Here is a 57,671-nt window from a genome sequence, read left to right on the forward strand (position 1 = left end):
CCGGTTAAGCCTCCCACAGTTCCCAAAGCTAATGGAATTTCCATCCAGAAGGTAAAAATGCCATGTTCCACTTTAGCATGGCTTAAACTACTATATTTCCCCTGTCTTGCGGCATAGGCGTGAATACCCGCTTCAACAGCTCTAAAGTCGTTACCGGTTGCAAGTACAACGGCATCAATACCATTCATAATACCTTTATTATGTGTAACGGCTCTAAAGGGTTCTACTTCTGCAATATTAACGGCTTGAACAAATTTGTTAGCAAACGCTTCTCCCGAAACCGTATGATCTTCACTAAGCGCTTCTACTTTACAACTTACTTCAGCCCGTACTAAGCAATCCGGAACATAATTAGACAAGATGCTCATCACTACATCTATATCTTTTTCATCTTCAGAAAACAAATCAAAAGCTAAAGCTTCAGATTTAAAAGTTTTTGCAAACTGTTCCAGGCAGGAGTTTATAAAATTTGCCCCCATGGCGTCTAAAGTTTCAAAGGACACATGAAGTTGATAATAGTTATCTATATCAGAAGTTTTATCACGTAGCTTAATATCTACAACCCCGCCACCACGTTTTTTCATGTTTCTGGTTATATCTTCGGCATCATGAATTAGTTTTGGTTTTACTTGAGTGAAAAACTGCTGTAACTTTTCAAAATCTCCATTATAAGTAAAATGAACCTGACCTATTTTTGTGGTTGAAATAACCTTGGTTTTAAATCCGCCCCGGTCTAACCAAAATTTGGCAGCTTTACTTGCTGCAGCAACTACTGAACTTTCTTCAATAGCCATGGGAATGGTATATAGCTTTTTATTTATTAAAAAATTTGGCGCCACGCCTAATGGGAGGTAGTAGTTTGTAATGGTATTTTCAATAAATTCGTCATGAAGTTGTTGTAACTTCTCATTATTATTCCAGTATTGCTTTAAAACATTTTTAGCACTTTCTGTGTTGTCAAAATAGGTGTCAACAATCCAATCTATCTTTTTTGATTTGGATAATTTAGAAAAGCCGGCAATAGATTTACTCATAATATTTTAATTTGCAACGCAAAGATACTATCTTGGTGTCAATTTGTAATGAAATGTTTAAAATTGCTATTATTTAACTGATATTTAAAAGGTTTTTTGAAGAATTTTTAGTAACCTTGACCTCATTTTGTGAAATAAATAGTTTTTTTGATGAAATACTTAAAATTCTCCTTTTTTGTTTGTCTGTTTATAACTTCACTGATTACAGCACAAACCAAAAATATTACTCTTGAAGATATTTGGAAGAATGGTACATTTAGAGCAGAATATATGGATGCTTTACATTCTATGGCTAATGGTCAACAGTATTCAGTTTTAAATTTTGACAGGGCAACAAGAAGCACTTCTATAGATGTCTATGATTATAAAACCCTGAAAAAGGTTAAAACATTGGTGAGTTCTTCTAACCTGGAGGAGATGCCTTACTTTACTGATTATATCTTTAGTAAAGATGAGCAAAAAATTATTTTAGCAATTAACGAAGAGTCTATTTATCGTCGTTCAACTTTAGGGAATTATTTTATTTATGATGTAGGTAGTGCTTCGCTATCAATGATTTCAGAAGATAAAATTCAGGAACCAACTTTTTCTCCTGATGGAAGTAAAGTTGCTTTTGCAAAAGATAATAATTTGTATGTAAAAGACTTAAAGTCTGATGAAATCAAACAGATAACTTTTGATGGTGAAAAAAATAAAATCATTAATGGTATTGCAGATTGGGTTTATGAAGAAGAGTTTTCTTTTGTACGTGCTTTTGATTGGAATGCAGCCAGTAATAAAATAGCTTTTATTCGTTTTGACGAAACCAATGTGCCGGAATTCTCTATGGATGTATACGGAAACGGTTTGTATCAAACACAACAAGTGTTTAAATACCCTAAGGCAGGAGAAGCTAATTCAGTAGTATCACTTCATATTTATAGTTTAGAAACTAATGCTTCTAAAGCAGCGAAATTAGAAAAGTCCTATTCAGATTTCTATATTCCCAGAATTAAGTGGACCAGTGCTTCAGATGTCTTAAGCGCTCAGTATATTAACAGGCACCAAAATGAATTGGATTTGTGGATGATCAACACCAAAACTGATACTTCTCAATTAGTGTTGACAGAGAAGGATGAAGCGTATGTTGATATTACCGATAATTTAACTTTTTTAAAGGATAACAGCTTTATTTGGACCAGTGAAAAAGACGGTTATAATCATATTTATCATTATGATAAAAATGGAAAATTAATAAATCAAATTACTAAAGGGAATTGGGAAGTCACTGATTACTATGGTTATGATGAAAAGGCCAATACCATCTTTTATCAATCTGTAGAAAATGGCTCAATTAATCGTGATGTATATGCTGTTAAATTAAATGGAAGACATAAAACCAGGTTAACAAAAGGAGATGGAACTAACAGTGCCGATTTTAGTGCTGATTTTTCATATTTCATAAATACATTTTCCAGTGCTACTACGCCTCCCGAGTTTACATTGAATAGTGCAAAATCAGGTAATTTGATAAAAAGTATTAAAGACAATGATGTGCTTTCTCAAAACCTCTCTAATTATATAACGTCTAAGAAAGAGTTCAGTACGCTTAATGTTAATGGAAATGATCTGAATATGTGGATGATCAAACCGGCTGATTTTGACGACGCTAAAGCGTACCCTATGCTGATGACTCAATATTCAGGCCCGGGTTCCCAGGAAGTGGCTAATCAATGGCATAGTGCTAACGATTACTGGTACCAACATCTGGCACAACAAGGTTATATTGTAGTTTGCATAGATGGAAGAGGCACAGGATATAAAGGAGCAGCTTTTAAAAAGGTAACTCAAAACCAATTAGGAAAGTATGAGGTTGAAGACCAGATTCAAGCTGCTAAACAATTAGGGGAATTGCCTTATGTTGATTCTGATAGAATAGGTATTTGGGGATGGAGCTTTGGTGGATTTATGAGTAGTAACTGCTTATTTAAAGGTAATGATGTGTTTAAAATGGCAATAGCAGTAGCACCTGTAAGTAGCTGGCGTTTTTATGACACTATATATACAGAACGTTATATGACCACACCACAAGAAAATGCCGGAGGTTATGATGAAAACTCACCAATAAATCATGTAGATAAACTTAAAGGCGATTTTCTTTTAATACATGGCTCTGGTGATGATAATGTGCATTTGCAAAATACCATGAGATTGGCTGAAGCTTTAATTCAGGCGGATAAACAGTTTGAATGGGCAGTGTATCCTGATAAAAATCATGGGATCTATGGAGGTAATACCAGGCTTCACTTATTTAAAAAAATGACTCATTATATAAATAAAACACTTGGAGATAAAATGAAGAAGGAAGAAAACAGTGATAAAATCGATCAAGTGAAGATTAAAGGATAAACTAACTTAGAATTATATTTATGGCAGACTCAACTACTATTAAGGAAAAGGAGCTTTGGGGACACCCAATAGGGTTATATGTATTGTTTTTAACTGAAATGTGGGAGCGTTTCTCCTACTATGGTATGCGAGGGCTTTTGTCTCTTTATATGGCGGCAGAACTAACAGATGCTCAAGGTCCTGGTTTAGGCTGGACAAATGCCGAAGCTTTAAAGTTATATGGCTGGTACACTATGCTGGTGTATTTAATGTCTATTCCGGGAGGAATGATTGCAGATAAGTTACTTGGACAAAAACGTTCGGTACTTATAGGTGCTATAATATTGGTGCTTGGGCACGGTACTTTGGCGATTGAAGAACTTTGGGCTTTTTATACGGGTTTGATTTTAATAATATTGGGTGTTGGTATGTTAAAACCTAATATTTCTACTATGGTTGGAGGGCTTTATGGAAAGAACGATATAAGACGGGATAAAGGATTTAGTATATTTTATATTGGTATTAATACAGGTTCCTTGTTGGCTACAACAACAGTTGGGCTTGTTGTAGCAAAGTGGGGATGGCATGCTGGATTTGGCTTGGCAGGAATAGGTATGTTGCTGGGCTTGATAGTTTATATTTGGGGGCAAAAATATTTGGTTCATGTTGGGAATAAAACTTCAGATGAAGAGATAAAAGATCAAGTAGCCATATCTCAGCTTTTTGGTAGTTTAATGAAATCACCAAAGCATTTGGTAATTGTGAGTGGATTAATTGCCTTATCAATATATTATGGAGGGTTTGTTCTTTCAGAAATAGATCACTGGGCTTATATGATTCTTTTTATTTTTCTTTCCCTAGTAGTAGGTATGTTAATGATGATATATAAAAGTCTAAGGTCACAAATTGAAAAAGATCGATTTTTAGTAGTATTATTATCGTTCATGTTAGTCATTGTTTTTTGGGGAGCGTTTGAGCAGGCAGGTGGATTAATGAATTTATACACTAACGATTATACCAATAGAATGTTATTTGGGTGGGAAGTTCCAACAATATGGTTTCAAAGTTTAAATGCAGGGTTTATTATTCTGTTTGCTGTAGCAGTAGCTAATTATTGGGCTAAACGCAAACTTAAAAATAAAGAAGCTAGTTCCTTGTTTAAAATGGCTACTGGAACTATAATAATGGGACTCGGTTTTGTGTTTATGGTATTTGCTGTAATGGATTATAATGCTAATGGTTCTTCAGCAATGTATTGGTTGGTACTGGCTTATTTTTTTCATACTATTGGAGAGTTATCATCTTCACCGGTATCACTTTCTTTCGTTACAAAATTGGCACCGGTTAGGTATGCATCCTTAATGATGGGATTGTATTTTGCTTCTACCGGACTGGGAAATAAAGTGGCAGGTTTACTTGGGGAATCTGCTTCAGAATATGGTGAATATACCATTTTTGCTGGGATAACCATATTTACCGTAGTTTTTGGTTTATTGGTGATTACTATTTTAAAACCACTGAAAAGGTTAACTCATGGTGCAGAAGATAAAGAACGCTTAATGCATTCAGATGAAGCCTAAGGCTTTGAATTAATAGATAATTAAAAAAATTATACTCATGGCAGAAAACTCAACAGATCAATTTTTTAAAAGTACAGTTTTAGGGCATCCATCAGGATTATTCGTCTTATTTTTTACGGAAATGTGGGAGCGCTTTTCTTATTACGGAATGAGAGCTTTATTAGTTTTGTTTTTAACTGCTTCGTTATTAGATGAAGGTTGGGGGTGGCCTCGAGAGCATGCTATGGCATTGTTTGGCTCATATGTAGGCTTGGTATATCTCTCAACCATGATGGGAGGGTATTTTGCAGATAAAGTAATAGGTTTTAGGTACGCGGTTTTAGTTGGTGCTTTATTAATGACGTTGGGGCATGCTTCTATGGCTGTTGAAACACCTTGGTCTATTTATTTAGGGCTTGGCTTATTGGTAATAGGGAACGGTTTTTTTAAGCCTAATATGACCTCAATTATTTCTGAAATGTATAAAGATAGGCCTGAGAAAAAAGATGGTGCATATACTATTTTTTATATGGGTGTTAATGCCGGGGCTTTTTTAGGAATATTATTGTGTGGCTATTTGGGTGAACAAGTAGGGTGGAGTTTAGGATTTGGATTAGCTGGAATATTTATGTTTTTTGGTTTGGTTCAATTTTGGTTAGCTCAAAATATCTTTGGAAATATTGGATTGAAACCAAAGAAGGAAGATAAAGCATCTATAGAAGCTTTAGATAATGACAAGCGTGTTCCTTTTCATAAATGGCAACTTGGTTTAATTTTACTAATGGTAGCACTAGGATTATTATGGATAATTAATGCGCCAGCAACAACAATTTCTGAAGGTAAAATTAATGTCTTTTCTTTTTTAGGTGAAAACGGTAATACAATAGCTATTTTAACAGCGTTAGGACTCTTTTTGGTTTTATTGATTTATAGGTTTACACAATATTCAAAAATAACACGGGAGAAATTAATTGCGGTATCCTTTTTTGCTCTTTTATCGGTTTTCTTTTGGGCTATTTTTGAACAATCTCCAGGTACACTTACTATTTTTGCAAAGGATTACACAAATAGAACTTTAGACGGGACTTCAGCAAATATTTTTAGAATAGTGAATGCTTGTATGACCATTATTCCATTAGGTATAATTACATGGGTGTTGGGTATGTTGTTTAAGCAAACTTTTGGAAAGTATAAATGGTCTAATTTAACATTGAGCTTTAGTTTTATAATTGTATGGGGAATTGCTATATGGATGCTTTTAGATCAATTGAAAGATGATAATTTAGAAGTTCCTGCTTCCTGGTTTAGTGTACTAAATTCATTGTTTATTATTACACTTGCTCCTCTTTTTTCTAAATGGTGGGAAAGCAAGTATAACCCATCTGCAAATATGAAATATGGAATTGGAATGATTCTGTTGGGGTTAGGAATGGCATGTGTGGCATTTGGAGCAAATGGAATTGAGCCTGGAGCAAAAACAGCTTCTGTGAGTATGATTTGGCTTATCTTAGTATACCTATTCCATACGATGGGAGAATTGTGTATTTCGCCTGTTGGGTTATCATATGTTAGCAAACTAGTACCAGCCAGAATGATAGCTTTTATGTTTGGTGTATGGTATTTGGCAATTGCTATTGGTATGAAAGGCGCAGGTGTGTTTGGTGAAAATGTGGATAAAATTGCGAATGAAAGTGGTATTAGTTATTTTTTCTGGCTATTAACTATAATTTCGTTGGTCGTAGCTGTTTTCTCAATTGTTATGCAACCCGTTATAAAAAAGCTCATGCATGGGGTTCGTTAATCGGTAAAAAAGTTAAAAAATATCTGAAATGCTCCTTATTAGGAGCATTTTTTGTAAGTTCGGTACAAGTTTTGCAACCTAAATCATTATGAAATGAGCCATAACAATTAAGTTGGTACCTACTAAAATGATTATTGGCGAATTACATCTGACCTAATTAAAGCAATAAAAACTTGAACAGATGAAAAAGATTATATTACTAATACTTATAGGTTTTATTGGGGCTAGTACTATGGCTCAAGAGATAAAATGGGTCTCGCTTAACGAGGCTATAGAGCTTCAAAAAAAGACGCCTAAAAAGATTATGATGGATGTGTATACCAATTGGTGTGGTCCGTGTAAAATATTGGATAAGAAGACATTTCATGACCCTGAGGTTGTGGAGTATGTAAGCAAAAATTATTATGCGGTGAAATTTAATGGAGAAGGTAATGAGGTGGTAAATTATATGGATAAATCATTTTCCAACCCAAACTATAATCCACAATTGACAAATAGAAGAAATTCAGTGCATGAACTGGCACGTTATCTTCAAATAGATGCATACCCTACCATTGTGTTTTTTGATGAAAAAGCAGATTTAATTGCTCCTATTAAAGGTTATCAAACTCCACCACAACTGGAGTTATATTTAAAAATGTTTGGGGCTGATGATCATAAAAAGATTACTACTCAAGAAGAGTTTAATGCTTATTACAAAGCGTTTAAGTCAGAGTTCTAAGGTTATCTTCACTTGCCTTAAGCAGTAGTAGAATCAGGATAATGAAAAAGATATTAATAACTTCTTTAATTGTGTTATTAGCCTTAAGCTATACCAATGCCCAGGAGTTAAAGTGGTATGCAGATATAAATAAGGCGCTTGAAGTAGCGGGTAAAGAAAACAAAACACTAATGTTATTCTTTACAGGCTCAGATTGGTGTGGATGGTGCAAAAGGTTGCAACGTGAAGTTTTTAATACATCAGATTTTGAGGTCTGGTCTAAAAATGTTGTTTTAGTTGAATTAGATTTTCCAAGAAGAACAGTGTTGGATGAAGCTACCAGAACCCAGAATTATCAATTACAAAAAATATTTAGGGTTAGGGGATATCCTGCTGTATTTTTTGTGAACGCAGAAAAAATGGATGATGGAAGAACAAATTTGAAGAGTTTGGGAAGAACCGGATATGTGCATGGAGGTGCAAAAAAATGGATTGATGTAGCTAACAGTATTGTTAAAAAAGTTATTTAGTTTTACTAGTATTTAATGGTAAAAGCTCCTTTTTCATAAGTTTGATGAAAAGGAAGTTTTCTTTTTTTGCAGATAAGCTTCCAGTTTTGAATGTAGGATTTATAATTACTGCCATCAGCAATAATCTGCTTTGGATTTAAGGAATCAATTAAACGATTTAAATTAATTTTAGGAGATTTCCTGAGTAGTATATAATCCGGTTGAAATGATTTAATATGGTATATGCCAAGACTATCAACTATTAAAAGCGTTTTGTGGTTTAGCCTGTAAACAGAACGTAAAGTGTCTTTTTTAAGCTTGTTGATATGGTTTCCAACAACATAGTCTTTAATAATATGATTGTTTGATTTTGCAAGACTGTCAAAGTCATGATATATAATCATAGTATCCACGCCAACCTGCCCTAGCAAGCTGAATTTGTTTTTATGAAAAATAATAAACTCATCATGAGGCTTGGTGTGTTTTTGATAAATAAAAGCTATTTGAACAATTAATATAGCAATCAAGAAGAGTCTAAGGTTGAGGAAGTTCCTTTTTCTAAAAAAATTAATCAAGGATGCCAAAAAGAGATATGAAACAAATACAAATAAAAGACTAAAAGGGATCTCTTTAAAAAGAAAAGCTTCCTGGCTGGAAACCCATCCAATAAAACTATTCATTAAACTAATTATATGACCAAACAAAGAAGCTATAAATTGTGGTAAAGCATTTAAAATGGCTAATGCTAATACCAGAATACCAAATCCTAAAATAAGACCTAAAAGGGGTATGATAACCAGATTAGAGATAAAGAATAAACCGGGGAATTGATGAAAGTAAAATAAGCTTACAGGTATAATTCCAAGTTGGGCAGAAATAGTGACGGTAAATGTATGCCAATAGAGTTTTAATAATTTGTTTTTTGGCTGCCATAACTTAAATAAAATAGGATCAATACTAACAATGGAAAACACAGCTAAATAACTCAGTTGAAAGCCTACATCAAACAAAAAGAGTGGATTAAAGAGTAGTATAACCATCATACTTATGGCTAATGTATTGTAAATGTTTGTAGGCCGTTTTAAGTTCAAAGCAATAGCAACTATGCTGAACATGGTTACCGCCCGGGTAACCGAGGCAGACAATCCGGCAATTAAAGCAAAACTCCATAAAAGGCATATAAGGGCTATAGTTTTTATTAACGTTCCGTGTTTAAATTTTTCAAGAGGTTTAAAAATTACACCAAAAATCATTAAAATAATCCCTACATGTAAACCGGAAACAGCCAAAATATGGATAGCCCCGGCATTGGTGTAATTGGAGTAAATTCTTTTGCTTATATCCTGACGTTGACCTAATAAAAGTGCATTTATTATAGCGAGTACATCAGGTTTGAAATTATAGGATTCCAGTTTTTTGTTTATATGTTTTCTAATCCTATAGGCAACACCCATTAAGGTAATAGTAGTGCTTTTACCAGGTAATAACAGTTCTCCGGATATAAAGAGTTGATGGTATATGTATTTTTTTTCTAAGTAGTTCTTGTAATTAAACTGATTTGGGTTTAGCGGATGAGTAAGATCCACAAAATTAGTTCTACAGGTAAAAGTTTTGTCAACTTCTAAAGGAGGTTGTAACGTGTCTCTTTGGATATTCAAAAGTGTTTTTCCAACAACACTTTTGTCATCAACTTCTAAAAGATCAATAATATACTTGTCATAATAATGCCCCTGCTTTAAAATTTCTCGTACTCTAAATGTAATGGTATTTAAACTGTCTTTTGGCGTTGAAAGCTGACGGGTGTAGTGATTTGAAAAGTTCTTTTGGTTATGAAGACTTGTGGTTAGAACCCCTATTGAAATCATTGTAATAAGAGCGGTTAACCCAAACCAAATGGTCTTAGTAAACTGTTTTTTAGCAACCCAATAGGAAATAAAAAGAACCATTAAAAGTAGGCCGGTTACAAAAAGTGATATTTGCTGAGGAACAGCAAAAATATAACCAATAAATACCCCGGTAATTAGGCAAATGGTTAATTTAATAATACTGAAATTAAGTAGGTTCATGCGCAGTTAAGATATGAAATATCTTATAAAATGCGTCGCGCCTCGTAAAAAGCCTTATGCCAGTATTTTTCATTTAAAGAGGAGGTTATGACGCCTTTACTGCTGGTGGCATGAATAAATTCAATAGAGTTGTTTTTTATAGCAATGATCAAACCCACGTGGTTAATAGAGTTCCGTCTATTTCCGGTTTTGAAAAACAATAAGTCACCTTGAGTTACTTTTTTCAAAGGAATTTTTTTTCCTTTTTTAGCCATATCTCTGGATATTCTGGGAAGTGCAATATTTTGAGTTTTAAAAGACTCATAAACCAATCCGGAGCAGTCCATTCCTGATTTTGTAGTACCTCCCCATTTGTACCTTACACCCTTAAATTGTTTTGCATAAGCAATGATATGCTCTGCTTTGGATCTTGGTGTTTCTTTGGTTTTGGGAATAATGATATGTTCACTATTTGGTTTGGTATAAGCCGTTGCCTTATCAGTATTTTTTTTGATAACAATTTTAGAGGAAGCGGACTTGTTTTTAGCCCGTTTTGAAGATTTACAATTGCTAAAACTGAGTGAAATAATAAGGCAAAAAATGATTCTTTTCAACAATACATTAAGGTTTAATAGATTGATAGATCAATTGGGCTGTTTTTTTGCTGGCGCCTTTTCCGCCTAAAGTTTTTTCTAATTCATAATAATCTAAAAATAATTTTTTCCGATGTTTGGGATCTAAAATGAGATCTAATTCTTGCTTCAGGTGTTTTTTATTGAAATCATTTTGAATTAATTCAGTAACTACTGCTCTGTCCATAACTAAATTAACTAACGAAATAAACTTCAAGGTTATGATGCGTTTGGCAATATGGTAAGATATAGAGCTACCTTTGTAACATACCACTTGAGGAACTTTAAATAAGGCAGTCTCTAAGGTAGCTGTTCCCGATGTTACTAAAGCAGCAGTGGAAATACTCAATAAATCATAGGTTTTGTTTGCTATGAATTTAACGTTTTGAGAATTTATAAACGTCTCATAAAAACTGTAATCCTGACTGGGGGCACCAGCTATTACAAACTGATATTCGGGGTATTCATTAACTAAACTCAACATGACAGAAAGCATTTTTGTTATTTCTTGTTTTCTGCTTCCCGGCAATAGGGCAATTATAGGTTTATCATTTAATTGATGTTCTGCTCTGAATTTAAATTCCCCAACTTGCTTTCTGTTGTTAATAGCATCAATTAATGGATGTCCCACAAAGTGAACCTCATAGCCGTATTTCTTATAAAATGGTTTAACAAAAGGTAAAATAACATACATAGCATCTATGTCTCTCTTAATAGCTTTTACCCTACCTGCTCTTGATGCCCAAACCTGGGGAGAAATATAATAATGTGTTTTGAAACCAGCTTGCTTTGCCCATTTAGCAATTCTCAAATTAAAGCCGGAATTGTCAATAAAAACAATAACATCAGGGTTGAAAGATTCAATCTCGCTTTTACAGTATGAAATAAGTTTGAATATTTTACCGAGGTTTAGTATGACTTCAGTAAACCCCATAAATGCACGTTCTTTATAGTGTTTTACAAGAGTACCGCCTGCCTCTTGCATAAGATCACCACCCCAAAACCTGATATTGGCGTTTGCATCTTCTTTTTGCAATGCTCTTATTAGGTTTGAACCGTGTAAATCGCCCGAAGCTTCTCCAGCAAGTATGTAATATTTCACGTGATAATTATCTTTTAATCAAACTAATTTTAGTTAGAAAAGCTTAAAAACAAAAGTAAATACAGCAATAAATACAGTTATTAGTAAAACCCCTCTTGCTCTGTAATCTTGTTTTTTTCTAATAAAAATAAAAAAAGCTATTAAGTTTAAAATAGCACCCAGACTAATAAGTTTTCCCAAAAACCCTTCGTTAGCGGCAGCTTTGATAACCATTACAAAATCATCACCTCGTCCTAATAGGTTTGCTGCAAAAAACAAACCTATACCATTTGCAATTAGGCCAACAAGCATGCCGATAAAAATATCTTTTTTATTCATTTAAATTCCATGTATTTAAGTCTTTTATAAAGTGATGGGCTGTAAGGTCAAACTGGGTAGGAACTATGGAGATATATCCATTTTTAAGAGCCCACTCATCAGTGTCTTCCCCTCCGTCTAAATTAACAAATTTACCCGTAAGCCAATAATAATCCTTGCCCTGAGGTGTTTTGCGCTTATCAAATTCTTCAACCCAATTGGCTTTAGCTTGTCTGCAAACTTTAATACCTTTAATACCACCTTCTGTAATGTTGGGAATATTAACATTTAAAACCAGGCCGTTTGGAATACCGTGTTTTAAAACTTTTTCCGTGATAGATTTAACAAAAGACTTTGAAGGTTCAAAGTTTGCACCCCAACCATAATCCAACAGTGAGAACCCAATGGCAGGAATCCCTTCAATACCAGCTTCAATAGCAGCGCTCATAGTTCCAGAGTAAATCACATTTATTGAAGAGTTTGAGCCATGGTTAATACCAGAAACGCATAAATCCGGTGTTCTGTCTAAAAGCTCTCTTACAGCCAGTTTTACACAATCGGCCGGAGTACCTGAGCAACTGTACTCTTTTTGTGGTCCATTATCATATTTTACTTCTTCAGCGTGTAACGTTGAGTTAAGGGTTATGGCATGCCCCATACCACTTTGGGGACTGTCAGGAGCTACAACCACAACGTCACCAATGGTATTCATAATGTGGATTAAGTTTCTGATTCCCGGCGCATTAACCCCATCGTCATTAGTTACTAGAATAAGTGGTCTCTTGGTCATTTTTATCTTTAAATAGCATCGCTAAAATACATAAATTAGGCAGTAAACACGTAATTTCTTCGGTTTAACAAAAAATTAGTAGCGATTCCCTGTGTTGGCACGGTTTTTTCTTTATTTTAGTGAAAAATAAATTGTGTTTTCTTTCAAGAAATCAAATAATTAATAGATGAAGAATATTATGAAAAGGAATTATAAGATTTTGTCGCTTTTGCTTTTATTGGCATTTGCTTCGTGTAGTTTTACTTCTAAAAAATTTAGCAACCCGGATAAAGACAAACTGTTAGTGCAAATAATTACGTTTGTTTTAGAACAGGGGCACTTTGATCCTATTGCTATGGATGACACCTTCTCTGAAGGTTTATTTGATAATTACATTGGGGTTGTTGATCCGGTAAAACGCTATTTTTATCAATCGGATTATAAGGACTTTGAAAAATACAAATTGTTAATTGACGATCAACTTAAATCAACAGATATTACATTCTTTAATGTAGTAAATGAGCGTTTGTTAAAGCGTATAGCAGAGGCTAAAGAAATTTATAAAGAAGTATTATCTACGCCTTTTGACTATACTATTGACGAGACTTTTGAAACTGATTATGATAAAATTGATTTTGTGAAAAGCAAAAAACAAATGAAGGATCGCTGGAGAAAGCAACTTAAATTTTCTACCATTTCAAATTATGATGATTTATATAAGCAGGAAAAACAAGCAAAAGAAAAGGATCCGGCATATGTTATGAAATCAGAAGCTGAAATGGAAAAAGAGGCTCGAGAAGCCACTTTAAACTCTATTAATGTTTTCTTTAATGATAATATTGATGATTTAAAACGAGAAGATTGGTTTGCCGTTTATGTAAATACCATTGTTGAAAAGTATGATCCGCATACGTATTATTTAGCACCTAAAAATAAGGAAGATTTTGATCAGCGTATGTCTGGAAAGCTGGAAGGTATAGGAGCCAGACTTCAAAAGCGTATGGATTATATTAAAATTGTAGAATTGATTTCTGGAGGTCCAGCCTGGAGAAGCAAAGAGCTTGAAGTTGAGGATGTTATTTTGAAAGTAAAGCAGGAAGATGAAGAGTTTCCTGTAAATATTGTTGGTATGCGAATCAATGATGCTATCAAATACATAAAAGGGCCTAAAGGAACCCAAGTCACGTTAACAATTAAAAAAGTTGATGGTACTATTAAAGATGTGGTTATTACCAGGGATGTTGTAGAGTTAGTTGAAACTTATGCAAAGTCTTCCATAGTTGGAAAAGAAGACAAGAAGTTTGGGGTTATTAATTTACCGGCATTCTATGTTGATTTTCAGGATTATAAAAATGTAAATGCAGCTAAAGATGTTAAAAAAGAAATAGATTATTTAAAGGCGGAGGGTATAGAAGGCTTGGTGCTGGATCTGCGTAATAATGGAGGAGGATCGCTTCCTACGGTGGTAGATATGGCAGGCTTATTTATAAAGGACGGGCCTATAGTACAAGTGCGTTCAACCGGAGAAGCTAAAGAAGTTTTGAGAGATAGAGACAAATCTATAGCATGGGATGGTCCTTTGGTGATTCTGGTGAATGAAATATCAGCTTCTGCATCAGAGATTATGGCAGCAGCAATGCAAGATTATAAACGAGCCATAGTGATAGGTAGCAAGCAGACCTATGGAAAGGGAACTGTTCAAAATGTGATTAATTTGAACAATATGCTTAGAAATAACACTAGCGGAGATTTAGGAGCTTTAGCTTTAACAACGCAAAAATATTATAGAATAAATGGAGGTTCGGTACAGCTTGAAGGTGTAAAAAGTGATGTAGAGGTGCCTGGGCGTTTTAGCTATATAGATGTGGGCGAAAAAGATAAAAGTAATCCATTGCCATGGGATGAAATAGATGCGGCAGACTATACGCCTTGGGAGAGTTATTTTGATTATGAAATGACTATAGCAAAGAGTAAAGAGCGTATGAGTAATAATGATCAACTAAAATTGATTGATGAAAATGCCAAATGGGTGAAAAGTAAAATTGATGAAACAACATTTTCTTTGAACTATGAGAAATACAAAGCTCAAATAGAATTGAATGAAGAAGAATCTAAACGTTTTGAAGCGATTTCTGACTATCAAACAAACTTAACGTTTGAATCTACCAGTTTTGAGAAATCACTGTTTAATCAAGATACTACAGATTTAAAGGAAAAGCGAGAACGTTGGCATCAAAGCTTGAGTCAGGATGTTTATATTGAAGAGGCTTTGAATGTATTAGAGGATTTAAAAACAGCTTACCCGATAAAAAAAGTAGCATCAAATACTGTAAAAGTGAAAAAATAAAGGAGGTTATTTATGACTCATAAATCAAACTCACTAAAACAATTAGCGCTCCAAAAGTTTAGAAAAAACTTTTGGGGCGTTTTTAGTTTTTGTTTTATTGCTTTAGTTGGTTTGGTTTCTGTGTTTGCATATTTAATTGCACCTGATAACTCACAGCATGCAAACCAGATGCATTTATCAATTCATTCAAAAAAACCTGGATTTAAAGTAACTATGCTCACACTGCCATCTGAAATACAAATGGAGCAGGGTGCTATTCATAAAATATTTTTTGGAAAGAAAGTTGCCGATACAGAAATCCCCATTTCAGATTACAAAATTAAGGAACATGTTTTGGTGTATACAGAATATGTTTCAGACGGTATAAAAGGTGCTAAAAAAAAAATAGAGTTATCTGTGTTCTCTGAAAGTTTGGTAGAGGGTTTTATAAAAGAAAAGACATTTTTGTTCGGAACAGATAAGTATGGACGTGATTTGCTAAGTCGGATTTTGGTTGGAGCAAGGATATCTTTTTTTATCGGTTTTGTAGCTGTGTTTATTTCTCTGTTAATAGGGGTTTTAATGGGGAGTTTGGCTGGTTATTTTGGAGGTAAGGTTGATGCGGCTATTATGTGGATGATTAATGTGACATGGTCTATACCAACATTATTATTGGTAATAGCAATTACGCTAGCTTTGGGAAAAGGTTTTTGGCAGGTGTTTATAGCGGTAGGACTGACTATGTGGGTAGAGGTGGCCAGGATAGTGAGAGGACAAATAATCAGCGTTAAAGAAATGCAGTATGTTACAGCGGCAAGAGCTTTAGGGTATACAGATTTTAGGATCATAACCAAACATATTCTACCTAATATAATGGCGCCGGTGATTGTGATTTCTGCAGCTAATTTTGCTGCGGCTATTTTAATTGAAAGTGGACTAAGCTTTTTGGGAATAGGTGCACAACCGCCTATGGCTAGCTGGGGGGCAATGATAAAAGATCATTATAATTATATTATTCTTGGAAAACCTTATTTAGCAATTATTCCAGGGCTTTGTATTATGAGTTTGGTTATGGCTTTTATGCTTATAGGTAATGCACTTAGAGATGCTTTAGATGTTAAAAGTTAGTTGTTTTAGGGTATCATAAATAACAAATACCCAAGCAAACCACCGCCTATAATTATCCAGAAAGAACTTACTTGCCTGAGCTTAAAGGCAACAAAAGTGCTAATTCCCATCAAAACCAGAGCGCGCCAGTCAAAAGCCAATTCATAACCTAATTTTAATGATATGGCAATCATAATACCAACTGCACCAGCATTTACAGCATCCAGGAATTTTGAGAGCATTTTTGATTTCCTTAACCAGGGGATGAGTTTAACTAACAAACCCACTAAAAAGAAGGATGGTAAAAACATACCAAGTGAAGCCCATAGTGCGCCAGAGATACCATTTAATTGATAGCCAACAAAAGTAGCTGTAGTTAATACGGGGCCTGGTGTAAATTGTCCCATGGCAATGGCATCTAAAAGCTGTTGTTTAGTAAGCCATCCCAAATTTTCTACAAGTTCAGCGTCAATGTAGGCTATGAGTACATAGCCACTACCAAATAAAACCAGAGCTATTTTTAAAAAAGAAATAAAAATAGAACTATTACTAGCAGCAATTCCAATTGGTTTTATTAGTAATAATATTGGAGCAAAAATAGAGGTGTGGTTCTTATTGCTTAATATGTTTAGCCAGATCATTCCTATTATGCCGCTGACAAGGATTAAAATAAATTCATCTATTCCTAATAGTGATAATACAGCAATGCAAATACCAAGAGCAATCAAATGCCACGACTTAAATGCTTTTTTGCCAAGTTTAAATGATGCATCAAAGATAATTCCTATAACAGCTGGCTTAATACCGTAGAAAAAAGGAGCTATGGCAGGAACTTCTCCGTACTCAGTATAGATGATGGCCAGAGCCAGGGTAAAGAAAACTGCCGGAGTAATAAATGAAAGTCCTCCTATGAATAAGCCTGCCCATCCGGCTCTTACATGGCCACAATGCATAGTCATTTGAGTTGAATTGGGGCCTGGAACCAAATTTGTAGCTCCTACCATGTCTAAAAAGTGCTGACGGGTCATCCACTTTCTCTTGGTGACAACTTCTTTTTCCATCATTGAAATATGTGCAGCTGGTCCCCCAAATGCAATACATCCTAATTTGAAAAACAGAAAAAAGACTTCTTTGATTTTATTTAATTTAACTGCCATAACTGTTAATAGGTTTTGCAGATGGTATTTTTAATAATTAGTTCTATTTAAAAAATTATCAAGAGACCAGTTTCCGCTTCCTTTTATAATTAAAAACAAACTGCCTAAAAACATAGCCCAGTCCGTTCTACTATCGTGCAGCATCACCCAAAACCCATCATTGATCAAAATTTCTGATTTTGTAGTGGCTATAGCTACTAACATAATGGTAAGTGTTGAAATACTGGCCAGGCGTGTTAGTAGTCCAATTAATATAAGTGCCCCACAAATAACCTCAAATGCGCCAACAAATGTCCCGAGAAATTCTGGTGACGGCAGTCCTATTTTTTCAAATCTTCCCGCGCCACGAATAGCAGGGAAAAGAAATTTTTGAATACCTTCCGAAAGGAAAACAATACCTACCATTAAACGGATAATGATAGTGGTTTTTGAATGATCTGAGTTAACTATTTTCTGAAACATAATTATTTATTTACGAATTGGTGATTGTCTATAAAGAGGTTTCCTTACTGTAAAGTATGGGACTTTTTCCATGGCATGACAACTGATACAGCTACTGCTAAGCATTTGAAAATTTTTATTAAAAACTACGGTGTCTTGTTCTTTTAACGCTTCTTCCATTTCAGGAAGCGCTACATTTAAAAAGTGTTCTGCTGATTTTGCACGTTTTGGCCTTCGGTCTAAACCATTTTCAATGGCCTTTCGAATTTTTTCAACTTGATAATTAGCATATTCCCAATTTTCATCTTGTCCGGCCCAATAGAGTTCTTGGTAACGGTATCCTGTTTCTATCATTGCCAGATCAAACCCCCGAAACTGATTTTCAATAGTTTCTAATTTTTCTTGATTTGTACCTTGTATCCAGTTTCCCTGCGCATTTTTATTATACTTGTCTTTGCAGGATACGAGTAAAAACAAACACAGTATATATATTGACCATTTCATACATTTTATTACTTTTAATTATACGGTGTAAAAATATACAATAATGATGTCTTAAAATGGTCTATTTGAAAAAGCTATAGTCCTTAAATGAATGCCACTCTAGACTTAATAAAAGAGCTGCCTTGTAGAATGGGAAAATAAAGATTGAGTAATTATTTAGTGTAAATGAAGTTATTTTGAACCCGACTCCATATTATTGTTAAGCTGGTCAATGTAGTTTAAAACGCTTTCTTTACCAATGCTTTTAGATGATGAAGTAATATAATAATTGGGCATATCTTCCCATGATTCTAAAAGGATAGTTTTGTAGTCTTCAATGTGGCTTTCAATAGCTTTTGGTTTTAACTTGTCAGCTTTGGTGAAAATTATTGAAAAGGGTATTTGATTTTCCCCTAGCCATTGCATAAAATCTAGATCAATAGGCTGTGGATTGTGTCTAATATCAACTAAAACAAAAGCAGTAACAAGTTGTTCGCGTTGACTAAAGTATTGGGTGATGAATTTTTGGAATACTTTTTTTGAGCTTTTTGAGACACGAGCATACCCGTATCCCGGTAGGTCTACCAAATGCCAGTTTTTATTAATCAAAAAATGATTGATAAGTTGTGTCTTTCCAGGTTTTCCAGAGGTTTTGGCAAGGCTTTTTCGGTTAGTCAACATGTTTATTAATGAAGATTTACCAACATTACTTCTACCAATAAAAGCATATTCAGGGAGTCTGCTTTTAGGGCATTTTGCCACATCAGAATTACTCATTACAAACTCAGCAGATTTTATTTTCATGATTTAATAATCTGTATTTATGAGAAAATAGGCCAAAAAGCTTTTATTTAAAAATCCCTTTTTTGAAGCCAGGTATCCATAATGGTATTAAATTCATCAGGGTGCTCCATCATTGCGGCATGACCACATTTATCTATCCAGTACAAATCTGAATCGGGTAACAGGTCATTAAACTCTTCAGCAACATCAGGAGGTGTTACAGTATCATTCTTTCCCCAAATAATACAAGTTGGTATATTCATATTGGGTAAATCTTTAGCCATATTATGTCTAATGGCACTTTTAGCAATGGCTAAGGTTTTTATAAGTTTATTGCGGTCATTTACAGTTTCATACACTTCATCAACAATCTCTTTGGTAGCTACAGCGGGATCATAAAAAACATCTTCGGCTTTCTTTTTTATAACTTCATAATCACTGCGTTTGGTATAACCACCACCCATGGCACTTTCATAAAGTCCGGAACTTCCTGTAATTATCAATGCTTTGACAGATTCCGGGAACATTTTTGTATGATATAAACCAATGTGGCCACCAAGTGAATTTCCAAGTAAAATAACTTCTTTGTAACCTTTAAACTCTATGAAATCATGTAGGTATTTTGCAAAACTCTTTACATTAGTTTTAAGCAAAGACATGGAGTAAATAGGAAGTTCTGGGATAAGTATTTTGTAGCCCTTGATACTAAAAAAATCTGTTACAGAATCAAAGTTACTTAAGCCGCCCATTAGGCCATGTAACACAATTATTGGGGTGCCTTCTCCTGCTTCAATGTAACTGTATTTACTTTCTTTTTTTAAACTATGCGCCATTAATAAGTTAGTCGATCAATAAAAACAAATATAGTTATTTCATTGATATTTCCATCATAATAATGCTTTTCAAAAAAAAATCTTATTCCAACAAAAATTATCTCGAAATTTTTAAAAAGCAAGATGTTAACAATTTGAAATTTTTAAAAATCCAAAGCCTTAATATAATGAGAGATAGCGTGATTGTTGTCTTTGTTCTTTTTTAAATCGAACATAAAACTACTTTGGTCGAAAATTTATTAACAAAGTGGTATTAAGTGGTAAAATGTGGTAAATTTTTCAATATATTTGAAATTTAAACGTATACTTTTTAACTAACCGCATTGGATTTAATAACAGGGACATACGATTGTAAAGTTGATGCAAAAGGCAGATTAATGATGCCTGTTGCTATCAAAAAACAACTTTCGGCAGTATTGCAGGAGGGGTTTGTTGTACGTCGTTCTGTTTTTCAAAAGTGTTTAGAGTTGTATCCCATGGGGGAATGGAAGGTGCTTATGCAAAAAATGAATAAGCTTAATAAGTTTAAAAAGAAGAACAACGATTTTATTAGAAGGTTTACTGCGGGGGCTAAAATAGTTGAGGTTGATGCAAACGGTCGTTTGTTGGTGCCTAAAGATTTGACTGTTTTTGCAAATATTTCAAAGAATATAGTTGTGGCTTCGGCTATTAATATTATTGAAATTTGGGATAAAGATTTATATGAACAGGCTATAGATGATGCAACGGTTGATTTTGCTGATTTAGCAGAAGAGGTAATGGGACAAGATGATGATGACTATGGAATATCATAATTCAGTGCTTTTAAAGGAGACGGTAGACGGTTTGAATATTAAGCCGGATGGAGTGTATGTTGATGTGACTTTTGGTGGAGGAGGTCATAGTAAGGAGATTTTAAGACGCCTTGGGAATGAAGGGAAGCTTTTCGCTTTTGATCAGGATGCAGATGCGCTAAATAATACTATTGACGACAGCCGATTTACGCTTATTCATGAGAATTTTAGGTATATAAAGCGTTTTTTGAGATTTCACGGTGTGAAAAAAGTAGATGGGGTTTTGGCTGATTTTGGAGTGTCATCTCATCAATTTGATGTAGCGGAACGCGGATTTTCTACAAGATTTGATGCGGATTTGGATATGCGTATGAATCAGCAAAATGATTTGTCTGCATTTCACGTTATAAATGAATATGAGGAGGAGCAATTAAAACAGGTGCTTTTGCAGTATGGAGAGTTGAGAGCGGCACCGGCAATGGCACGATTGATAGTTGAACAGAGAGATGTAAACCCAATAGTTACTAGTGAGCAGCTAAAAACGGTGTTGAAAAAATTTTTGCCACCTAGGCATGCTAATAAAGTGCTGGCTCAGATTTATCAGGCTATTAGAATAGAGGTGAATCAGGAGATTGAGGTTTTGAAAGAATTTTTGCTGCAAACACCGGAACTTTTGGATGATGGGGGGCGTTTAAGTTTTATTTCCTATCACTCTCTTGAAGATAGGTTGGTAAAACGATTTATTAGAAATGGTATGTTTGAAGGGGAGCCTGAGCGTGATATGTATGGGAATTTTGAAGTACCGTTAAAAAAAGTTAATGGGTTAATAGTGCCAACGGCAGAAGAAATTAAAATAAACAACAGGGCAAGAAGTGCAAAACTTAGAATAGCAGAAAAAGTATAAGTGAAGAAAAAAATCTATAACATATTAAAAGGGACTTTTTTAGTCAGTGAAGATTCGTTTAGAAACTGGCGATTTATATTGTTTGTTTCTGGTCTTGCCTTGATAATGATTGCAAGTTCGCATAGCGCTGATAAAAAAGTGTATCAGATAGCGCGAATGAAAAATGAGGTTAAAGAAATGCGATCTAATTTTTTTGATGGTCGTTCCAGATTGATGAAACTTAAAATGGAATCGCATGTTATTAAAGTCATGAAAGAGAAAGGATTGTCGCTTTCTGATAATCCGCCAAATAAGATTATAGTCAAAACTCAAAATTAAAGTTCAATCTTGGCAGTAAACGAAAAGAACATATTGAACCGTTTGTATTTTATAGCAGGATGTATGTTCATCTTCGGCCTTGCTGTGGTATTTAAATTGTTGAGTATTCAGTTTTTGCAAGGGGACAAATACAGGGCTTTGGCTACTGAACGTGTTGTTAAAGATGTTGTAATACCGGCAAACAGAGGTAATGTGTATTCTGTTAATGGTAATTTGTTGGCAACATCAATTCCTAAGTATGATATTAGATTTGATGCTGTAACGCCATCAGTAAAAACTTTTGAAAAGTACATAAAACCTTTTTGTGATTCACTTTCAAAGTATTCCGGAAAATCTTCAAATAAGTTAGAAAAGCAGTTGCGAAGAGCAAGGGCGAATAAAAACAGGTATTATTTATTGGCTAGAAATATTGGTTATTCTGATTATATAAGGTTGAGGAATTTTCCATTGTTAAAACTTGGAGCATTTAAAGGAGGGTTGATTGTTGAGCAAACAACAAAGCGTGAGCATCCTATGGGTGGGATAGCACAACGTACTATTGGTTATGAGCGTATTGATGAAAAAGGAAATATAACAAGGCCTGGTATTGATGGTGCTTTTGGTGTGAAATATCTGCGAGGTGTTGATGGGCATCGTAAAAAACAAAAGATAGGTAAAGGGCAGTGGAAACCTTTGAGTGATGCTAATGAAGTTGAGCCTAAAGATGGTTATGATGTGTATACTACTATTGATGTGAATATCCAGGATATAGCACACCATGCGCTTTTAGAGCAATTAGAAAAATATAAGGCAGATCATGGTTGTGTAGTGGTAATGGAAACCAAAACAGGGGAGATTCGCGCTATTTCCAATTTGGGAAGAAATAAAAACGGACATTATTATGAGCGTTTGAATTATGCGGTAGGAGAAAGTCATGAGTCCGGTTCAACCTTCAAGCTTATGGCACTGGCAGCAGCTTTTGAAGATAAAGTGGTTGATACCAGTGATGTTGTTGATACAGAAAAAGGAATTATAAGCTTTTATGGAAAAAAGGTTAGAGATTCAAAACATGGTGGTTATGGTAAGATAACCGTTGCAAAGGCATTTGAGGTGTCCTCTAATACCGGAATTGTAAAAGTTATTGATAAGGCCTATAGAAAACAGCCTGAAAAGTTTGTAGATAGGTTGTATGATATGAATCTTGATAATGACTTAAATCTTCCGATAATTGGAGAGCCAAAGCCTATTATTCCTGATCCAAGAATTAAAAATGGCCGTTGGAGTGGTATAGCACTTCAGTGGATGGCTTATGGTTATGGAGTGTCTTTTACACCATTACAAACATTGACATTTTATAATGCTGTTGCAAATGATGGTGTCATGGTAAAACCTCGGTTTTTAAAAGAAGTTAAAGAGTTTGATAGAGTGATTGAACCTTTTGAAAGAGAGGTGGTAAATAAGCAAATCTGCTCAAAAGAAACCATTTCTAAGTTGCAGGCATTGCTTAAGAGTGTTGTAGAGAAAGATCATGGTACAGGAAATAGATTGTATTCTAAAAACTTTTCTATGGCAGGCAAAACAGGAACTTGTCAAAAGGATTATAGAAATAAGGAAAAGCTAAATTATATCTCCTCATTTGCCGGGTACTTTCCTGCTGATGATCCTGAGTATTCTTGTATTGTAGTGATTCATGAACCAGAAAAAGGAATAGGCTATTATGGAGCAGACGTGTCAGGTCCGGTATTTAAGAGAGTAGCCCAAAAAATTTACATAGATACGCCTCTAATAGATAAATTGGAATCTCTTGAGGTGAAAGTTGGAGTTGTAGATGAGGCTTATGAAAAGTTTTATAAAACAGCACAAACCTACAAAACTATTATGCCAAATTTAGTAGGTATGCCGGCAATGGATGCTGTGGTATTATTAGAGAATATGCAGGTGGATGTTAAGGTTAGGCTTGATGGAAGCGGAGTTGTTAAAGCGCAATCAGTGAGTAAAAATACAAAGCTAAGGCCTAATCAAACAGTAATTTTAAGAGCATCATGAAAGCGTTAAAAGATATATTGTATAAGGTTACTATAAATGCTGTGGTTGGCACTACCGGTGTAAGTATTAGTGCTATTAATTTTGATTCCAGAAAGATAGATGATGGCCATTTATTTGTGGCTATCCGTGGCTTGGTTGCTGATGGGCATGATTTTATTGGAAAAGCAATTAAAAATGGCGCAGTAGGGGTTGTTTGTGAAAAGTTACCTGAAAATTTAATAGATGGAGTAACTTATGTGGAAGTAGATAATTCTAATAAAGCCCTAGCGATTATTGCATCTAATTTTCATGAGAACCCGTCAGAAAACTTAAGACTTGTTGGAGTTACAGGTACTAATGGGAAAACAACAGTAGCTAGCTTGTTGTATCAGTTGTTTAAAAAGGCAGGCTATAAAGTAGGTTTACTGTCTACCGTAAAAATTATGATCGATGAAACTGAATATGCGGCAACGCATACTACACCGGATTCATTAACAATAAACGAGTGTTTAAGCAAAATGAATATTGCAGGTGTTGAGTTCTGTTTTATGGAGGTAAGCTCGCATGGGATTCATCAATACAGAACTGAAGGCTTGCGTTTTGAAGGAGGTATTTTTACTAACCTGTCTCATGACCATCTGGATTATCATAAAACTTTTGCAGAGTATAGAGATGTGAAGAAAAGGTTCTTTGATGGGCTTTCTGGTAAATCATTTGCACTTTCAAATGTAGATGATAAGAATGGGTTGGTGATGCTTCAAAACACAAAGGCCAGAAAATATACATATGCTCTAAAACAATATGCGGACTATAAATCTCAAATTCTGGAAAATCAATTTGGAGGTTTATTGCTTAAGGTAAATGATAGTGAAGTGTGGACAAAGCTTGTGGGGAACTTTAATGCATATAACATATTAGCTATTTATGCTACGGCAGAGCTGTTAGGTCTTGAAAAGGTTGAGATTTTAAGGTTAATAAGTGATCTGGAAAGTGTGAGTGGACGTTTTCAGTATATCATTTCTGATGAAAAGATTACAGCCATTGTAGATTATGCGCACACTCCTGATGCGTTAAAAAATGTGTTGGGAACCATCAACAGTATAAGAACAAAGAACGAAGAACTTATTACAGTAGTAGGTTGTGGGGGAGACAGAGATAAAACTAAAAGGCCTAAAATGGGGCATATTGCCACGGCCTTAAGTACAAAAGTAATTTTTACGAGCGATAATCCCAGAAGTGAAAATCCGGGAGAGATTTTAAAAGACATTGAAAGTGGGGTTGAACCACAGAACTTTAAAAAAGCACTAACCATAGAAGACCGAAAGCAAGCTATTAAAGCAGCATGTCAAATGGCTCAACCCAACGATATTATTTTAATTGCTGGTAAAGGGCATGAAACCTATCAGGAAGTTAAAGGGCAGCGCTATGATTTTGATGATTTTAAAATAGTACAGGAGTTTTTAAAACAATTACAAAAATAATAATGTCATTCTTAAAGCAGTTGGCAAATATAAATTAGAGAATTAAATGTTATACTATCTATTTGAATATATAGAAACACAATTTCACTTTCCGGGGGCTAGGCTTTTTGGTTATATAACTTTTAGGGCTGCTTTTGCAATGATTTTATCGCTTTTGATTTCAACTATTTATGGAAAACGAATTATTCGTTTTTTATTAAAGCAACAAGTGGGAGAGACTATAAGGGACTTAGGGCTTGAAGGGCAAAAAGAAAAAGCGGGAACGCCAACTATGGGAGGTCTCATTATTATTCTGGCAACTTTAATTCCAGTATTGCTATTAGCAAAACTAGAAAATATTTATATCATCTTGTTGATAGTGACAACACTTTGGATGGGAACTATTGGTTTTATTGATGATTATATTAAAAAGTTTAAAAATGACAAAGAAGGGCTAAAAGGGCGTTTTAAAGTTTTAGGGCAAATTGGCTTAGGAATAATTGTTGGGGCAACGTTGTTCTTTCATCAGGATGTAACCATGAAGGAAAAGCTTCCGCAGGAAGAACGACAGGCTTTGGTGGCTGAAAATCCAAATATATCGCCTTCAAAACTATTTCAGGATGAAATTAAATCAACTAAAACTACCATTCCTTTTGTAAAGGGAAATGAATTTGATTACGCTAAACTTATAACATGGATAAGTCCTGGCCTTGAAAAATATGCCTGGGTTATTTTTATTCTTGCATCTATTTTTATTATAACAGCTGTGTCTAACGGCGCTAATTTAACCGACGGGATAGATGGATTGGCAGCAGGGTCGTCGGCAATTATTGTGCTTACATTGGGGATTTTTGCCTGGGTGTCAGGTAATATTGTTTTTTCGGAATATCTGAATATCATGTATATCCCCAGAGTAGAAGAGATCACAATTTATATTGCAGCTTTTGTCGGGGCACTTATAGGTTTTCTTTGGTATAATACATTTCCAGCTCAGGTATTTATGGGGGATACAGGAAGTTTGACCATTGGAGGGATTATAGCTGTAATAGCCATTGCAGTTAGAAAAGAGTGGCTAATACCATTATTGTGCGGCATATTTTTAGCAGAGAACTTATCGGTTGTTATGCAGGTGAGTTGGTTTAAATACACCAAAAAAAAGTACGGAGAAGGAAGGCGTATTTTCAAAATGTCACCATTACATCATCATTATCAGAAATTAGGGTATCATGAAAGTAAGATTGTTACAAGATTTTGGATTATAGGCATTTTACTGGCTATAGTGTCTATTGTAACATTGAAAATTAGATAAAAGGTATTATGCTGAGCGTAGTCGAAGCGTATCAATATAGAAATGACAAAACAAAGATTGGTCATATTGGGAGGAGGAGAAAGTGGTGTGGGAACAGCGCTTTTGGCAAGGGAAAAAGGATATGATGTATTTGTTTCAGATAAAGGAAAAATAAAAGAAAAATATAAACAAGTTCTTATACATAATGAGATTGAATGGGAAGATCAAACCCATACGGAATCTAAAATCCTGAATGCAGATATTGTTATGAAAAGCCCGGGTATTCCTGATAAGGTGGCTTTAATAAGCCAAATTAAAACGAAAGGAATAACGGTGGTTTCTGAAATAGAATTTGCTTCAAAATTTACTGAAGCAACTATTATTGGAATAACAGGAAGTAATGGTAAAACAACTACTGCAAGTTTAACACATCATGTACTAAAACAGGAATTGAGTGTTGGATTGGCAGGAAATATAGGAGATAGTTTTGCTAAACAGGTTTTAGAGGAAGGGTTTGGGAATTACGTTTTAGAGATCAGTAGTTTTCAATTGGATGATATTATTGACTTTAAACCAAAAATAGCGGTGATTACCAATATTACACCAGATCATTTGGATAGGTATGATTACAAATTTGAGAAGTATATCAATTCAAAGTTTAGAATTGCAATGAATCAAACAAAAGAAGACTATTTGATTTATGATGCAGATGATGATGTAATAGTTGATCATTTGAAAAATAATCCGGTTCAATCCACATTATTGCCATTTTCATTGGAGAGACCAATAGAAAATGGCGCGTATTTAGATAAAAATAATATTAGACTAACAATAAATAATAATCAAATCATTATGCCTACAACAAAATTAGCATTAGAAGGGAAGCACAATATTAAAAATGCAATGGCAGCTTCTACTGTGGCGCATTTGCTAAAAATAAGAAAGCAAACCATTAGAGAGAGTTTGGAGAATTTTCAAGGCGTAGAACACCGTTTAGAGCAGGTGTTAAAAATAAACAAGGTACAGTATATAAATGACTCTAAGGCCACAAATGTTAATGCCACATACTATGCTTTGGAAAGCATGGATACACCAACGGTTTGGATTGTTGGTGGCGTAGATAAGGGGAATAATTATGAAGAGTTATTCTCGTTTGTTAATGAAAAAGTGAAAGCCATAATTTGTCTAGGTGTTGATAATGATAAATTGATGAACACTTTTGGAAATATGGTAGACGTTATTATTGAGACACAGTTTATGAATGAAGCTGTGAAAATAGCATACAAGTTGGCAGAACCTGGTGATAATGTTTTGCTTTCACCGGCATGTGCAAGCTTTGATTTGTTTGAGAATTATGAAGACCGCGGACGTCAATTTAAAGAAGCTGTGAGAAATTTATAAATATAGTTGTGCAAACAGTATTTAAAAACATAAAAGGAGATAAACTAATTTGGGCCATAGTTACGCTATTGGCTATACTGTCGTTTCTACCGGTTTATAGTGCTGCGAGTAACCTGGCATACAAAGGAGGAGGAAGCAGTACATTTACTTTTTTTGTTAAACATTTTGTGCACTTAACATTGGGGTTTGCTATCATGTATGGTGTGCATAAAATCCCTTATAGATATTTTAAAGGGCTTTCGTTGGTGATGGTGCCGGTGGTGCTTGTACTATTAGGGTTAACTATGTTACAAGGAACAACTATTGAAGGAGCCAATGCCAGTAGATGGATTCAAATTCCTTTTGTTGGGATGTCCTTTCAAACTTCCACACTGGCAGCTGTAGTGTTATTTGTATATGTGGCCAGATATATGTCAAAAATAAAGGATGAGGTCATATCGTTTAAGGATTCTATTTTGCCGCTATGGTTACCTGTTTTTTTGGTTTTGATACTTATTTTACCTGCAAATTTTTCAACTACAGCTATTGTATTTTTAATGGTGATTATGCTGGTGTTTTTAGGAGGATATCCAATCAGGTATTTAGCAGTTATTATCGGTTCAGGGATTGCGGTATTAGCGTTATTTGTTTTAGTGGCTAAAGCATTTCCCGAAGCAATGCCTAACAGGGTTGATACCTGGATGGGTAGAATAGAGAGTTTTACTAATCCGGAGGATACAGAAGCTGACTACCAAATTGAAAAGGCTAAAATAGCTATTGCTACAGGAGGTATACAAGGAGTGGGGCCGGGAAAAAGCTTGCAGAAAAACTTTTTACCGCAATCGTCATCAGACTTCATATTCGCTATTATTATTGAGGAATATGGGCTAGTTGGAGGATTTGTAATAATGACGTTGTATTTATGGCTATTATTTAGAATTGTTATCGTAGCTCAGAAGTCAGATACGATTTTTGGAAAGCTTTTAGTGTTGGGAGTTGGGTTACCTATAGTATTTCAGGCTTTAATAAACATGGCTGTAGCAGTTGAATTATTTCCTGTTACAGGGCAAACATTACCGCTAATAAGTAGCGGTGGAACCTCTATTTGGATGACTTGCCTTGCCATTGGAATCATATTAAGTGTAAGTGCAAAACGAGAAGAAATCAAAGAACAGGAAATAAACGAAGAAAACCCATTAGAAATCCTATCAGAAACTATTTGATGAGTAATTATAAAATCATATTATCAGGAGGAGGAACAGGAGGTCATATCTACCCTGCAATAGCTATTGCAAATGAGTTAAAATCTCGTTATCCGGATGCTGAATTTTTGTTTGTGGGGGCAAAAGATAGAATGGAGATGGAAAAGGTGCCACAAGCAGGGTATGAGATAAAAGGGCTTTGGATTTCCGGAATTCAACGCAAATTAACATTAAAGAATTTATCATTTCCTTTTAAAGTAATTAGTAGCCTTTGGAAAGCTCGTAAGATTATTAAGTCCTTTAAGCCAGATGTGGCTATTGGTACTGGCGGTTTTGCGAGCGGGCCATTGTTATATATGGCTGCTTCAAATAATATAGAAACATTAATTCAGGAACAAAACTCTTACCCTGGTATTACAAATAAACTATTAGCAAAAAAAGCAAAGAAAATATGTGTGGCGTATGATGGTTTGGAGCGTTTTTTTCCTGAAGATAAAATTATTAAAACAGGTAATCCGGTTAGGCAGGGGTTGTTAAATGTAGATACAAAAACAGTTGAAGCGAAAGATTTTTTTGATCTAAAGCATGGCAAATATACGTTGCTAATTATTGGAGGGAGTTTAGGGTCAAGGCGAATTAATGAGCTTATTGAAAAAGAGCTGGATTTTTTTGATACACAGAATATTCAAATTATTTGGCAGTGCGGTAAGCTGTACTATCAGCAGTATAAAATTTATAATAATACTAATAACGTACAGGTTTATGAGTTTTTGAATAATATGGATTTTGCTTATGCAGCTGCAGATATAGTAATTTCAAGAGCAGGGGCAAGTTCGGTTTCTGAGCTTTGTATTGTTGGTAAGCCGGTTATTTTTATTCCATCACCTAATGTGGCAGAAGACCATCAGACTAAAAACGCCATGGCAATTGTAAACAATGATGCGGCTATGATAATTAAAGAAGAGGATCTGGATGCAGATTTTGAAAACAAGTTCTCTCAACTTGTGGCATCATCGGAAAGACAGAAAGAATTAGGAGAAAATATTAAAAAGTTAGCATTGGTAGATGCTACCAATGAAATTGTAGATGAGGTTGAAAAACTTCTTAAAGAAAGCAAATGAACTTAGAGCATATAAATAACGTTTATTTTATAGGTATAGGAGGTATAGGTATGAGTGCCTTGGCACGTTATTTTAAAGCAAAGGGTAAGACGGTTTCCGGTTATGATAAAACCAGTACAGAAATAACCGATAGTTTAATAGAATTAGGTGTTGAGGTTCATTTTGACGATGCAGTTAAAAATATAACATCAGCCTTTTTAGATGCAGAAAAAACACTTGTAGTTTATACTCCGGCAGTTCCTGAAAACCATGTAGAGCTAAATTATTTTAAAGATAATGACTACCGGGTATATAAAAGATCGGAAGTATTAGGTGTGATTACTGAAAATACATTTTGTTTAGCGGTAGCCGGAACACATGGTAAAACTACAACAACCAGTATTTTAGGGCATTTAATGAATGTTTGTAATGTGCCGTTAACTGCATTCCTTGGGGGTATTAGCGAAAATTATGAGTCCAATTTAATTTTAAATGGTACAGAGGTTTCAGTTGTAGAAGCTGATGAGTTTGATCGTTCATTTTTAACACTGTCTCCAGACCTAGCTTGTGTAACATCAATGGATGCTGATCATCTAGATATTTATGGTGATTCATCTTCATTAAAAAAATCATTTGAAGAATTTTCCAATAGGTTGAAACCTAATGGAAGGTTATTTGTTAGAAATGGGCTGCCTTTAAAAGGGATAACCTATGGATTAGAAGATAATTCGGATTATTCAATTCAAAATATAAAAATAGAAAATGGTACTTATGTTTTTGATGTCAAAACACCAAAAACAGTACTTGAACAATTACAATTTAACCTACCTGGTAGACATAATCTGTCTAATGCGTTAATAGCCTTGGCGATGGCTGTGGAATATGGTTGCCCTCACCGGCAGCTCGCCAAAGCTTTAGCATCTTATAAAGGGGTTAAGCGTAGGTTTAGTTATCAAATAAAAACCGATGATTTAGTTTTTATTGATGATTATGCGCACCATCCTGAAGAAATTAATGCCGTACATCAGGCCGTTAGAGAAATGTATCCTGATAAAAAAGTATTGGCCATTTTTCAGCCGCATTTATTTAGTAGAACAAGAGATTTTATAGATGATTTTGCAAAAAGTTTGTCACAGTTTGATGAGTTAATTTTATTGGATATATACCCGGCAAGAGAGCTGCCAATTGAAGGAGTAACCTCAGAATGGTTATTAGGGAAAGTCAATAACAATAATAAGCAGTTGGTGGGTAAAGAGAATCTATTGCGAGAGATAAGTAGAAGTGATGCCCAGGTTATTTTGACTATTGGGGCCGGAGATATTGGGGAAGAGGTTAAACGTATTAAAAAAGAATTGAGTATTGCGAGTTAATTGGAGCTATATAAAAATGATTGTACTGTTTGGTCTAACGGTTTTTTTCTATGCATTTGCAACGCATAGAAATGATGATAGGTTAATATCAAAGCCAAATATTGAATTTATTGGAGAAAACAATCTTTTTATTACTAACGAAACTGTTAGTAAATTGTTAATACAAAATTACAAGGGGGTTAAAAACGTGCCCAAAGAAACTTTAGATTTGAATGAATTAGAAAATGCCCTCAAATCTAATCCGATGATAAAAACTGCAGAAGTGTATGTTGCTGTAAATGGTATACTTAACGCCCAAATAGAGCAAAAGACACCAATTGCAAGAGTAAGTACAAATGCATCTTATTACATAGATGACGAAGGTGCGTTTATGCCATTGTCAAAAAACTATTCTGCCAGAGTACCCTTAGTTACTGGATATATTGAAAAAAATAATTTAAAAAGCGTCTATAAAGTTGCTATTAAAGTTAAGAATGATGAATTCCTGAGAAAGCATGTTATTGAAATTCATCAGGATATTAATAGTAAACTGAGCTTAAGATTGAGAAAAGATAAGTTTTTAGTGCAGTTAGGGGATACTAAATTTTTAAATAAAAAAATAAATAACCTTAAAGCGTTTTATAAGAAAAACTTAAAAGATAAGACTCTGAGTAGTTATAGTAAAGTGAATTTACAGTTTGAAAACCAAGTAATATGTACCAAAATTTAAGCTATGGAGCATAATTTAGCAGTAGGGTTAGATATAGGAACCACAAAGATTGTGGCAATGATTGGTCGTAAAAATGAATACGGCAAAGTTGAGATTTTAGGTATAGGTAAATCTAAAAGCTTGGGTGTACATCGCGGAGTAGTAAATAATATTACGCAAACTATTCAATCAATTCAACAAGCTGTATTGGAGGCTGAAACTGCTGCAGATATAAAGATAGAGGATGTTACGGTAGGTATTGCAGGTCAGCATATACGCAGTTTACAGCATAGTGATTATATAACCAGAACTAATTCAGAAACCGTTATTGATGATGATGATATTGACAGGTTGATCAATCAGGTACACAAGTTAGTTATGCTTCCGGGAGAAGAGATTATACATGTGCTACCTCAAGAGTATAAAGTTGATGGGCAAGCAGAAATAAAAGAACCCATAGGAATGTATGGAGGGCGCCTGGAAGCTAATTTTCATGTTGTAGTTGGCCAGGTATCTTCTATCAGAAATATAGGGCGTTGTGTGCAAAGCGCAGGTTTGAATTTAGAAGGGATTACCTTAGAGCCTTTGGCCTCTGCAAATGCCGTTTTAAGCCAAGAGGAAAAGGAAGCGGGAGTAGCTTTGATAGATATAGGAGGAGGAACAACAGATCTAGCCATTTTTAGAGATGGTATTATTAGACATACAGCCGTAATTCCGTTTGGCGGTAATGTCATAACAGAAGATATTAAGGAAGGTTGCTCTATCATTGAGAAACAGGCAGAGTTATTAAAAATTAAATTTGGTTCGGCTTGGCCCGGAGAAAATAAGGATAATGAAATAGTGTCAATTCCTGGCTTAAGAGGAAGAGAACCTAAAGAAATAACCTTAAAAAACTTGTCTAAAATTATTCATGCCCGTGTAGTTGAAATTGTTGAACAAGTATATGTTGAGATAAAAAACTACGGGCACGAAGAGCAAAAAAAGAAATTGATTGCAGGTATAGTGTTAACGGGTGGTGGTAGCCAGCTAAAGCATTTAAAGCAATTGGTGGAATATATAACAGGAATGGATACCAGAATAGGGTACCCCAATGAACACTTAGCCGGAGATAGTGATGATGATATTACAAGCCCTCTGTTTGCAACTGCAGTAGGTTTGGTATTAGATGGATTAAAACGCCAGGAAAGAAAGAAGGTTGAACAGCAAGAGTCTGTTGTTAATGACGCCGAAACAACATCAGTAGAAGACCTTAAAGAGGAGCCTGTTAAGGAAAGACGTTCGTTTCTTGACAAATTAACCGAGCGCGTTAAAGATTTTTTAGATAACGCAGAATAATAGTGGACGAAAAAATTGTGTAGCAGACAATTTTAGAGAGATTATCGGATGATAATAGAAGGATAATTATTGAATTAAAAATATAAAGAAAATACAAACAAACCCTAGTAAAACTGAATTTATGAGCAGCAAAAAAGAATTCGAAAGCATCTCATTTGATTTACCCAAAAACCAGTCAAATGTTATTAAAGTTATTGGTGTTGGCGGAGGCGGTAGCAATGCCATTAACCACATGTTCCAGCAAGGTATTAAAGGTGTAGATTTTTATATCTGTAATACTGATGCACAAGCGCTTCAAAATAGCGGTGTTCCTAACAAGATCCAGTTAGGTGTTAATTTAACCGAAGGCTTAGGAGCGGGAGCCAATCCGGATATAGGAGAGCAATCTGCTGTTGAAAGCTTTGATGAAATAGCACAAATGCTTGATACAAATACTAAAATGGTATTTATTACTGCCGGAATGGGTGGCGGTACAGGTACCGGGGCTGCTCCAATTATTGCTAAAATGGCTAAAGATTTAGACATTTTAACAGTAGGTATTGTAACTATGCCATTTCAGTTTGAAGGCAGAATGCGTATTGAGCAATCCCAAAAAGGGATTGAAAAATTAAGGGATGTTGTAGATTCATTAATTGTTATAAACAATAACAAGCTTAGGGAGGTTTACGGAAATCTAGGGTTTAAGGCTGGGTTCTCAAAAGCTGATGAAGTGTTATCTACCGCTGCTCGTGGTATAGCCGAAGTTATTACACATCATTACACGCAAAATATTGATTTACGTGATGCTAAAACGGTTCTTAGTAACAGTGGTACAGCCATTATGGGGTCTGCATTGGCATCAGGACAAAACCGTGCGCAAGAGGCCATTCGTAAGGCTTTAGATTCGCCATTATTGAATGATAATAAAATTACCGGTGCTAAAAATGTATTGCTGCTAATAGTTTCCGGTGCTCAGGAAATTACAATAGATGAAATTGGAGAAATCAATGACCATATTCAAAATGAAGCAGGTCATGGTGCAAATATTATAATGGGTGTTGGTGAAGATGAGGCTTTAGAAGAATCTATTGCAGTTACCATCATAGCTACTGGATTTAATGTAGAACAACAAGATGAGATTTCTAATACGGAAACAAAAAAAGTGATACATTCATTAGGGGAGGAGCAAGAATTGGACGCCCAGGAAAAAGAACCGGTTATTATTGCTCCAATAATTGAATTGGAGGAGAAAAAAGAACCGCCGGTAGTACGTCATACATTAGATTTAGAAGAAGATGAAAGCCCGGTTATCGATCAAAAAACATCAAAGAAGCAGAAAAACATCGATTTAATTCCAACTTCTGAAATTATTAAAAATATTGATGTGGTTTATGATGAAGTGAGTGCTAACATGGAAGAAGATGAAGATTTTATTATCAAGCCCGTTACAAGAATGACAGTAGATGTTGATGATAACACTAAGGATATTGAGGTGATATCAGACTATATTGAAGAAGAGCAGCAAATTACACTAACTTTTGATATGCCGCTTACACCAAATACTGAAGATGTAGAACCTAAAAAAGAAGAGGTTGTATCATATGATTTAAATGAGGATGATTTAAAAGATATTCCGGTAAAGGACTATGTAGAGCTTATTACGGTAACTGAGACCAATGAAGAAGGAGATATTCGTTATGCGCTTGATGATTATACAGAAGTAGAATCTTCTATGAACCAAACCCAAAAAAGCTCAAATGAAATTTTAGAAGAAATTGATCAGGATGTTGTGTTTGAAAGAAAAGTGATAAATGAACCCGTTTCTGAGGAAGAAGAGATACAGGAGGTAGATCCTATAAATACGCCAATTTCAGAATTGCTTAAAGAACGTGCAGAAGAACGCAGACGTAAAATGAAGGATTTCAATTATAAATTCAACAGTTCTAAAATTGATGACATAGAAAAAGTTCCGGCTTATAAACGTCAGGGCGTAGATTTAAATGAAGTAAAACATTCATCCGAAACAGATATATCAAGAACCAGTGTAGGGTTGGATGAAAATGATGATATTCAACTGAGAAGCAATAATTCATTTTTACACGATAACGTGGATTAATAAATTACTGACTTACTTTGTTGTGAACCCGAAAAGTTTCCCTCAGCTTTTCGGGTTTTTTATTTATAAAAAAATGCATATCCCTTATAATGAGGAATCTTTTTTTCTTATTATCTTCGCATACTAATTAAATAAGAAAATGGGTTTACAACAAGAAGTAATGTCGGCTTTAAAAGACGCCATGAAGGCTAAAGACCAAACGGCTTTAACGGCATTACGTGCAGTGAAATCAGCTATTTTGTTAGCAAAGACAGAAAGTGGAGCTACAGAAGATTTAACAGACGAACAAGAATTAAAAATACTGCAAAAACAAGTAAAACAAAGGCGTGACAGTGCAGCAATTTATATTGAGCAGGGGCGTGAAGATTTGGCTACACCAGAATTGGCTGAAGCAGATGTTATTGCCCAATTTTTACTGGAAGCTTTATCAGATGAAGAGATAGAGAAAGTAGTTGTAGCAACAATTGATCAAATAGGAGCAGAAGGGATGAAAGATATGGGTAAGGTCATGGGTATGGTAAGTAAGGAATTGGCAGGACAAGCTGATGGAAAAACCATTTCAAGTATAGTAAAAACTAAATTATCTCAATAATAGAAGAATTCCTGTGTATACAGGAATTATGGCTGCGTAGTTCAACTGGATAGAATATCAGATTTCGGCTCTGAGGGTTGGGGGTTCGAATCCCTCCGCGGTCACGAATAAATCAAAAAACCTGGTGTCAAATCAAGCTCACTTGAATTTGTAAGCCAGGTTTTTTGATTTTCAAAGCGGAGCTTTGAGGGCTATTCAATCCCTTTGAAATATCCGCTACCATACGAATCCTTTTGAGTGGTGGATTAAGCTAAAAATACCACTAAACATTTTATTATATTTAAAGCATGAGCAGGAATTATAAGTTTCATAATCCAGTATGAGACTGATTGGTGTTTAACCTATTGGGACACCTTATTCTAAGTATTATCCTAAGATAGTGAAATTATAAGCGGGTTTTTTATGAAAAATAAAGGCATTAGTTGATTTTGTGTGCAATGCGGTTGGTAGCTTTACGGACTCAGCTTGTAATCAATGTTTTTTGTACCGGAGTTTGATCAGAAACCTCAGTATATTCGTCAAATGCATCTTTATCTGCTAACTTCTTTGATGTAGAAAAAGGCTTCGTGAGAATGGTCGGTAAATAACATTCTATGCCCTTCATCTAAAACTAACTGCCCGCCATGCTTTAAAATTTGAGTTTTAGTTTTTTGTAAACTATCCACTCCAAATGTACATACCCAATATTCATATTTCCCTTTGTAATCATTGGCTATTTCCAGTATATCTGCAATGTGTTCTTTTTGATGGTTCAAAACTGTAAAAATACCTTGCCGGTCTTGAGTAATCTGCCAATCAAAAATACTTTGATAAAAAGGAATTACGTTGTCAGCATCAGACACATGTAGTTCATTCCAAATAAGTGTGTTTGCCATGCTTTTTGTACGTGTGTTTTTTAACATGTTCCCCTGGTATACAGTAAAACCTGCGCCATTGGGGTCCCGAATCAATGCCATATTACCAAAACCTTTCATCTCCTGGTTTGCTTCAATAATACCTCCCGAATGTTTTGCAATTTCTATGGTTTCAGAAACATTAGCAACCTGAATGTATGTCATCCAAAAATGAGGCATTCGCATTTGTTTAAATTTTTCCGGTGTTTCATATAAACCGGTAACTTCTATATCGTTTAAATAAGCGGTATAATAATTGTCAGCTTTATAATAGTTCCATTCAAAGACATTTTCATAGAATGGAATTGTTTTTTCAGGGGAATACGTTGAAAGATCAGCAAAAAAAGGATTATTTGTAAGCATTGATTTCTGTTATTTTAAGAGATATATAATTATTAAATCTATGATACCAAGCCCTAAAAGGATAAGCACCCAGACCCACCATTTTAAATGAACGTTTTTGGCAACGGCCATTTCTACCCAGGTCCAAATGACTATATAAATTGTCCAGACCCAGAGGTTTTCAATTTTATAAATAAGCATTACAATCATACCGATAATAAATATCAGCATTATAAGCATAAAATTAATGTAATCTTTTTTAGAAGCCTTTTGTATCATTTTTTTGATTTAAAGGTTGTGCTTCCGGTACCCAATCAGGTGGTTTTATGAAAGCCAGACATTTATTCCTGAACCCTTTGATCTGTTTTAATTTTATCAGGAAACGGGAAATACCATGAAAAAAGATTTTAATGGGGTTTACGCTGTCTATAGGCTCAGAAATTCCATAGATTACTTTTTCATTTTCGGGCTCAAAAGTACCTAGAAGACGATCCCAAACAATTAAAATTCCGGCATAGTTTTTATCCCAATACTGACGGTTAGAGCCGTGGTGTACCCGGTGATGCGAGGGGGTATTAAATATAAACTCTACCGGTTTGGTAAGCTTACCGATAATTTCGGTATGAAGCAATGTTTGAAACACCTGAACAAATAATTCAGATAGCAAGACCAGAATTGGATCAAAGCCCAGCATTACCAACGGAAATAAAAACACAATAGGTAAGATGGCATCTAAAGGGCCAAAGCGATAGGCAACAGACATATTGAAATGAGGTGAACTGTGATGTACAGTGTGTGTGGCCCAACCAATACCAATGCGGTGCATGGCACGGTGCTCCCAATAATAAATAAAGTCGGCCAATAAAATGCAGGCAATTATTGTACACCAATTAAGTTCTAAATGTGGTAAGCTAAAGTTTTGATAGATCCAGAAATAGAGTTTTGTTAAGGCCAGAATTCCAAGAATAATTTCCGTTACTAAGAAAGCCCCAAAAGTGATCAGATTAGCAACACTATCTAAAATAAGATTTTTATTTAATCTTTTTTGATAGGCATAGCGTACAAGTTCTAATACAAAAAAAGGTAAAATAAGATAGACAAAGCTTAGGTCATTGAATATATAAAACCAGTAATCTACATCTATCCAGCTAAGTTTTTTAGAAAGAAATTCAATCATAACTATTGTTTTTTCCAGGTTTCTATATCACTATAGCCGTAATAATCGTAACTTAAATCAAAAGAATTTTTATCACTAAAAGTGATCTCGCATGGTATATTGTATTGTTTACCTTCAAATGTAGTTATATATATCCCTTTGCCTTTATAACCATCAAATGTTGTTATTTTTAAAACTTTGGTGTTTTCAGCCTTTTGGCTATTTCCGTCTTTATCCTGATATGCAATTGTATAGGCATTAAACCGCTTGTTCTCTTTTTTAATTTCATAAACAATAGCGCCTTCAAAATCAGCAGTATTGTAGTTAACCTTCCAGGTTCCTATAATATCATGAGATTTTTGATTGATGACCTCCTTTTGTGATTGGGAAGGATGCTCTGTTTTTTGAAAATGAGTTTCAGAATTCACTGTTTCAACCGAAATATCTGATTTAGCTGTTTTGTTTTTTGAAGTATAGCTTACTAAATGTGCGCAACCGGCTATAAAGATTATAATGGCCAAACTTCTAAATAGTAATGTGGAATTTGTCATAATTGTTATTGTTTTATGCAAATATCTGATGACCGGTTGAGTATTTTTTTGATCTACATCAAAAAGTCAGCTTTCAGCACGTAACCTACTCAAAGTTTCTTGTGAAATACCAAGAAAAGAAGCAATATAGCCTAGTTTTACCCGCAATTCTATACCAGGGAAATATGATAGTAATAATTGATATTTTTCCTTGGCGGTAAGGAATGACCAACCTTTGGAAAATTCATCAAGAAAAATAAGCATCTCCTCAGCTAATAATCGTGCAAAATTTCCAAAAGCGGCAAAATCGGCTATAAGTTTTTGATAGCTTTGATAGCTGATTTCATAAAGGATACAATCATCTAAACATTCTATAGATTCAAAACTTTGTTTTTGAATATAGAAACTATGCCACGAAGTAACAAATTGGTTTTCGGCATAAAACCATGAGGATATTTGTTTGCCATCATGATAATAGTAATTATGCAAAATCCCTTTTTTAATGAAATATAAACTGTTAGCTTTATTACCCTGAGTTAAAAGCTTTGTGCCTTTGGTGACTTCTTTGAGTTTAAAACTATTAACAATGCTTTGTTGTAGTTCGGGATTTAAAAAGCATCGATGGCTTATCTCTTGAAGTAAATTTTGCATAGTTTATTTTAAAATCAGAATAGTTTCAAATATAATTGAAATTAAAATCAATACCATAAATTGATTAAAGCTTGTTATCGGTTGGGGGGTAGTTTTTGATATCAAATGGGTTTAAAAACATCTCACTTTAATTATGCGGTATAATGTAGTTATACCAATATATTTATTTTTATTTGTAATTAATAATAGTATTTTGCGAGGAACTTTATGGCTATTCCTGATGATGAAATAATTCAGCGCCTTAAATCGGGCGATAAAAAAGCTCTAACCCATCTGTACGATAGGTATTGGAAACCTCTTTTTATATCTTCTTATAATTTGCTGAAAGATAAAGAGCTGTGTGAAGAGATAATCCAGGATATTTTTATTGACTTATGGAAAAAACGAGAGGACTTAAAGATTAGAATTTCTTTGAAAAGTTACTTGTATGCCTGTGTGAGATATAAGGTTTTTGGAGAGTTTAGAAAGAAGAGCATAGTTCGTGTTGAATTATTTGAAAACTTAAATAAACGATTTCAATATGCCACACCAGAAACTAAAATGATGCATAAAGAGCTGGTTGAACAAATAGAGTATGCTGTAGAAATGCTTCCGTCTAAATGCAAAAAAGTCTATAAATTAAGCAGAGATGAGCAGTTAAGCCATAAGGAAATTGCAGAACAACTTAATATATCTACAAAGACAGTTGAAAACCATATTACTAATGCCCTTAGATTGTTAAGAACTTCACTAGGTAATATTTTAAGCTTGGAGATCATAAGCTATATAAGTAACCTAAATTAGGTTACAACTTAAAGCTGTTATTTTTCACCTTATGGGTGCCGGCATTAATAATTGCTTTTGTTATAAAATTTAGATTTTATTAAAAAAACAGTTTTTTCAATTTTTATTTGGGGGGTAGTTGCATTTAATGACACTATATATATAACTCTAAGAACTTAGACAATAAGAGTATGGATCATAATGATGTAAATAAACAGGATTTTCAGCAACTGATTGAAAAATATCTTGATGGAGAGACCACTTTGGAAGAGGTAAAATTACTCGTGAATTATTACGAGAGTTTTCAGCAAAGTCATGAATGGGTGGAAGATTTAGGACCGGAAGACACCATAAAAAACCGAATGCTTATTAATATCCTAGAAGTACTTCAGGAAGAAGACGTTAAAGTTGTGCCATTGTATAAACGGAATATATTTAAATATGCAGTTGCAGCATCTTTAATTCTTTTTGTCGCATTTAATTTTCTTTTTAATAAGACTAATAGATTAATTATAAGCCCTGAAGACCAACCTGTAATAGTTAATAATAATATTAAAGCAGGGACGGATAAAGCAACTTTAACGCTTGCAGATGGTACGGCAGTCATCTTAGAAAAAGGACAAAACTATATAGGAGCTAATTTAGAGAGTAATGGGGAAAACATAGTTTATAAGCCTTTAAATGAATCTGACCCGGAAATCACATATAATTATTTAACCATTCCAAGAGGCGGGCAATACCACATAAAACTATCAGACGGAACAGATGTATGGTTGAATTCAGAAACCCAGTTAAAATACCCTGTCAATTTTATTGAAGGAGAAACCCGGACTGTAGAACTTGTGTATGGAGAAGCCTATTTTGATGTATCATCAAGTAAGGAGCACAAAGGGGCAAAATTTAGAGTTTTAAATAATACTCAGGAAATAGAGGTTTTAGGTACAGAGTTCAATATTAAAGCCTATAAAGATGAAGACTTTGTTTATACCACCCTTATTGAAGGTAAAGTTGCTGTAAATAATGCAGAGCACATGGAGGTATTAACTCCAAACCAGCAAAGTATTGTTAATATAGACAATAATGAAATGCATGTAGAAGCAGTTACTGATTTATATAGTGTAGTAGCCTGGAAAAATGGAGTATTTAGTTTTAAAGATATGTCATTAAAAAGAATAATGAAGGTGTTGTCCAGATGGTATGATGCAGATGTTATCTTTATAAACAAAGATGTTGAAAATGAAAAATTTACAGGAGTATTGGGTAAAGAACAGACTATAGAAGAGATACTATTTACTATTTATAACACAAATAAGATATCCTATGAAATAAATAATAAGGCCATTATTTTTAGATAAAATAAAAGGGAGCGAGATCCGAATTTCTCACAACACAAATCTTCGCTTCCCTCTATAAGTATTAATCAATTAAATGTTTAACTAATTAACTCAACAAATTTATGGAAATTAAATTAAGAAATGTTCTTTTCTTTTTTAGAAAAAAACTACTACAAATCATTATGAGAACTTTTATATTCTTATTGTGCACAACGGTTTTCGGTTTAACTTCTGAGAATATTCTATCTCAAAATGCTAAAATTAAGATTACTGAAGATAAAGTTATTACAGTAGATGAGGTTTTTGAGATCATTAAGATGCAAACAGATTATAGATTTATCTATAAATCAGATTTGTTTAAAGATTTCCCTAAAGTATTTGTGAAAAGAGGCACTATAAAAGCAAATGACTTGCTTAGGGAAAGTCTTTCAAAAGGCGACTTTAATTTCAATTTTACAACTAAAAATACAATTGTTATAAAAGCCTCTGTTCCTGTTGTTTTACAGGAAACAAATATATCAGGTCAGGTTGTTGATGAAAACGGTGTGCCTTTACCAGGTATGACAGTTTATGTTACAAATCAAAAACCATCGGGAGAACGTATAAATCAAGATTTTCTGGTACGGGGAACAGCCACCGATTTTGATGGTAAATTCACATTGTTAGCAGAAGTTGGTTATTACTTGGTTGCTTCGGGCTTGGGGTATGAGTTTCATACCGAGCAAATTACGGCAGATAAAACGATTTACAATGTTAGTTTAAAAGAAAGAGCCAGTGCATTGGATGAAGTGATTGTTGTAGGTTATGGAACTACAGTTAAAAAAGACCTTACAGGCTCAGTGGGATCTGTAAGATCTGAAGATATCCAACAAATAAAATCGCAGACTATAGATCAGGCCCTGGTGGGAAGGATTTCAGGTGTTCATGTTAATTCCGGTGGCGGTGCCCCGGGCTCAGGTAATATAGTACATATACGTGGCCTTAGTCAATTAACAGGTGATAACCAACCGCTTTATGTAGTTGATGGAATTCCTATTATGCTTAACCCAAGTTTTAGTGAGGATGGCCTGGGGATCTCTGTGTTTGGAGATAGAGAAAACCCATTGCTGTCTATTAACCCTGATGATATTGAACGTGTAGATGTACTTAAAGATGCATCATCAGCAGCCATCTATGGGTCTCGTGCAGCCAATGGTGTCATTTTAATTACGACCAAAAGAGGAAAAAGAAATCAGGCACCGCAATTTAATTTTTCTTATAATACAACCATACAAAACCCAACAGATAAACTCAACTACCTCAATGCAGAGCAATATAGGACCTTTGCTGAAGGTTGGGCACCGGAGGTGTTGGCTAATTCATTTTTCCCGGAGTTCCTATGGCCGGTTTTTCACCCCAATGAGTATCAAATTGTAAATGACCCTGATAACTATTTTGGTGAAGCCGATACTGATTGGCAAAGCGAAATCTTGAATAGAAATGCCATTTGGAATCAATATAATTTTAGTGTGTCCGGTGGTAGTAGTAGCACAAACTATTTGGTTTCTGCAACCGTTAATGAACAAGAAGGGATATTAATTGGAAATAAATTTACCAGGTATAATTTTCAAACCAATTTGGACTCTCAACTAAAAGATAACCTCAAAGTTGGAGCTTCAGTCAATTACAACTATTCAGTAAACAAGCAATCAGGCATAGGTAGTTTAGCCGATGCAAATTACAGACCAGACCTTGGCATTTTTGATGAAAACGGTAATTATACAGAGAGTATAGGTGCTTTTGAATTAAACCGAATAAATCCTCTGGGAAATGAAGCTAAAATAAAAAATAAAGCCCTTGCGCAAAATCTATTTGGATCAGTTTACGGAGAGCTAAAATTACTAAAAGACTTAAAGTTTAGATCACAGCTTAATATAGGGGTGTCTAATGATAAAAGCACTGTGTTTGTACCGTCTTTCACTTCACGAGCCCTGTTCAATGAATTTTTTGGGCAAGGAGGGGCCAGTTTACAGGTGCAAACCACTGAGAGTATAACCACAAGTTTTAATAATACCTTAAATTATAATGCTACTATATTTGAGAATCATAAGATAGATGCTGTTGGCGGAATATCCTGGGATAGAAACTTTATTAATTTAGAAGGGCAAACTTATAACGGATTTCCTGATGACGAAATACTCACTAATATTCAATCGGCAAACCGCGTTTCTGAATTTTCAAGTGATGCCACAGAATTTGGATTGAATTCACTATTTGGGCGTATTAACTATAATTTTAAAGATAGATACTTGTTTACATTTACCGGGAGAGTAGACGCGTCTGTTAAATTTGGTCCGGAAAACAGAAGAGGGTTCTTCCCATCTGCTGGATTTGCCTGGAATGTGCATAACGAAGGGTTTTTTAAAGAAAATAATATAGTCAGTAATCTTAAGTTAAGGGCCAGTTTAGGGCGTACAGGTGTAGATAATTTACCGGCTTTCAGTTTTGAACCAAAATATATCTCTTTAGGTAATGGAGATTCATTTTATAATGGAGTTAACGGCATTGCTGTACCGGATGTTCCAAATCAGGGTATTAAATGGGAGTCTACAGATCAACTGGATTTAGGTTTAGAGTTTGGACTGTTTAATGGCCGTTTAAACGGAGAATTGGTTTATTTTGAAAAGAACACAAGTGGTTTAATTTTACTGGTTCCAATTCCTGCAGAAACCGGAGATTCTGAGTGGAGTGCAAACATTGCAGATGTGTCTAATAAAGGCTGGGAAATAGCCTTAAATGCAGATATAATTCGCTCTGAGGATTTTTCATGGAATTCTGCTTTCAACATATCATTTATAAAAAATAATGTAGATGCTTTAAATGGCGGATCTCTCTTAAGGAGTTTTGGAATAGCAGAGGGAGAACCTATAGGGTATATTAGAGGTTATGAAGTAGACAGAATAGCACAAACGCAGCAGGAAATTGATGATTTGAATGCCAATGCACCAAGTGGTATGTATTTTAGTGAAGTGGCTCTGCAACCGGGAGATTATATTTTTAAGGATATTAGTGGTCCGGGCGGCGTTCCGGACGGAGAGATCACTTCAGATGATTTAACAAACTTGGGAGACATTAGCCCGGATTTCTACGGTGGGTGGAATAATACTTTAACATATAAGAACTTTAGCTTAGGGCTTAACTTTCAATTTGTGGAGGGAAGCGAAAAACAATTCTCTCCAATAGCCAGATTAGGATTTCCAAGAGCCTATGAAAACCAGTTGGATCTTATTTTAGAGACATGGACACCGGAAAACCCTGATGCAACTTATGCACGTTTAGGCTCAGGAACCCATAGTCCCGATTTTGGAAGAGTGGCCACATCCAAATCCGTTGGAGATGGCTCCTATATCAGATTGCGTTCAGCATCATTAGGATATAACCTGCCTAATGACCTGATCAGTAAAATAGGCTTGAACAGGGCCAGAATTTCAATTAGCGGTAATAATTTATTTACCATTACAAATTACCCGGGACAAGATCCTGAAAATGTACCTGCTATAAATCCCGGAGGAGGAACTACAGGTTTGGTAAGTGATAGCGGACTTTCTTATCCGCAAATCAGAACATTTACGTTTGGTGTTGATTTAAGTTTCTAATAAAAAAAGAAGAAAAATGAAAAACATAAAATTTATATATAAGTACTTGATTTTTTTAATGGTAGCCAGTTTTACATCATGCCAGCTAACCAAGGATATTGATGATTATGAAAACTTATACACGCTAAATGCATTTGATGCCATTTCTGATGCTAATTCTGCAGAACTAGCATTGGTAGGTGTGTATTCAGGTTTTAAACAGCGAAGCACAGCATCAGGACTCCCCGAATTATTTATACTACCGTCAATATTAAGTGGTGTAGGAACAAATAATAATCCGAATGATGTAGAGTTACAGGGGTATGTTACTAATAACCCGATTCCACAAGGTTCCAGAAGCAACTTAGGTGCATATACACGTATGTATGATTTGGTTAACAGGTGTAATTGGCTAATACAGGGGATGAACGATTTAGACAGTTCAGAATTTAGTGACCCTGACAGACATGCCGAAATTTTAGCAGAAACAAAAGCCATGAGAGCTACTGCTAATTTTTACTTGTTGCGTTTATGGGGGCAGTTTTATGATAGTAACTCTATGTACGGAATAGATGTCAGAACAACACCAGCTTTAAGTAATGAAGCATTTCCTAGAAATTCGGTAACGGAAACGTATGACATTATTTTAGAAGACCTGGACGAAGCCATAACTAATGCTCCGGATTTTATTTCCAAACTGGATATGAGTAAAGTTTATGCCAAGGCATTAAAAGCTAAGGTGCTTTTATACAAAGGAGATTATACCCAGGCAGCAACTTTAGCCAAAGATGTCATTGATAATTCAGGTTCTAACTTTGCTTTGGCTCCAACATATGCTGAGATTTTTGATAATACCACCGATGCTACATTTAATTCTACAGAGTATGTTTTTATAACCGGTGGAGGGCCGGGTGTATTTATAGGTATAGAAAATTTCTGGGGAGGTTTCTTTGCAGCACCATCACCTACATTTACCGGTCTGATTGCTTCAGGAGTGACAGATGTTAACGGGCAATTGATCAGTTACGACGGAGATAGGGTGTCGTCTATGTTTGGTTTTACCAATTTTAAATTCGGACGCCCCTATCCCAGAATATATCATTTAAGAATGGCAGAGATTTACTTAATCTTTGCTGAAGCCAATGCCCGTGCAAATAACAGTGTAACTTCAGATGCCTTAGGAGCCCTGAATATGGTAAGGTTAAGAGCTGGAGCAACAACTACAGGAGGCGATGGCTTTGAGACCTACCCGGCTACCATCTCATTAGCTCAGTTTTTGGATGCTGTTCGTATTGAAAAAATGGTTGAAATCAGTGGAGAATCTGGTGAAGAATGGTTTGATCTGGTACGATATCACTTTGTAGATGGTTTTGATGTTACTACAATAAAGGAATCTGCTACAAATCCGGATAAATATATTTTGCCTATAGATTTGCAAACTATTGAAGCAGGAGGTAATGTTATAGAACAAAACCCGGGATACAATTAAAATGTTAAACCCTGACCTTTTAAAAGGTCAGGGCTTTTCTTTCACGTCAATAAGCCTAATTATTTTTAAGAATGAAGATATATATCTTTTTGTTTCTGGTATTTTTTGGGGTAAACCTTACGGGTGCCCAAAACTGTAGAGTAAAGTTAAAAGCACTATCTGGGGCCTATACAGGTGATTGTAAAAAAGGAAAGGCAGACGGACAAGGAGAAGCTAAAGGTGTTGATACTTATATAGGACAATTTAAAAATGGTTACCCACATGGAGAAGGTGTTTATACCTGGAATAATGGCGATGTATTTAAAGGCACATTCAGTAAAGGTAAAAAACAAGGGAAAGGAGTATTTATTTCTAAACCTTCCGGTTCGGAATTAGTTGGGTTTTGGAACAATGATAACTATATAGGAGTTTATGAGGCGCCTTCAAAAAAAATAGAGAAATCGCCAAATATAGCAGCATATACACTAAGACAAGATGTGCGGAATACAGGAAAGTCCATTAGGTTTTATATTAGAAAAAATCAGCAAAATGTCTATAACCCATCCCTGAATATAGTATTACATCACGGTAATTATCAAAGAGAAATAAATACCAGAGGCTATTATGAACTGACCGGTGTGACATTCCCAATTAAAATAAAAGCCTATACAGGCCAGGAGTATGTTGAATTTGAATTATTTAACGAAGGTTTTTGGGATGTGAGACTTAATATTACAACTATAGATGGGCTGAATCCCCAAAATTAATGTGGTTCAAAATAATCTTTTAAATGAGATTGCATGTCATTACACAGCAAATATAATTCACAATAAACTTTAACACTTCGTTAACGAGGGATGGAGGGGGTATTATACAACACAATAGGTATAGCTCTTAGAACTTATTTATTGAGAACTAAACAAAGTTTATACATCAAATAACTATTCATATGAAAAAAAGACTGGTCATAATACTCGCATTGGTAACCTATTCAATTATTGATGCTCAAGGAATAAATTTTGAGCAAAGCACTTTTGCTGAGGTTTTAACAAAAGCAAAAGCTGAAAACAAAATGGTGTTTATGGACGCTTATACCACATGGTGTGGCCCATGTAAAATGATGTCAAAAGAAGTGTTTACACAAAAAGAAGTCGGGGAGTACTTAAATACCAATTTTGTGTCTGTAAAAATGGACATGGAAAAAGGAGAAGGTATACAGCTTGCTAAAATGTATAACGTACAGGCATATCCAACATTGTTATTTATGGATGCTAATGGCAAAGTGCTACATACCAAAGTGGGAGGGTTGGATACAGAAGATTTTATTGCTGAAGCTAAAATAGCTAATGACCCTACCAGGCAGTTTTGGTATATAGAAAAGCAATATAAAGAGGGTAAACGCGATTTGGCCACAGTCTCTGCATATGTAAAAGCATTATTTGAGATATATAAGAGAGACGAAGCTAAAAAAATTGGCCGGGTTTATATACCATTTATGTCCAAAGCACAGTATAATACGGAAGAAGGTTTTACAATTATTGCATATTCAGGAGTAGACTACAAAAGTGAGCCATTCAATTATATTTTAAAGAATGAAACCCTATTTGCTGAGAATGAGAAAATAGGAAAACAAAGTGTGGATTATGTTATTGGTAATGCTGTGAGTTCTTATGTTAATAACATTGCATCTGCAGGAACATTAAATGAATTAAAAACTGCAATTGAAGAGACAAAAAGGGTTTTTAAATCACCACAACAGGCCACAATAGAGTCCAATTATTATAACACCTATTATTTAGCCAACAAACAATATGGTAAATGGTTTGATATAAATAAAAAGCAGGCAGAAGAAACAACAGAAAAGAATATAAGCCTGTCAATGTATATCAATATGGCTTATAGGATTGCAGTGGATTCAACGTTTGCTGATGCTGGTCTTTATAAGAAGGCTATTGAAATGACCAAAGGTGTAGTTACTAAAGACACTGAGTTTTTGGCGGCATATTATTGTTTAGCTGAATTATACAAAAAAGTTAATAACAAAGAACAGGCATTGCAAAATATTAATGCTTTCATTGAAAAGAATGCAGCTAAAGGTGGTGCAGAGGACCAGCGAGTTACAAATTTAAAAGCTGCCATAGAAAACATGTAATAACCAAATTAAAATCATATCAAAATGAAACTAATACAAGTATTTAAACTGTTTTTAATCACAATAACAATTTTTAGTTGTAATGAAGCCTCTTTAGAACCAGGGAAATATAGAATCAACGGATCCGTCGCAGGAGTAGAAAATGGAGAAATCTATGTGTTGAAATTTCCGGATCCCGTTGACACGATAAAAGTAAATAACGGGAGGTTTATAATTGAAAACGATTTAAAAGAAATCGTAGGAACTATTTATATAAGTAAAGAAGCAAACCTAAGGGAAATGAACCGTAAAATAGCTTCAAACTTTTTTATAGAGCCTGCAATAATGGAGCTGGATTTAAATTATGAAGATTTGTCAAAGTCTAAATTAACAGGGTCTAAAACTCAGGATGATCAAAATAGATTAAATGAGATGACTGAAAAAATAGCTGCGAATTATAAAAATGAATTAGAACATTTTGAGGCAATAGCTGAAAAGTATAAAAAAGCAGCAGCCAAAGGAGCAAGCGCAGAAGAACTGGAAGCTATCAAATATGAAGATAATGCAGCTAGAGAAAAACTAGCGCCAATGTGGGACAGGCAAAAAGAGATTGCGTTACAGTTTATTAAAGACAACCCAAAATCATTTGTAAGCGTACAGTCATTATTATTTCAATTAGGAGGAATGAAATATGATGACGCCAAAGCATTATTGGATCAATTTAACCCGGAACATTTAAAAATAGGTATGGGAGCGCGGTTGGCTTCAGAGGTGGAAAATATGAAAAAAGGGGCTTTAGGAAGTATAGCCGGTAATTTTAATACAATTGATATCAATGGAGAACCATTAAAGTTAGCAGATTTTAAAGGACAATATTTGCTCATCGATTTTTGGGCTTCATGGTGTGTGCCGTGTAGAAAAGGAAATCCGCATTTATTGAGTTTGTATGCCGAATATAAACCTAAAGGTTTGGAGATCTTAGGAGTATCAGATGACGATAGAGATCATAAGGCTTGGAGGAAAGCTGTGGTTAAAGATAAAATTGGAGTATGGCGCCATGTGTTAAGAGGTATAAAAATAATAGATGGAAGACCTGATTTTAATGATAAATCTACAGATATAAGTGATGGTTATAATATCAGTTCACTTCCTACTAAAATTCTAGTAAACCCCGATGGAGTAATTATAGGGCGCTATGGTGGTGGTGGCGGTACAGATGAAGATATGGATCGTGATTTGGCGGCAATATTTAGGGAATAGAATCAAAACTCGCAATACGTTATAAACGCCTTTTTTAAGAAGGGATCAATTAAAACAAAATAATTATGAAATATAGTATAAAACAATTAACATTTGTGGTATCCGTTGTCTTGTTATCGTTCATTAATATGTTTGGCCAGGGCATTAATTTTCAAAAAGGAGCATTAGATGATATTCTAGACAAAGCCAGAGAGGAAAATAAACTAGTATTTATTGATGTATACACCACTTGGTGTGGGCCATGTAAGCAAATGGATAAACATATTTTTCCATTAGAAGAAGTTGGAACATTTTATAATGACAATTTTATCAATTATAAATTGGATGCTGAAAATCCGGAATTCAACGGACCGGAATTGGCAAAAAAATATGAAGTGGAAGGCTATCCAACCTATTTGTTTATAGATAGTACGGGGAATTTGGTTTCAAAAACTTCCGGAGCTATGGATAAAGATGTTTTCATTAAAGCAGGAAGACAAGCACAAGGAGAAGATTTGCTCTCAGAATATCAGGCCTTAGTGAACCGGTTTAATAATGGAGACCATTCAGAAAAAAACATAAAAGCACTGGTATACAGCAGCCAGGATGTTATGGGATTAATAGAAGATCAGAAAGAACAAGCTAAGGCTTATCAGCTATTTGATGAAATTCTAAAACTATATATGAATAAGAGGCCCGAGACGTTTGTAAATGCTCAGGATTTCAAATTAATTAGCAGCCAATCCGTGTATTATTCACAAAAACTATTTAGAGGGCATGCATTGACAGAATATATTATTGATCATTATGATGATTTCAAGAACGTAGTTTCAAACGAAGAGGAACTGGGGACATTCCTCATGTACATGAATTATTTTGGAATTCAAAATGAAGCTACGGCCGGTAATAACGAAAAATATAAGGAATATATAAAGGATATAACAGGCAAACTTAAAAACGCCTATGACTTTAATGATGAAAGCAAGCTTCCGGCAGTTGAGTTTTTAACAGCTTTTGGTGATTCAGAATATGCCATCAGTCAGAAAGATTATGACACCTATCTGGGAAAGTATCAGGACATATTGGATTTAAAAAAACCTGAAGAATTAGGGGCCATAGACTATTTAATGCCTGCTAGAAGAATTATAGATCAAGGTAAAGGAACACCTACCAAAGCACAATTAGAAAAGTGTATAAAGTTCAATGACATAGCGTATACCAAGTATATTAATGCGTATGTAGTCACAGACTATGGTCTGTTAATGGCTAAATTGGGAAATAAGGACAAAGCTAAAGCGTATTATGAAGAGGCTCTTGGCATGTTTAAAGAAATGGGAGAAAGAGGAGATGTGATGGTAGATCGCTTTAAAAAAGAAATGCTGGAATTAGGCTTATAATAATTTAATAATCAGACAATGAAAATAATATTTAGAACATTAGTAATAGCTTTTCTTGTTATTTCTATAGCAAGCTGTAAATCAAAAAAAAAAGAAGCAAAGCATGATGGATTCTATGTTTCGGGAAAAATTATTGGCTTGGATAATGGTACTATTGTTTCCCAAAAAGATACAATAGCATTAAAAGACGGCGCATTTACTTTTAAGGGGAAGCTGGAAGGAGCTACTAACAGATACTTCAGAATTAATGACAAGTATAGCTTTGGTCTTGTACTTGCAAATGAAACGTTTAATGTTACTGTTGATGTCAATAAAGCTAGTGAAAGAGGAAATATTAGTGATATAGAAGTTGTTGGTTCAGCAATTAATGATGAGCTTAAGAACATAGAAAATTATTTGAAAAACATCCCGGAATCTAAAAAATTAAGTGCACTTTTTGAGCTCAGTAAAACTTTAGAAAAGGGCACTGATACCTACAAAAAAAACTATGAAGCGCTTTCAGAAGCCAGAGAAGCTGTAAGAAAAGTGAGGACTGTATATATTAAAGATTACGCTTTAAATAATCCGGGATCAGTGATTGCTGCTTTTTATATGCGCATGCAGGCCAATGAGGTAGATCAAACCTTTGAAGAGTTTGAAAAGATAGTTGAAGGGTTTACAGATGAGGTGAAAAAGTCAAGCTTTTATAAGCCTTTAAAGGATGAGTTGGAAGGGTTGCGAAGAACAGCAGTAGGAGAGATAGCTCCGGACTTTACACTAAAAACTGATAAAGGAGAAGATTTTACCCTATCCAGTTTACGCGGAGAAAAAATTGTTTTGGTAGATTTTTGGGCCTCATGGTGTGTGCCGTGCAGAAAATCCTATCCGCATTTAAAAGAAGTATATAAGCAGTATAAAGATAAAGGCTTTGAAGTTGTAGCTGTAACCAATGATACGGATCATGATCAATGGAAAAATGCTATTGCAGAGGACGGTCTGGAATGGATACAGGTCGCTGATGTTTTTCCACCAAGAGATGGAGAACCACCGTTTACGGCAAAAGTGATTACTGCCTATGCAGCACCATATTTACCGTCTACATACCTTTTAGATAAAGAAGGACGGATTTTGGCAAAGCATTTGCACGGAGAGGTGCTCGACAGAAAATTAGAAGAAATATTTAAATAAAGAAAACGGTTTGTTTAAAATTAATTGCGCATAAAAAGGAACCTGTTGGTAGCTGTAATTGATTTTAAGAAAAGTAGTATAATAATACCCCTAAATCTGATAGGTTCAATGATTAGAAAATGAGTAAAGAAAAGGTTTTTTAATTCAAGTATAAGTTCGTTTATTTATCACTGTAATTTTTTGAGATGAGAGCAGTTGTTTTTTTTATAATTACAGAGACTAACTTAGCAAGTCAGATTATATTGGGGTGTTGTTTTGCAGCCTTGTTTTATTTGATTCTTCATTTTGCTATTAGAATGCTGGAGATGGGCTATGTATTGAGGTTTATGAAACCCTGGTATACCCATTTTTATTTTTTTCGAAGAAAACTATCAAAACCTCAAAAACGTATTTTGGAACAAAACTTTGCCTTTTACAACAGGTTAAATAAAAAGTACAAAGGTTATTTTGAGCATCGGGTAGCATCATTTATGAAGGATAAGGATTTTATTGGAAGAGGAGGTTTTACTGTAACTGATGAGGTTAAAATACTAATATCTGCTACAGCGGTAATGCTGACATTTGGTTTTAGAGATTATTACATTGGCATAATTTCAAAAATTGTTATTTATCCAGAAGTATTTTATTCCAATATAAATAGAGCGCATCATAAAGGCGAGTTCAACCCTAAGTTAAAGGCTTTGGTATTAAGCTGGGATGATTTTAAAACAGGCTTGGCCATTGATAATGATAACCTGAATTTAGGAATTCATGAATTTACTCACGCTATTCATCTTAATAGTATGAAAGAACGGGATATAAGCTCTACTATATTTAATGATTCTTTCAAACAATTAACAGAGCTTTTGCAAAGTAAACCGGATTTAAGAGAAAGATTAATACAATCTGATTATTTTAGAAAATATGCTTTTACCAATCAGTTTGAATTTTTGGCCGTTATTATGGAAACTTTTATTGAAACCCCTCAGGAGTTTAAAGTTAATTTTCCGGAAATTTACAGTAAAACAAAGCAAATGCTAAACTTCAATTTTTCCGGCTATTAAGAGGTTGTATGATTTTTATCATAATTTTTCAGAAATGAATTCAATAATTTTAGTGATAACTAAACATAAAACTGAATGTTATGATACGAAAAGCACCAGTTTCAATGATAATGACTACGCCGGTTATTACATTACAAAAGGACGATAATTTAGAAACCGCAGAACAATTATTCAAGCAACATCGTATAAGGCATATTCCGGTAGTTGAAGGCAATGTTGTTATTGGGATGTTAAGCTATACTGATTTATTAAGGCTTAGTTTTGGAGATATAACCGGAAGCGACTTTGATGATGCTTCAGAGGTTATGGTTTATAATATGTTTACCATAGGCCAGGTTATGAATAGAAATATAGTGTCTGTGTCATTATCGGACTCCATTAAAGACGTTGCCGAAATATTGGCATCAAAAGAATTTCATGCATTACCTGTGGTTAATAATAATACGCTTGTTGGGATTGTTACTACCACAGATCTTATAAAGTATTTATTAAAACAGTTTTAATAAATATAATAACCTGTGAGTAGCATATTTAGCCAGACAGATAAATCACCATTCTATTCACCTAAATTTTCAATATCATGAGACCAAATATTCCCGTATCGGCTATAATGGCAAAGCATATTATTGCATTAACAAGATCAGATGATTTAGAAAAAGCCGAGGTATTGTTTAACAGGCATAAAATTAAACATATGCCTGTAGTTTCAGGCGAAACCATAATTGGCATGTTAAGCTACACCGATTTAATGCGCATTAGTTTTGCTGAAACAGCATCTGAAGAAGAACATAACGTTGAGTCTGTAGTTTATAATATGTTTTCTATTGAACAGGTTATGGTTAAAGATGTTGTGACCATTTGTAGCAATACAACCGTAAAGGAGGCCACTAGAATTCTGGTAGAACGTGAATTTCATGCTTTACCAGTAGTTGATAATGGTGCTTTGGTTGGAATGGTAACTACAACAGACTTACTTAATTATTATATAAAAGAGTTTTAAGAATTAGCAAGTGCTTTTAATTCCTTAATAGTTGAGGTTTGATCCTCGCTTTTAAAAACATGACTTCCGGCTACAAATACGTCAGCTCCGGCATCAGCTAGCTTTTTTATATTTTTATCAGTAACGCCTCCATCAATTTCAATATGTGTTTTTAAACCCTGATCAACTATCATTTTACGAAGTTTTTTAACACGATTATAGGTAATGTATTCAAATTTTTGTCCACCAAAACCAGGGTTTATAGACATGAGCAAAACCATAAAGCATTCTGGTAAAATATCTTCTAATACAGATACGGGAGTTGTTAGGTTAAGCACTATCCCCGCTTTACACCCCGCTGCTTTGATCTGGCGAAGTGTTCTATGCAGATGAACTGTAGATTCATAATGCACCGTTATTATATCTGCCCCAATTTTGGCAAAATCTTCAATATAACGTTCTGGTTTTTCGATCATTAAATGCACATCAAGTGGTTTGGTAGCGTGCTTTTTAATAGCTTGAATTACTGGCATACCATAAGATATATTAGGAACAAAATGTCCGTCCATAACATCAATATGAAACCAGTCGGCATCACTATTATTAACCATTTCAGTATCACGTTGTAAATTACCAAAATCTGCAGCAAGCATTGATGGTGCAATTAATTTAGAGCTCATATTATGAATGTATGTATTTAAATTTCTGCAAATATAGAAAAGTCTTTATATAAGAAAGAATAAACCCCCGGTAATCAGCCGGGGGTTCTTTCATCAATCAAAAAACGAACAGTTATGTGTAACTGTTTGTTACTGTAATTTAGTCGTAATACAATACAATTACTATCCTAAATATGTTTTCAATATTTTACTTCTAGAAGTATGCTTTAATCTTCTAATAGCTTTTTCTTTTATCTGTCTAACACGCTCACGGGTTAAGTCGAACGTTTCTCCAATTTCTTCTAATGTCATTGGGTGTTGGTTTCCTAAACCAAAATATAAACGAATAACATCTGCTTCACGAGGTGTTAATGTTTCAAGTGCACGTTCAATCTCAGTACGCAAAGATTCGTGTAATAACTCTTTATCAGGGTTAGGCGATTCTCCACTATTTAATACATCATATAGGTTAGAGTCTTCCCCTTCAACTAAAGGAGCATCCATACTTACATGACGCCCTGAATTTTTCATGGATTCTTTAACATCATTGATGGTCATATCCAACTCTTTTGCAATTTCTTCTGCAGAAGGTGGGCGCTCATGACTTTGCTCTAAAAAGGCAAATGTTTTATTAATTTTATTTATAGAACCAATTTTGTTCAAAGGTAAGCGTACAATACGAGATTGTTCAGCCAATGCCTGTAATATGGATTGTCTAATCCACCAAACAGCATAAGAAATGAACTTAAAACCACGTGTTTCATCAAAACGTTGAGCCGCTTTGATCAAACCTAAATTACCTTCATTAATTAAATCAGGTAAGGTTAAACCCTGGTTTTGGTATTGCTTAGCTACCGATACAACGAAACGTAAGTTAGCCTTTGTCAATTTTTCTAAAGCTATTTGATCTCCAGCTTTAATACGTTGTGCTAATTCTACTTCTTCGTCTGCAGTAATTAAATCAACCTTTCCAATTTCCTGCAAGTATTTATCTAACGAAGCGGTTTCTCTATTGGTTACCTGCTTCGTAATTTTAAGTTGTCTCATCTAATATTCTCCTGTAATTTAATTGTGAATAAAATAGGCCGTTCAATAGTTATACGTATTATTTGAAATTAATGTTACAAAAAGATTAATGTTTTTTTCACCTTTATTATATATGACACAATAAATAACAAAAAGTCACTTTTTTATTATTAATTTATAAAAATCCAAAAAACTTAACCTAATCAGTTAGACTTTGTTTTAAGAATAAGGTTTAATTCATTTATTGTTAATTGGTTTATGGCAAACGTTTTGCCCCTTAATAAAAACCGTGTCAATCTGATTACTACCAAAAGAATAAGGAATAACGCCGTAAGAATGCAAAGGCTTAGTTAGAATTAGGTTAGCCAGTTTTCCTTTAGAAATACTACCAACTTTATTTTCTAATCCCATAGCATATGCGCCATTTATGGTTGCGGCATTAATAGCTTCTTCTGGGGTCATTTTCATTTTTACACAAGCTGTTGAAACCACAAAGTTCATATTACCGGAAGGTGCAGACCCGGGGTTAAAATCTGTTGCCAGAGCTAAAGGTAATCCGGCATCAATTATTTTACGAGCCGGTGTATAAGGAATACTTAAAAAATAAGAGCACCCCGGTAAGGCTACAGGCATAGTTTTAGTACCTCTTAAAACCTCAATGTCTTCATCCCGCATTTCTTCTAAATGATCTACTGAAAGAGCTTTATAGTTCACACCCGCCTGAACACCACCAATAGCAGTAAATTGATTGACATGAATCTTTGGAATTAATCCATGTTCTTTTCCTGCTTTCATAATAAGTTCAGTGTCTTCAACAGAAAAATAA

51 protein-coding genes and 1 tRNA gene (2 of these 52 running past the window's edge) are annotated in these 57,671 nt (G+C 34.6%); 34 read left to right on the plus strand and 18 right to left on the minus strand.

Annotation, left to right across the window (positions count from 1 at the left end; translation table 11 throughout):
• Window positions 1-1,034 carry the 5' portion of a hydroxymethylglutaryl-CoA reductase, degradative gene (locus tag VOI54_RS08505; RefSeq protein ID WP_326282306.1) on the minus strand. Its footprint begins 295 nt before the window's first position, so 1,034 of the gene's 1,329 nt are visible here — the first part of the coding sequence; its start codon is at window positions 1,032-1,034; its stop codon lies off the left edge, out of view.
• Window positions 1,035-1,184: 150 nt separating this feature from the next.
• On the opposite strand from VOI54_RS08505, the gene VOI54_RS08510 reads away from it, so the two are divergent.
• The 5 genes from VOI54_RS08510 to VOI54_RS08530 all read left to right on the plus strand — a co-directional run bounded on the left by VOI54_RS08510 (window position 1,185) and on the right by VOI54_RS08530 (window position 7,991).
• Window positions 1,185-3,422, plus strand: a complete 2,238-nt coding sequence (locus VOI54_RS08510) for a S9 family peptidase (protein WP_326282307.1) — start codon at window positions 1,185-1,187, stop codon at window positions 3,420-3,422.
• 20 nt (window positions 3,423-3,442) lie between these two features.
• On the plus strand, window positions 3,443-4,981 hold the full coding sequence (locus VOI54_RS08515) for a peptide MFS transporter (protein WP_326282308.1): 1,539 nt from the start codon (window positions 3,443-3,445) through the stop codon (window positions 4,979-4,981).
• Between the two features lie 37 nt (window positions 4,982-5,018).
• Window positions 5,019-6,761 (plus strand): peptide MFS transporter, encoded by a 1,743-nt coding sequence (locus VOI54_RS08520; protein ID WP_326282309.1) that lies wholly within the window; start codon window positions 5,019-5,021, stop codon window positions 6,759-6,761.
• A 181-nt stretch (window positions 6,762-6,942) separates the two neighbouring features.
• Window positions 6,943-7,482, plus strand: a complete 540-nt coding sequence (locus tag VOI54_RS08525) for a thioredoxin family protein (RefSeq protein ID WP_326282310.1) — start codon at window positions 6,943-6,945, stop codon at window positions 7,480-7,482.
• Window positions 7,483-7,523: 41 nt separating this feature from the next.
• The gene (locus tag VOI54_RS08530; protein WP_326282311.1) at window positions 7,524-7,991 is read left to right on the plus strand and encodes a thioredoxin family protein; all 468 of its coding nucleotides are present in this window, start codon (window positions 7,524-7,526) and stop codon (window positions 7,989-7,991) included.
• A 5-nt stretch (window positions 7,992-7,996) separates the two neighbouring features.
• On the opposite strand, the gene VOI54_RS08535 is transcribed toward VOI54_RS08530, so the two are convergent.
• Genes VOI54_RS08535 through surE form a run of 5 tightly spaced genes read right to left on the minus strand, consistent with a single transcriptional unit; the run spans window position 7,997 to window position 12,836 of the window.
• Window positions 7,997-10,036, minus strand: a complete 2,040-nt coding sequence (locus tag VOI54_RS08535; protein WP_326282312.1) for a ComEC/Rec2 family competence protein — start codon at window positions 10,034-10,036, stop codon at window positions 7,997-7,999.
• 23 nt (window positions 10,037-10,059) lie between these two features.
• Window positions 10,060-10,629 carry a C40 family peptidase gene (locus VOI54_RS08540; protein WP_326282313.1) on the minus strand — a complete coding sequence of 190 codons (570 nt, stop codon included), beginning with the start codon at window positions 10,627-10,629 and terminating at the stop codon, window positions 10,060-10,062.
• A 7-nt stretch (window positions 10,630-10,636) separates the two neighbouring features.
• A complete protein-coding gene (gene lpxB / locus VOI54_RS08545; protein WP_326282314.1) occupies window positions 10,637-11,749 on the minus strand; it encodes a lipid-A-disaccharide synthase in 1,113 nt (370 codons plus the stop codon).
• 33 nt (window positions 11,750-11,782) lie between these two features.
• Window positions 11,783-12,067, minus strand: coding sequence for a hypothetical protein (locus VOI54_RS08550; RefSeq protein ID WP_326282315.1), 285 nt, complete (start codon window positions 12,065-12,067; stop codon window positions 11,783-11,785).
• Window positions 12,060-12,836 carry a 5'/3'-nucleotidase SurE gene (gene surE / locus VOI54_RS08555; protein WP_326282316.1) on the minus strand — a complete coding sequence of 259 codons (777 nt, stop codon included), beginning with the start codon at window positions 12,834-12,836 and terminating at the stop codon, window positions 12,060-12,062. The genes VOI54_RS08550 and surE overlap by 8 nt, the downstream gene beginning before the upstream one ends.
• A gap of 178 nt (window positions 12,837-13,014) precedes the next feature.
• Between surE and VOI54_RS08560 the strand changes: the two genes are divergently transcribed.
• Together VOI54_RS08560 and VOI54_RS08565 are read left to right on the plus strand one after the other, a co-directional pair.
• Entirely contained in the window at window positions 13,015-15,162 is a 2,148-nt protein-coding gene (locus VOI54_RS08560) for a carboxy terminal-processing peptidase (RefSeq protein ID WP_326283145.1), read from the plus strand.
• Window positions 15,163-15,174: 12 nt separating this feature from the next.
• Window positions 15,175-16,269 (plus strand): ABC transporter permease, encoded by a 1,095-nt coding sequence (locus VOI54_RS08565; RefSeq protein ID WP_326282317.1) that lies wholly within the window; start codon window positions 15,175-15,177, stop codon window positions 16,267-16,269.
• A 5-nt stretch (window positions 16,270-16,274) separates the two neighbouring features.
• Here the strand turns inward: VOI54_RS08565 and chrA are convergent, their stop codons facing one another.
• The 5 genes from chrA to VOI54_RS08590 all read right to left on the minus strand — a co-directional run bounded on the left by chrA (window position 16,275) and on the right by VOI54_RS08590 (window position 19,945).
• On the minus strand, window positions 16,275-17,405 hold the full coding sequence (gene chrA / locus VOI54_RS08570) for a chromate efflux transporter (protein ID WP_326282318.1): 1,131 nt from the start codon (window positions 17,403-17,405) through the stop codon (window positions 16,275-16,277).
• A 30-nt stretch (window positions 17,406-17,435) separates the two neighbouring features.
• Window positions 17,436-17,867 (minus strand): DoxX family protein, encoded by a 432-nt coding sequence (locus VOI54_RS08575; protein ID WP_326282319.1) that lies wholly within the window; start codon window positions 17,865-17,867, stop codon window positions 17,436-17,438.
• A gap of 6 nt (window positions 17,868-17,873) precedes the next feature.
• Window positions 17,874-18,350 (minus strand): hypothetical protein, encoded by a 477-nt coding sequence (locus VOI54_RS08580; RefSeq protein WP_326282320.1) that lies wholly within the window; start codon window positions 18,348-18,350, stop codon window positions 17,874-17,876.
• Window positions 18,351-18,521: 171 nt separating this feature from the next.
• On the minus strand, window positions 18,522-19,133 hold the full coding sequence (gene yihA, locus VOI54_RS08585; RefSeq protein WP_326282321.1) for a ribosome biogenesis GTP-binding protein YihA/YsxC: 612 nt from the start codon (window positions 19,131-19,133) through the stop codon (window positions 18,522-18,524).
• A gap of 47 nt (window positions 19,134-19,180) precedes the next feature.
• On the minus strand, window positions 19,181-19,945 hold the full coding sequence (locus VOI54_RS08590; RefSeq protein ID WP_326282322.1) for an alpha/beta fold hydrolase: 765 nt from the start codon (window positions 19,943-19,945) through the stop codon (window positions 19,181-19,183).
• A gap of 323 nt (window positions 19,946-20,268) precedes the next feature.
• Between VOI54_RS08590 and mraZ the strand changes: the two genes are divergently transcribed.
• From mraZ to VOI54_RS08665, 15 genes are all read left to right on the plus strand, one after another.
• Entirely contained in the window at window positions 20,269-20,739 is a 471-nt protein-coding gene (mraZ, locus tag VOI54_RS08595; RefSeq protein WP_326282324.1) for a division/cell wall cluster transcriptional repressor MraZ, read from the plus strand.
• Window positions 20,714-21,622 carry a 16S rRNA (cytosine(1402)-N(4))-methyltransferase RsmH gene (rsmH, locus tag VOI54_RS08600; RefSeq protein WP_326282325.1) on the plus strand — a complete coding sequence of 303 codons (909 nt, stop codon included), beginning with the start codon at window positions 20,714-20,716 and terminating at the stop codon, window positions 21,620-21,622. Before mraZ ends, rsmH begins: the two co-directional genes overlap by 26 nt.
• Window positions 21,623-21,940 carry an FtsL-like putative cell division protein gene (locus VOI54_RS08605; RefSeq protein WP_326282326.1) on the plus strand — a complete coding sequence of 106 codons (318 nt, stop codon included), beginning with the start codon at window positions 21,623-21,625 and terminating at the stop codon, window positions 21,938-21,940.
• A gap of 63 nt (window positions 21,941-22,003) precedes the next feature.
• Window positions 22,004-23,965, plus strand: a complete 1,962-nt coding sequence (locus VOI54_RS08610) for a PASTA domain-containing penicillin-binding protein (RefSeq protein WP_326283146.1) — start codon at window positions 22,004-22,006, stop codon at window positions 23,963-23,965.
• On the plus strand, window positions 23,962-25,425 hold the full coding sequence (locus VOI54_RS08615; protein WP_326282327.1) for a UDP-N-acetylmuramoyl-L-alanyl-D-glutamate--2,6-diaminopimelate ligase: 1,464 nt from the start codon (window positions 23,962-23,964) through the stop codon (window positions 25,423-25,425). Before VOI54_RS08610 ends, VOI54_RS08615 begins: the two co-directional genes overlap by 4 nt.
• Window positions 25,426-25,471: 46 nt before the next feature.
• Window positions 25,472-26,713 (plus strand): phospho-N-acetylmuramoyl-pentapeptide-transferase, encoded by a 1,242-nt coding sequence (gene mraY / locus VOI54_RS08620; protein WP_326282328.1) that lies wholly within the window; start codon window positions 25,472-25,474, stop codon window positions 26,711-26,713.
• Between the two features lie 42 nt (window positions 26,714-26,755).
• Window positions 26,756-28,093 carry a UDP-N-acetylmuramoyl-L-alanine--D-glutamate ligase gene (murD, locus tag VOI54_RS08625; protein ID WP_326282329.1) on the plus strand — a complete coding sequence of 446 codons (1,338 nt, stop codon included), beginning with the start codon at window positions 26,756-26,758 and terminating at the stop codon, window positions 28,091-28,093.
• Between the two features lie 8 nt (window positions 28,094-28,101).
• On the plus strand, window positions 28,102-29,295 hold the full coding sequence (locus VOI54_RS08630) for an FtsW/RodA/SpoVE family cell cycle protein (protein WP_326282330.1): 1,194 nt from the start codon (window positions 28,102-28,104) through the stop codon (window positions 29,293-29,295).
• Window positions 29,295-30,395, plus strand: a complete 1,101-nt coding sequence (gene murG / locus VOI54_RS08635; RefSeq protein WP_326282331.1) for an undecaprenyldiphospho-muramoylpentapeptide beta-N-acetylglucosaminyltransferase — start codon at window positions 29,295-29,297, stop codon at window positions 30,393-30,395. Before VOI54_RS08630 ends, murG begins: the two co-directional genes overlap by 1 nt.
• Window positions 30,392-31,744 (plus strand): UDP-N-acetylmuramate--L-alanine ligase, encoded by a 1,353-nt coding sequence (murC, locus tag VOI54_RS08640; protein WP_326282332.1) that lies wholly within the window; start codon window positions 30,392-30,394, stop codon window positions 31,742-31,744. Before murG ends, murC begins: the two co-directional genes overlap by 4 nt.
• A gap of 16 nt (window positions 31,745-31,760) precedes the next feature.
• Window positions 31,761-32,453: a cell division protein FtsQ/DivIB gene (locus tag VOI54_RS08645; protein ID WP_326282333.1), complete on the plus strand. Its 693-nt coding sequence runs from the start codon at window positions 31,761-31,763 to the stop codon at window positions 32,451-32,453.
• A gap of 3 nt (window positions 32,454-32,456) precedes the next feature.
• Window positions 32,457-33,767, plus strand: a complete 1,311-nt coding sequence (ftsA, locus tag VOI54_RS08650) for a cell division protein FtsA (protein ID WP_326282334.1) — start codon at window positions 32,457-32,459, stop codon at window positions 33,765-33,767.
• Between the two features lie 121 nt (window positions 33,768-33,888).
• Window positions 33,889-35,862, plus strand: a complete 1,974-nt coding sequence (gene ftsZ, locus VOI54_RS08655) for a cell division protein FtsZ (RefSeq protein ID WP_326282335.1) — start codon at window positions 33,889-33,891, stop codon at window positions 35,860-35,862.
• 139 nt (window positions 35,863-36,001) lie between these two features.
• The gene (locus VOI54_RS08660) at window positions 36,002-36,454 is read left to right on the plus strand and encodes a GatB/YqeY domain-containing protein (protein WP_326282336.1); all 453 of its coding nucleotides are present in this window, start codon (window positions 36,002-36,004) and stop codon (window positions 36,452-36,454) included.
• 30 nt (window positions 36,455-36,484) lie between these two features.
• Window positions 36,485-36,558, plus strand: a tRNA-Arg gene (locus VOI54_RS08665).
• Window positions 36,559-36,984: 426 nt separating this feature from the next.
• On the opposite strand, the gene VOI54_RS08670 is transcribed toward VOI54_RS08665, so the two are convergent.
• The 4 genes from VOI54_RS08670 to VOI54_RS08685 form a co-directional block, all read right to left on the minus strand.
• Complete coding sequence (locus VOI54_RS08670) at window positions 36,985-37,710, minus strand: VOC family protein (RefSeq protein ID WP_326282337.1); 726 nt, start codon at window positions 37,708-37,710, stop codon at window positions 36,985-36,987.
• Between the two features lie 238 nt (window positions 37,711-37,948).
• Window positions 37,949-38,866 (minus strand): sterol desaturase family protein, encoded by a 918-nt coding sequence (locus tag VOI54_RS08675; RefSeq protein ID WP_326282338.1) that lies wholly within the window; start codon window positions 38,864-38,866, stop codon window positions 37,949-37,951.
• A 2-nt stretch (window positions 38,867-38,868) separates the two neighbouring features.
• Window positions 38,869-39,396, minus strand: a complete 528-nt coding sequence (locus VOI54_RS08680; protein WP_326282339.1) for a hypothetical protein — start codon at window positions 39,394-39,396, stop codon at window positions 38,869-38,871.
• Between the two features lie 66 nt (window positions 39,397-39,462).
• Window positions 39,463-40,026 (minus strand): Crp/Fnr family transcriptional regulator, encoded by a 564-nt coding sequence (locus VOI54_RS08685; protein WP_326282340.1) that lies wholly within the window; start codon window positions 40,024-40,026, stop codon window positions 39,463-39,465.
• Window positions 40,027-40,233: 207 nt separating this feature from the next.
• Between VOI54_RS08685 and VOI54_RS08690 the strand changes: the two genes are divergently transcribed.
• The 12 genes from VOI54_RS08690 to VOI54_RS08745 all read left to right on the plus strand — a co-directional run bounded on the left by VOI54_RS08690 (window position 40,234) and on the right by VOI54_RS08745 (window position 55,181).
• Entirely contained in the window at window positions 40,234-40,809 is a 576-nt protein-coding gene (locus VOI54_RS08690; protein ID WP_326282341.1) for an RNA polymerase sigma-70 factor, read from the plus strand.
• Window positions 40,810-40,979: 170 nt separating this feature from the next.
• Window positions 40,980-42,143 carry a FecR family protein gene (locus VOI54_RS08695; RefSeq protein ID WP_326282342.1) on the plus strand — a complete coding sequence of 388 codons (1,164 nt, stop codon included), beginning with the start codon at window positions 40,980-40,982 and terminating at the stop codon, window positions 42,141-42,143.
• Between the two features lie 161 nt (window positions 42,144-42,304).
• Window positions 42,305-45,757 carry a SusC/RagA family TonB-linked outer membrane protein gene (locus VOI54_RS08700; RefSeq protein WP_326282343.1) on the plus strand — a complete coding sequence of 1,151 codons (3,453 nt, stop codon included), beginning with the start codon at window positions 42,305-42,307 and terminating at the stop codon, window positions 45,755-45,757.
• A gap of 16 nt (window positions 45,758-45,773) precedes the next feature.
• Complete coding sequence (locus tag VOI54_RS08705) at window positions 45,774-47,225, plus strand: RagB/SusD family nutrient uptake outer membrane protein (RefSeq protein ID WP_326282344.1); 1,452 nt, start codon at window positions 45,774-45,776, stop codon at window positions 47,223-47,225.
• Window positions 47,226-47,296: 71 nt separating this feature from the next.
• Complete coding sequence (locus VOI54_RS08710; protein ID WP_326282345.1) at window positions 47,297-47,971, plus strand: MORN repeat-containing protein; 675 nt, start codon at window positions 47,297-47,299, stop codon at window positions 47,969-47,971.
• 182 nt (window positions 47,972-48,153) lie between these two features.
• Window positions 48,154-49,356: a thioredoxin family protein gene (locus tag VOI54_RS08715; protein WP_326282347.1), complete on the plus strand. Its 1,203-nt coding sequence runs from the start codon at window positions 48,154-48,156 to the stop codon at window positions 49,354-49,356.
• A gap of 24 nt (window positions 49,357-49,380) precedes the next feature.
• Window positions 49,381-50,595 (plus strand): TlpA disulfide reductase family protein, encoded by a 1,215-nt coding sequence (locus VOI54_RS08720; protein WP_326282348.1) that lies wholly within the window; start codon window positions 49,381-49,383, stop codon window positions 50,593-50,595.
• A gap of 65 nt (window positions 50,596-50,660) precedes the next feature.
• The gene (locus tag VOI54_RS08725) at window positions 50,661-51,971 is read left to right on the plus strand and encodes a thioredoxin family protein (protein ID WP_326282349.1); all 1,311 of its coding nucleotides are present in this window, start codon (window positions 50,661-50,663) and stop codon (window positions 51,969-51,971) included.
• A gap of 18 nt (window positions 51,972-51,989) precedes the next feature.
• On the plus strand, window positions 51,990-53,138 hold the full coding sequence (locus VOI54_RS08730) for a redoxin domain-containing protein (protein ID WP_326282350.1): 1,149 nt from the start codon (window positions 51,990-51,992) through the stop codon (window positions 53,136-53,138).
• Window positions 53,139-53,323: 185 nt separating this feature from the next.
• Complete coding sequence (locus VOI54_RS08735; RefSeq protein ID WP_326282351.1) at window positions 53,324-54,181, plus strand: zinc-dependent peptidase; 858 nt, start codon at window positions 53,324-53,326, stop codon at window positions 54,179-54,181.
• An 80-nt stretch (window positions 54,182-54,261) separates the two neighbouring features.
• On the plus strand, window positions 54,262-54,684 hold the full coding sequence (locus VOI54_RS08740) for a CBS domain-containing protein (protein ID WP_326282352.1): 423 nt from the start codon (window positions 54,262-54,264) through the stop codon (window positions 54,682-54,684).
• 77 nt (window positions 54,685-54,761) lie between these two features.
• Window positions 54,762-55,181, plus strand: coding sequence for a CBS domain-containing protein (locus tag VOI54_RS08745; RefSeq protein ID WP_326282353.1), 420 nt, complete (start codon window positions 54,762-54,764; stop codon window positions 55,179-55,181).
• Here the strand turns inward: VOI54_RS08745 and rpe are convergent.
• From rpe to hutI, 3 genes are all read right to left on the minus strand, one after another.
• Entirely contained in the window at window positions 55,178-55,840 is a 663-nt protein-coding gene (gene rpe, locus VOI54_RS08750) for a ribulose-phosphate 3-epimerase (protein WP_326282354.1), read from the minus strand. The two genes, VOI54_RS08745 and rpe, sit on opposite strands and share 4 nt — an antisense overlap.
• A gap of 162 nt (window positions 55,841-56,002) precedes the next feature.
• Window positions 56,003-56,866, minus strand: coding sequence for a sigma-70 family RNA polymerase sigma factor (locus VOI54_RS08755; RefSeq protein WP_019387909.1), 864 nt, complete (start codon window positions 56,864-56,866; stop codon window positions 56,003-56,005).
• Between the two features lie 216 nt (window positions 56,867-57,082).
• Window positions 57,083-57,671, minus strand: partial view of an imidazolonepropionase gene (gene hutI / locus VOI54_RS08760; protein ID WP_326282356.1) — the end only. It continues 671 nt past the right edge of the window; the window shows 589 of its 1,260 coding nt (coding positions 672-1,260); the start codon falls outside the window, past its right edge; the stop codon is at window positions 57,083-57,085.

It is taken from the genome of Alterotamlana spongicola (assembly GCF_035818475.1).
Classification (GTDB): Bacteria; Bacteroidota; Bacteroidia; order Flavobacteriales; family Flavobacteriaceae; genus Cognatitamlana.

Coding starts and splice junctions, on each gene's coding strand:
- VOI54_RS08510 (WP_326282307.1), top strand. CDS start 1,185: ATGAAATACTTAAAATTCTCCTTTTTTGTTTGTCTGTTTATAACTTCA.
- VOI54_RS08515 (WP_326282308.1), top strand. CDS start 3,443: ATGGCAGACTCAACTACTATTAAGGAAAAGGAGCTTTGGGGACACCCA.
- VOI54_RS08520 (WP_326282309.1), top strand. CDS start 5,019: ATGGCAGAAAACTCAACAGATCAATTTTTTAAAAGTACAGTTTTAGGG.
- VOI54_RS08525 (WP_326282310.1), top strand. CDS start 6,943: ATGAAAAAGATTATATTACTAATACTTATAGGTTTTATTGGGGCTAGT.
- VOI54_RS08530 (WP_326282311.1), top strand. CDS start 7,524: ATGAAAAAGATATTAATAACTTCTTTAATTGTGTTATTAGCCTTAAGC.
- VOI54_RS08535 (WP_326282312.1), bottom strand. CDS start 10,036: ATGAACCTACTTAATTTCAGTATTATTAAATTAACCATTTGCCTAATT.
- VOI54_RS08550 (WP_326282315.1), bottom strand. CDS start 12,067: ATGAATAAAAAAGATATTTTTATCGGCATGCTTGTTGGCCTAATTGCA.
- surE (WP_326282316.1), bottom strand. CDS start 12,836: ATGACCAAGAGACCACTTATTCTAGTAACTAATGACGATGGGGTTAAT.
- VOI54_RS08560 (WP_326283145.1), top strand. CDS start 13,015: ATGAAAAGGAATTATAAGATTTTGTCGCTTTTGCTTTTATTGGCATTT.
- VOI54_RS08565 (WP_326282317.1), top strand. CDS start 15,175: ATGACTCATAAATCAAACTCACTAAAACAATTAGCGCTCCAAAAGTTT.
- chrA (WP_326282318.1), bottom strand. CDS start 17,405: ATGGCAGTTAAATTAAATAAAATCAAAGAAGTCTTTTTTCTGTTTTTC.
- VOI54_RS08575 (WP_326282319.1), bottom strand. CDS start 17,867: ATGTTTCAGAAAATAGTTAACTCAGATCATTCAAAAACCACTATCATT.
- VOI54_RS08580 (WP_326282320.1), bottom strand. CDS start 18,350: ATGAAATGGTCAATATATATACTGTGTTTGTTTTTACTCGTATCCTGC.
- yihA (WP_326282321.1), bottom strand. CDS start 19,133: ATGAAAATAAAATCTGCTGAGTTTGTAATGAGTAATTCTGATGTGGCA.
- VOI54_RS08590 (WP_326282322.1), bottom strand. CDS start 19,945: ATGGCGCATAGTTTAAAAAAAGAAAGTAAATACAGTTACATTGAAGCA.
- rsmH (WP_326282325.1), top strand. CDS start 20,714: ATGATGATGACTATGGAATATCATAATTCAGTGCTTTTAAAGGAGACG.
- VOI54_RS08610 (WP_326283146.1), top strand. CDS start 22,004: ATGTTCATCTTCGGCCTTGCTGTGGTATTTAAATTGTTGAGTATTCAG.
- VOI54_RS08615 (WP_326282327.1), top strand. CDS start 23,962: ATGAAAGCGTTAAAAGATATATTGTATAAGGTTACTATAAATGCTGTG.
- mraY (WP_326282328.1), top strand. CDS start 25,472: ATGTTATACTATCTATTTGAATATATAGAAACACAATTTCACTTTCCG.
- murD (WP_326282329.1), top strand. CDS start 26,756: ATGACAAAACAAAGATTGGTCATATTGGGAGGAGGAGAAAGTGGTGTG.
- murG (WP_326282331.1), top strand. CDS start 29,295: ATGAGTAATTATAAAATCATATTATCAGGAGGAGGAACAGGAGGTCAT.
- murC (WP_326282332.1), top strand. CDS start 30,392: ATGAACTTAGAGCATATAAATAACGTTTATTTTATAGGTATAGGAGGT.
- VOI54_RS08645 (WP_326282333.1), top strand. CDS start 31,761: ATGATTGTACTGTTTGGTCTAACGGTTTTTTTCTATGCATTTGCAACG.
- ftsA (WP_326282334.1), top strand. CDS start 32,457: ATGGAGCATAATTTAGCAGTAGGGTTAGATATAGGAACCACAAAGATT.
- ftsZ (WP_326282335.1), top strand. CDS start 33,889: ATGAGCAGCAAAAAAGAATTCGAAAGCATCTCATTTGATTTACCCAAA.
- VOI54_RS08660 (WP_326282336.1), top strand. CDS start 36,002: ATGGGTTTACAACAAGAAGTAATGTCGGCTTTAAAAGACGCCATGAAG.
- VOI54_RS08670 (WP_326282337.1), bottom strand. CDS start 37,710: ATGCTTACAAATAATCCTTTTTTTGCTGATCTTTCAACGTATTCCCCT.
- VOI54_RS08675 (WP_326282338.1), bottom strand. CDS start 38,866: ATGATTGAATTTCTTTCTAAAAAACTTAGCTGGATAGATGTAGATTAC.
- VOI54_RS08680 (WP_326282339.1), bottom strand. CDS start 39,396: ATGACAAATTCCACATTACTATTTAGAAGTTTGGCCATTATAATCTTT.
- VOI54_RS08685 (WP_326282340.1), bottom strand. CDS start 40,026: ATGCAAAATTTACTTCAAGAGATAAGCCATCGATGCTTTTTAAATCCC.
- VOI54_RS08690 (WP_326282341.1), top strand. CDS start 40,234: ATGGCTATTCCTGATGATGAAATAATTCAGCGCCTTAAATCGGGCGAT.
- VOI54_RS08695 (WP_326282342.1), top strand. CDS start 40,980: ATGGATCATAATGATGTAAATAAACAGGATTTTCAGCAACTGATTGAA.
- VOI54_RS08700 (WP_326282343.1), top strand. CDS start 42,305: ATGAGAACTTTTATATTCTTATTGTGCACAACGGTTTTCGGTTTAACT.
- VOI54_RS08705 (WP_326282344.1), top strand. CDS start 45,774: ATGAAAAACATAAAATTTATATATAAGTACTTGATTTTTTTAATGGTA.
- VOI54_RS08710 (WP_326282345.1), top strand. CDS start 47,297: ATGAAGATATATATCTTTTTGTTTCTGGTATTTTTTGGGGTAAACCTT.
- VOI54_RS08715 (WP_326282347.1), top strand. CDS start 48,154: ATGAAAAAAAGACTGGTCATAATACTCGCATTGGTAACCTATTCAATT.
- VOI54_RS08720 (WP_326282348.1), top strand. CDS start 49,381: ATGAAACTAATACAAGTATTTAAACTGTTTTTAATCACAATAACAATT.
- VOI54_RS08725 (WP_326282349.1), top strand. CDS start 50,661: ATGAAATATAGTATAAAACAATTAACATTTGTGGTATCCGTTGTCTTG.
- VOI54_RS08730 (WP_326282350.1), top strand. CDS start 51,990: ATGAAAATAATATTTAGAACATTAGTAATAGCTTTTCTTGTTATTTCT.
- VOI54_RS08735 (WP_326282351.1), top strand. CDS start 53,324: ATGAGAGCAGTTGTTTTTTTTATAATTACAGAGACTAACTTAGCAAGT.
- VOI54_RS08740 (WP_326282352.1), top strand. CDS start 54,262: ATGATACGAAAAGCACCAGTTTCAATGATAATGACTACGCCGGTTATT.
- VOI54_RS08745 (WP_326282353.1), top strand. CDS start 54,762: ATGAGACCAAATATTCCCGTATCGGCTATAATGGCAAAGCATATTATT.
- rpe (WP_326282354.1), bottom strand. CDS start 55,840: ATGAGCTCTAAATTAATTGCACCATCAATGCTTGCTGCAGATTTTGGT.
- VOI54_RS08755 (WP_019387909.1), bottom strand. CDS start 56,866: ATGAGACAACTTAAAATTACGAAGCAGGTAACCAATAGAGAAACCGCT.